Origin of the sequence: uncultured Psychromonas sp. (assembly GCF_947489755.1) — a bacterium.
In the GTDB taxonomy this organism is placed as follows: Bacteria; Pseudomonadota; Gammaproteobacteria; order Enterobacterales; family Psychromonadaceae; genus Psychromonas.
The window spans coordinates 115344-170846 of sequence record NZ_CANLFB010000005.1 but is presented as its reverse complement, the minus strand read 5'-3'; the positions used below and the strand labels follow the sequence as shown (position 1 = coordinate 170846).

Below are 55503 nucleotides of genomic sequence, written 5' to 3'. Positions count from 1 at the left end.
GGAAAAGAAGTAAAAATACTGACCTCAATGACAGATAATATGGCTTACCCTAGTGCTGAAATTGTTGATTTATACACGCATCGTTGGGAAATAGAATTAGGCTATCGCGAAATGAAGCAGCATATGCTTGAAAGTCGTTTTACGTTACGTAGTAATCTACCTGAATTAATTCATCAAGAACTATGGGGTGTTTTACTCGCTTACAATTTAATTCGTTACAAAATGATATTGATGGCGAAATCCCTTAAGGGCGTTTTTGCGAACCAATTAAGTTTTAGAGATGCTTCTTCTCATATCATCCATACACTGACGATGATGCCGATATATGCCCCTGGTAATGTACCGAAGATAGTGATTGATATAGAAAGAAATGCAGCGCAATTTAAGTTAGAGGGAAGGCGAGAACGAAGTTATCCGAGGTGTTTAAAATCATCTAAAAATAGATATCCAGTAGCTAAAAGCAAATATGCCGTTCACCTTAAGTGAACGGCATTAACAAGTAAGGCTCGTTTTTTATTTATAAGCCTTTATTTTCTTTTTGTTGCGTTGCAGTGTTAATGACTTTTCTTTAAGTTGCTTAGTACATTGGTCCGCTCTGTTTTGTAATTCTTTTACCATTACCTTTAAACGTTTTAATGACTCAATGACGGTTAATAACTCCTCTTCTGAATAGCTATTAAGACAATCTTTAACTTGATCTCCGAAAAGATTTTGTTGTTGTAAAAAATCGGCATACTCTTCTTCATCAAGTAGTTGATTCAGCTTTTTATTAAATTCGAATAAAATATCGATTTTAGCTTGGATATTAGTCATTGTTACCTCCGCTAACTAGATTTATTAGCGATATTATCTCTAAATGAAGGTACCGTTAACGATTGTACTGCTGACGTATCTCTTGTGGAATGCCATCCCAACCTGATTTGATTTCTGTTATCAGTTTAAGCACTTCAGTTAAAGGCTCTGCATTGTTTTTACGTGTCGCTTGGTTTACTTGGCGTATCATATAAGCGTATAAGTCATAAAGGTTCGTTGATATCTCCCCCCCTTTTTTCATATCTAAACTGTTTTGTAGTTCCCCAATTAATCCGATAACTTTGGTTAACATTTTATTTCTATTTTCTATATCTTTACGCTCAATTGCCCCTTTAGCTCCTGCTAAGTTTCCTTGTATATGCTGCATTATTAAAGAAATAAGGGTGTGTGGATCTGCTTGTTCGATATTATTTAGGTTTGAGTTCTGATATTTTTGGACCGAGCCACGCATAGTACTTTCCTTGCAAAGTTTAATTTATTATTAACAGCATGCTTTTACTTTTTATAAATGCACTTTTATTTGTTGTCACTTTTTTATTATTGATGGTGCTTTTTATTACACCTTACTTTGTATAACTTCATCGTCAGATTTATGACTGTGTTAGTCAGTATCTTAGTGATTAAGCAATATTTGAGCCTACTATTTTTATCGGTTATTTCACCTATTACTTTAGAAGTATTTTGTTAAATGGTAACATTAAAGTGCCATTTAATAGTCATTGTCATATTTTTGACGATTTTTAATACAAATAAAAAAAAATACTCTACACTAAAGTTAGTTTAATTTTTATGGATATTGATTATGCAGCAAAGACCGCCCATTTATTTAGTGGATACAACTACGCAACAAGCTGAGATACTACAAACTGTTTTACACTTTGTAGGTGAGTCTTATCTAACTGTTAATGTTGATGATCTAGGTAAGCACGTAAATCAATTATCCCCTTCAGCTGTGATTTATAGTAACCAAGATAATAATCTTTCTTCAATTGTTACCAACTTCCCGAAGGTGCCATTTATTAGTTTAGCTGGAGAAGTCGACAATAATTATAGTAACCATATTGGCGTGCTTAATTTACCTATTGTTTATTCAGAGTTAACGCAGCTATTGCATTATTGCCAAACTTTTCAAATGCCTAATCATCAATTAAATAAAGCCAATAAATATTTGATCTCCTCTTTAGTCGGCAAAGGGTTACGTATCCAAGAAATTCGCTATTTAGTGGAGCAAGTTGCAGAAAGTAACGCGAATGTTTTAGTGTTAGGTGAATCAGGCACAGGTAAAGAGGTTGTTGCTCGTGCTATTCATGAAGTCTCCAATCGTAATAAAGGGCCTTTCGTTCCTGTTAACTGTGGTGCCATTCCTGCGGAATTACTAGAGAGTGAATTATTCGGTCATGAGAAAGGGGCTTTTACAGGTGCATTTACTGCTCGTAAAGGGCGTTTTGAGCTGGCCGAAGGTGGCACTTTATTTCTAGATGAAATTGGTGACATGCCAATGCCAATGCAAGTTAAATTATTACGAGTATTACAAGAAAGAACCTTTGAACGTGTTGGCGGCACTAAATCATTACAAGCAGATGTACGTATTATTGCTGCGACACATCGACATTTGGAAGATATGATCATCGCCGGAACATTCCGAGAAGACTTATTCTACCGTTTAAATGTATTCCCAATCGAAAAACCTGCATTACGAGATCGCCAAGAAGATATTCCACTGCTTTTACAAGAATTATTATCTCGCTTAGAAGTCGAACACAAAGCAACACTGCGTTTTACTCAGCGTGCGTTAGAGTCATTAATGCAACATAGTTGGCCTGGTAATATACGTGAATTATCTAATTTATTAGAGCGCTTGTTGATATTACATAGTAATAAAATCATCGATATTAATGAGTTACCTGTTAAATATCGTTATCTTGATGAGCAAGGTGAAATGGTTGACCATATTCAATATAACCCAGAAGAAGAAGCGCTACTTGAACGTGATGCTTTATCGGGTATGTTTGGAGATGCTCCGATTTTATCTGATGAAAGTGATGAAGAGTCGCAAGGATTTTTAGGTCATTTACCTGCCGAAGGGATGAATTTGAAAAATAAATTGGTTGAGTTTGAAATGGAAATGATTCGCCAAGCAATTGATTCACAAGATGGTGTTGTCTCACATGCAGCTGAATTATTATCCATGCGCCGTACGACGTTAGTTGAAAAAATGAAAAAATATGGGTTAAATAAAGAAGGCTAGCTTACCTATCTTCATGTCTAAAAATATACTTGAAAGCCGTGTTATTTTAACCTATGACACGGCTTTTTTCTGTCATTTTTATGGCAGATCACTTTTATCTTACTGTTAAGTAATGATATTTTTTGATTGGCATAATAAGTGCTTAGTAGTGATATCTATACTCATTTTTAGGTGTTGCTATGACAATCCATCAATCAACGAACAATCCATCATTAGAAACAGAAAGCTATGTCGGTGAGCTTGAGCAATTGCGTGCACAAGCTAATTACATGGGGCAATTGTATAATGAATTACCTTCTGGGCTTATTGTTATTGATGGAAATGGCATCGTTGGGCAAGCAAACCGTGTTGCCGTGCAATTATTAGGTGAGCCGCTAGAAAATATGCGTTGGAGCGATATCATTAAACGCTCATTTAGTCCTAAAAATGATGATGGCCATGAAATATCATTAAAAAATGGTCGTCGTATTCAATTGTCAATTTCTTCATTAAAAGGCCAACCAGGCCAGCTTATTCTATTAACGGACTTAACGCATACTCGTCAACTACAAGAACATGTGGCCACCTTAAAGCGTTTATCTTCTCTAGGCAAAATGGTGGCATCACTCGCTCACCAAATTCGTACTCCATTATCTGCTGCTATGTTATATGGTGCTAATTTAGCCAATAAAACGCTTAATGAAAGTTCTCGTCTTCGTTTTCAAGGTAAGTTAATGAATCGTTTGCAGGATTTAGAAACGCAGGTAAATGACATGTTGTTATTTGCACGCAGCGGAGAACAAAAAATAGTAGAAGAAGTCTCTGTCGCGACATTGTTAGAAGAAGTACAAGATGCAAGTGATGCAATGATCAGTCATGTTGAAGGTAACTTACAATGTAAATTGCCTAATCCAGATTTATTTATCTTAGCCAATAAAAACGCGCTAACCAGTGCAATGACTAACCTCATTTCTAATGCGGTTGAAGCAACTGGGAAAGGAGCTCAACTTTATATTAGTGCAGTACAAAGAGGTGAAGATAAGTTAGAGATATCGGTAATGGATAATGGTCCAGGTATTGAAAAACAACGCTTAGCAAAAGTAATGGAAGCTTTTTATACCACAAAGGCGCAAGGCACAGGTCTGGGATTAGCAGTGGTACAAGGAGTCGTTCAGTCACATAAAGGCAATGTTGAAGTAAAGTCTGAAGTGGGTAAAGGTAGTTGCTTTACACTCGTATTACCATTGCATCGTATTGGCGAATCTAAGCAATTTAATACTCAACTCAATAAAGTAATAGGGGCTTAGTATGTTAAATGCGAAGGCACAGGGTAAATTATTAGTTGTTGAAGATGATGCGGGTTTACGTGAAGCATTAATTGATACTTTATTATTAGCTGGGTATGACTGCCAAGAAGTCGACAGTGCTGAGTCGGCATTGGTTGAACTTAATCATGCCGCGCTCAACAAGTCACAATACGATTTAGTGATTAGCGATATACAAATGGGGGGGATGAATGGCTTAGCGTTATTAAAAAACATTAAAAATAAATATCCCGACACCCCTGTATTGCTTATGACGGCTTATGCCACTATCGATGATGCAGTAAAAGCAATACGTGATGGAGCGATTGATTATCTTGCCAAGCCTTTTTCACCTGAAGTGTTATTAAATCAAGTTAGCCGCTATGCACCTGTCTATAAAGTCTTGTCACAAACACCGGTTTTTGGCGATTCGAGTACAGCTGCACTATTTAAAGTGGCAGATAAAGTCGCTGTCACTGATGCTTCCGTGATGATTACTGGTCCGAGTGGTTCTGGAAAAGAAGTTTTATCTCGATACATACATGATAAATCGACACGACATGATCAAGCGTTTGTCGCGATTAATTGTGGTGCCATCCCAGATACTATGCTCGAATCTACTTTATTCGGTTATGAAAAAGGTGCATTTACTGGTGCGATTCAGGCGTGCCCTGGTAAATTTGAGCAGGCACAAAACGGCACTATTTTATTAGATGAAATTACAGAAATGCCATTAGAGTTGCAGGTGAAATTATTACGGGTTTTACAAGAAAAAGAAGTAGAGCGTTTAGGCTCTCGTAAAACAATTAAATTAAATGTGCGAGTCTTAGCAACAAGTAATCGAGATCTAAAAAAAGCAGTAGAAGCAGGCACTTTTCGTGAGGATTTATATTATCGTCTGAATGTGTTCCCACTACAGTGGTTACCATTACAACAACGTAAAGGGGATATTCTTCCACTAGCTGAATATTTACTTGCGCATCATGCCTCTGAACAATCATCGCCTATCCCTGTATTATCTGAGCAAGCGAAACAGTGCCTTGCTAGTTATGCTTGGCCTGGTAATGTGCGTGAGCTTGATAATGTTATGCAACGTGCATTAATTTTATCAAGTCATCAGGTCATTGATTGCGATGCGCTTATTTTAGAAGATCAACAGTTTGAACATATTTTGCAATCAGTGAGTGATCAAGGTTGTTTTGAGAAAGGATCTGAGAGTAATAGCGCTATTCAAAGTTCGATAGCAAATGGTACCAATGAAACCTTTCTTACTGAGACTAAACATACAGTTGACGAAGTGACAGAGATTAAATCTAATGTAATAGATAACAACATTAGTGGCTCTACTGTCAACGTGACACAAGAAATTAAACCCATTGTCGAGGAAGCATTAGGTAAAGGGTTAAAACAGCAAGAACAAAAAATTATTTTAGATGCATTACAAACTTGTCGAGGTAAGCGTAAAGACGTCGCTGAATTATTGGGTATTAGCCCTCGGACCTTGCGTTATAAAATTGCACGAATGAAAGAGCAAGGTATTGCTTTACCTGCCTAAACCCTTTGATTTTGAAATAATAAATTATAAGTCCTACATTTTATGTTCGGCACTATGCATTGGCATTAAAGTTGTTACCTCTTCGACGTTTATCGTTGTCGATATTTTTATTTTATTTCTTATCATAAATAGTTATAAATATTAAGCTTGTAAATAATAATTGTTATCATTACAATGCTTGCTCTTAATAATTATGGTTATTTAAAGGAATAATATATGTCTATTAAAAAGGGTTTAACGGTTTTACTTGCTGGTGCATCAGTACTAACAAGTTCAATGTCTTTTGCTGCAGAAGAAGTGAATGTTTATTCATATCGCCAACCGTTTTTAATTGAACCAATGATGAAAGAGTTCACTGCTGAAACGGGCATCAAAGTAAATATTTTATTTGCTAAAAAAGGTTTAATCGAACGTATTAAACGTGAAGGCAACTTATCTAAAGCTGACCTTATGCTAACATCTGACTTCAGCCGTTTAGCTTTATTTACTGAAGATGGCTTAGCGCAACCAGTTGAAAGTGAAGTGCTAGATAAAAATATCCCTAGTAAATTCCACGGTGCTAGCAAAGAGTGGTTTGCATTAACTAGCCGAGCTCGTAGCATCTATTCTTCAGTTGAACGTGTTGGTCCTACACCAAATATTACTTACCAAGATTTAGCTACGCCAGCTTTTAAAGGCAAGGTATGTATGCGTTCTGGTAAACATCCTTACAATATTTCACTATTAGCCTCTATCATTGCTCACGAAGGCGAAGCTAATGCAAAAACATGGCTAGAAGGTTTAAAAGCTAATTTAGCACGTAAACCACAAGGTAATGATCGTGCTCAAGTAAAAGCGGTTAAAGAAGGATTATGTGATTACGCATTAACTAACAGCTACTACTTAGGTAAAATGTTAAACGATCCTAAACAAGTTTCTTGGGCTGAAGCGGTTCACATCAACTTCCCGAACCAAGCAACAACGGGTACACACGTAAACGTAAGTGGTGTTTCTTTAGCTAAATACTCTCCTAATAAAGAGAATGCGATCAAACTGATGGAATTTTTATCTGGTGACGTAGCACAAGGAATGTACGCTGAAATTAACTATGAATATCCTGTTAAAGAAGATGTTAAACCGTCTAAATTAGTGGCATCTTGGGGCGAGTTTAAGCAAGACAATATCAAATTATCTGATATTGCTGCGCAGCATAAAGCAGCTATTAAGTTAATGGATGAAGTGAAATTTGATCTCTAAGTCTTCAAACTTATACAAGTTACTGCCTTGGGGAGTAACTTGTATTTTATTATGTCCAATAATTGCTATTTTCTTAAGTGCTTTTGTCATCGATGAAAGTGGCAGTTTTTCACACCTTGTTGATACCGTTTTATTCACCTACATTAGCAATTCCATTCTGGTTATTTTATCCGTTGTTCTTTTGAGTATTATATTCGCCATGCCCAGTGCTTGGTTTGTCGCTTGTTGTGATTTCCCCTCACGTAAAAAACTACAATGGGCATTAATGCTGCCTCTGGCTATGCCGCCTTATATTATTGCTATCGTTTATACAGATTTATTAGATTTCACCGGGCCTGTACAACTTGCTTTGCGAAGGCTGTTTAGTTGGCAGTCTATTGATGATTATTACTTTCCTGATATCCGCACCATTTTTGGTGCTTCCGTCATTTTAGCGCTATCACTTTTTCCTTATTTATACCTGTTATTACGCAGTGCTTTTTTAACCCAGTCAGCAGGGTTATTTCAAGCTGCAAGAACCCTTGGCCTTTCTCCATTACAAGCATTTTGGCGAGTCAGTATTCCTTTATCTCGTTCTGCTATGGCTGTGGGTATTTCATTGATTGCGATGGAGACCTTAGGCGACTTTGCTACGGTTAATTATTTTGCAGTGCATACCCTGACGACTGCAATCTATGATACTTGGTTAGAACTAGGCAGTTTGACGACCGCCGCTAAAATATCGTCAATGATGCTATTAGCGATCGTCATTCTTATTTCATTGGAAAACTATAGCCGTCGTAAACAGCAAGTTTATCAGCGTAATAATAACGGTAATGTAGATCTTCGTTTTGTATTAACAGGATGGAAGAAGTGGGGCGTATTAGCCTTTACTTGGTCTCTGGTCAGCCTGTCATTATTTATTCCGATTGTGACTTTAATGTATTACGCTGCTCATTATTTTGCAGAGTCATTAAATGATGACTTAATTAATTATACGATGAACAGTTTATGGTTAGCATTCTTGGTGGCTATCTTAGCGCTAATAGTCGCGCTTATTGTTAACTTTTATCAACGTCTAAGCCCAGGTTTTGCTGCTAAATCAACGATACGTTTATCATCTCTTGGTTATGCTGTGCCTGGTACTGTTGTCGCTATTGGTGTGTTGATACCATTAACCAGTTTTGATTTGTTGTTGAATGACTTCTTATTAAGCTGGGATTTAACACCCGTTGGTTTAATACTGTCAGGCTCATTAGTTATTTTAGTACTAGGTTACCTAGTTCGCTTTAGTGCTATTGCTGTCGGTAGTGTTGACAGTAGTTTAGTACAGGTCTCCCCATCACTTGAACTTGCTTCTAGAACATTAGGTAATGGCCCTGTTAAAACCTTGTGGCGCGTGAATATTCCTTTAATTAAAAAGGGTATGCTAACCGCGTTCATTTTAGTGTTTATCGAAGCAATGAAGGAACTACCAGCTGCATTACTGCTACGCCCATTTAATTTTGAAACCTTAGCAACTTATGTTTATCAATTTGTTTCAGATGAAATGATAGAATATGCTGCGCTGCCTGCTTTGATGATTATCGCATTAGGCTTAATTCCATTTATTGTTGTGAATCGTTTGCTGGAGAAAAAGCGTTAATGAGTGCGTTAAATATTCAAAACCTAAGTTGTTCTTATCAAAAAACCGCCGTTTTAGAATCGTTAGACTTGACCTTGAATGATAATGAAATCGTGTGTTTATTAGGTGAAAGTGGGTGTGGTAAAACAACGTTGTTAAGGGCTGTTGCAGGATTACAAGCAGAGCTCACTGGTAAAATTAGTATTCGACAAAAGGTGTTGAATGATGAGAAAACCTATACGCCGCCAGAGCAAAGAAAAATAGGGCTTATCTTTCAAGATTACGCACTTTTCCCGCATTTAAATGTGTTTGATAATGTGGCTTTTTCACTGACTAATAAGCTATCTAAAGCTGAGAAACAGCAGCGTGTTGAAAGTGTTTTATCATTGGTTCAATTGAGTGAGTTAGCTAAACGTTTTCCACATCAATTATCAGGTGGTCAACAGCAGCGTATTGCCATTGCTCGTGCGCTCGCCTATCAGCCTGAATTAATGTTATTAGATGAACCTTTTTCTAATTTAGATCAGCATGTTCGTTTTCAACTTATCCATGAAATTCGTCAGTTATTTAAACAGCATCAAATGAGCGCGTTATTTGTGACACACTCTAAAGAAGAAGGCTTCGCTTTTGCTGATCGTATTGCCTTAATGCAAGCTGGTAAAATTGTGCAAATAGATACGGCACAAAAATTATATCGTCAGCCTAGCTCTGCTTATGTTGCTGACTTTATGGGGCAGTCAAATTATATTGATGTCACTGTTGCTGATAAATGTACTTACCAGAGTTGTTTTGGTTTGTTGACTAGTAATGATGTAATAGAAGAAAGCATTGGCAAGCAGTTGCGCTTATTATTGCGTCCTGAACATATCAATATCGTTCCAGACTTAGCGGGTTTAGGGATAGTTAAACAAGTCGATTTTCAAGGGGCATTGCAACAAATTACAGTTCAGTTTAATGAGCAATCTTTTATTATTAGGCACAGCAATCATTGCAATGATTGTTTGCAGTTTGAGGTGGGAGATAAAGTCACCTTAACTGTTTTAAATCATGATTTTGTTACTTTTGAGTCTTAAGCATTAATAATTTAATCGTTAATCGTTAATCGTTAATCGTTAATCGTTAATCGTTAATCATTAATCGTTAATCATTAAAAAGCCCGTTATGTGAAGAACATAACGGGCTTTTTTGTTATTTCAATTTTGTTATTTCAATATAGTTACTTAATTAAACGTTTGATTAAGTATGCAGTTAAGTACTTGGACTTAACTCGTACATCAAACTGGCTTTTAAGCTTTCTTCCTGCTCTTTCGTTAATGAGTCACCATCAGCAGTAGAGACGATAAACAAATCCTCTGCTCGCTCACCAATAGTGGATATCTTCGCGGTATCAAGCATTAAGCCATGATCGACAAAAACAGTACCAATATTTGCTAAAATACCAGGGGCATCAAAAGCAACCACTTCAATTTGCGTACGTTTACGGCGCGTCGGTAAAAACGTTATTTTAGGCTCAAACTTAAAAGGTCTTTTAACGCGCTCTAAGCGAATTAAGTTTGAATTAATAACATCAGGCTTTAACAATGTATCAACAATGGCTTCACGCAACCGCTGAATTTTATCACTATCAATATGTTCGCCATCTTCTTCTAATACCGTAAAGGTACTGAGTGAATAATTATCCCGACTTGAAAGGATTTTTGCATCATGAACACTAAGTTTTTTATTATCTATCTCAGTGACGACAGAAGAAAAAAGCGTTGGTACATCTTTACTGTAAACGAAGATCTCACTACCACCACGTGCATTTTTAGTACTGATCAATACTAGTGGTTTACTGTAATCCTCGTGCGCTAATAAATGTTGAGTATGCCAACAAATTTGCGCTGAGGTATAACGGAAAAAGTAATTTAAACGAAAGTATTTCCACAGGGGTTTTACTTGTTCTTCGCTAATGCCTAAGCCCGCTAGAATACCCAATGCTTTAAGTTGGCGATCTCGAATGCGATCACGAATATCAGGTGGATTTTCTAAGCCGCGTCGTAACATAGTGAGCGTTTTATAATATAAATCTCGTAGAAGAGAGGCTTTCCAACTATTCCAAGTATCTTCATTGGTAGCACAAATATCAGCAACAGTTAGGCAGTATAATAAATTAAGGTGCTTTTCATCTCTGACTGTTTTTGCAAACGCAATGATCACATTTGGATCGCTAATATCTCGGCGTTGTGCGGTTACTGACATGGTTAAATGATGCTCAACTAACCAAGCAACTACTTTACTTTCATGTCGTGTTAAACCATGTAACCCACAAAAAGCTAAGGCATCTACGGCACCTAATGTTGAGTGATCGCCTTGTTGCCCTTTTGCTATGTCATGAAATATTGTCGCTAAAAATAATAATTCTGGTTTTTCTAATGAACCATAGATTTCATGAGCTAAAGGATGATCACCTTTACTGTTTGGATAGTTGTAAATAAATTTAGCAAGCTTATGGGTATGAGCATCAACGGTATAAGCATGGAACAAATCAAACTGCATTTGTCCAACGATACGGCTCCACTGCGGAATGTAAGCGGCTAACACACCATATTCATACATTAATGTAAAAGGGAGGCCCATGCCGCGAGGGTGCTTAATAATTTCCATAAAAATAGTGCGGCACTCTGGAATGTTTTGTAGCCAGTGTGTTAAACAGCGTCTTGCTTCTCGAAGCTCACGTAAGGTACTCGAGTAAATGCCTTTAATACGTTTATCATCAGCGATATGTACAAATAATTGTAAAATAGATTCTGGGTTATCTTGGAAATGACCTGAAGAGGTTAATTCTATTTTATTGCCGCGAATTCTAAAGTGTTCGTCTATATCGTGAAACTCTGTGGCCACATTGCCCAAAATAGCTTCATCAAAATATTGTAATAACATTTCATTGAGCTCTTTGACGCGACGAATAGTTTGATAGAACATTTTCATCATCTGTTCTACGGCTTCATTGCGCTGACCGGTATACCCTAATAACTTGGCAACATCACTTTGAAAATCAAAAAGTAAGCGGTTATCAGGACGGTTTGTCACTGTATGAAGGGCAAATCGAATTGTCCATAATTGCGACTGGCAGTCACTTATTTCATGGTATTCACCCTGAGTAATGTAACCGTATGACGTTAATTCTAAAAGGCTATGAGCATCAAAGTGGCGTTTTGAAACCCATGCAATAGTTTGTATGTCACGTAGTCCGCCACAGCCATTTTTAATATCAGGTTCTAGATTGTAGCCATCGCCTCGGCAATTTTTATGGCGTCCAAATTGCTCTTCTTTTTTAACCGTAAAAAACTGAGCTGACGGCCAGAAGTCACTTTCACCAATAACGCTTTGTAATTTTTCAAAGGTTTTTTCATTACCTTTAATTAAGCGTGATTCGATCATGCTGGTTGCGATAGTAATATCTGCTTTACCTTGTTCTATGCAGTCACTTATTGTGCGAACACTATTACCAACATCGAGTTTTAAATCCCACAGTAGGGTGATCAGTTGTCCTATTTTATCTTCAGATTCTTTACTAAAACCATGATCTGATAAAATTAATAAGTCGATATCAGACTTCGGATGTAATTCACCTCGTCCGTATCCACCAACTGCAAGTAGACTTAAATCAAAGCTTTCATTTAACCCAACTAAATCCCATAAACGGCTTAATAATTCGTCAACATAAAGTGCACGCATTGATACAATTTCATTAATGTGCTTTTTAGCTTTGAATTGTTCAAGTTGCCAGTCTGAAAATTGTTGTAGGTGTTGTTTGATAAAAGAAATGGTGAGATCTTGTTGCTGAATATGTAGCGGGGAATAGTGTTCAAAGTCCATTTAAAGCCTCAATGTTGAAGCCTGCATTACTTATGCTAAAAAATTATGCTAAGAAAGCAGGCTTAATTCATATTTATTCTGGGTTAATGATTCGCTCAATTGTTTCTTCTGGGCGCAGTGTCAAAATCTCAACACCTGTTTCAGTCACTAACAATGTATGTTCCCATTGCGCAGATAATTTTTTATCTTTAGTCACAACAGTCCATTCATCTTTTAATACTTTACAATCACGTTTACCCGCATTAAGCATTGGTTCAATAGTAAAACACTGACCAGCTTTTAATACTTCACCAGTGCCTTTCTTACCGTAATGTAATACTTGTGGTTCTTCGTGGAATCCTGCACCAATACCGTGTCCACAATATTCACGTACGATTGAATAGTTGTGATTTTCTGCGTGTTTTTGGATAGCAGCACCGATATCGCCTAAACGAGCACCAGGCTTAACCATTTTAATACCGATGTATAAACATTCTTGTGTTACGCGCGCTAAACGATCTGCCAAGATAGAGGGTTTTCCAACCATAAACATTTTAGATGTGTCACCGTGGTAGCCATCTTTAATAACGGTGATATCTATATTTAATACATCACCTTCTTTTAAAGGCTTATCGTTGGGAATACCATGGCATACCACATAGTTTAATGAGGTACAGATAGATTTAGGAAATCCGTGGTAGTTCAATGGAGCTGGAATCCCTCCTTGCTCATTAACGATAAAATCATGGCATAGCTGATTTAGTTCGTTAGTGGTTACACCTTTTTTAACATAAGGTTCAATCATGGTTAATACATCTGCAGCTTGTTGGCCAGCAATACGCATTTTTTCTATTTCTTGAGCAGTTTTAATTAGTCCAGACATGTGATATCTCTATACTTTGAATAAAATGTTTATACCGTAATTATAAAGAGTTTTAGCCTTCGGTGCTAGATAAAATAATACTAACAAACCCTCACAACCAGCGAGTATTTTAAGTAAAGAAAAGACGTTTAAAAATATGCTAATTAACACACTATTTATTGAGATAATCGGTTGGCTGTGGTATAAAGCGCTCCGAGATTGATAGATTAATTTTTTAGTCGCTTTCTTAAATAATCAGGATAATCCATTCTTCACATGTAATGTGTTGAATATAAAGGATTATTACTTAAATAACACACACGCATCGACACGTCACTCGGGGTGCCTTTTTCTGTTTAAGAAATTAATGGTCGAGTGTATGGGATGTGTGGAGGCCTAACCCCCTAAAAGGAAATTCAAATGGCAACAGTATCAATGCGCGATATGCTACAAGCAGGCGTTCACTTCGGTCACCAAACTCGTTACTGGAACCCAAAAATGAAACCATTCATTTTTGGTGCTCGTAATAAAGTTCATATCATCAACCTTGAAAAAACAGTTCCTATGTTTAACCAAGCGCTTAACTTCCTAGAAGCTAAAGCATCTAAAAAAGGTAAAGTCCTTTTTGTTGGTACTAAACGTGCAGCTTCAGAAGCTGTTAAAGAAGCTGCAATCGCATGTGACCAATTCTACGTTGATCACCGCTGGTTAGGTGGTATGTTGACTAACTGGAAAACAGTTCGTCAATCAATCAAGCGTTTGAAAGATCTTGAAGTTCAAAGCCAAGACGGTACTTTTGACAAGTTAACTAAGAAAGAAGCGCTTATGCGTACTCGTGAATTAGAGAAACTTGAAAAAACACTTGGTGGTATCAAAAACATGGGCGGTATCCCAGATGTAATCTTCGTAATCGATGCTGATCACGAGCACATTGCAATTAAAGAAGCGAATAACCTAGGAATTCCTGTTATCGCTGTTGTAGATACTAACTCTTGTCCTGATAACATCGATTACATCGTACCTGGTAATGATGATGCTATCCGTGCAGTTAAGCTTTACTTAAATGCAGCTGCTGAAGCTGTTAAAGAAGGCCGTACTGCAGAAGTAGTAGTAGCTGAAGGCTTCGTTGAAGAAGAAACAGCTGAAAAATAAGTTCTTCTAATAATAGAAGCTCTTATTAACCAATCATTGGTTGGTTATCAGGGGTCTATATGGCCCCTTTTTTTATAGAATTAAAATAGGAAATCAAACAATGGCTATTACAGCTCAGCAAGTTAAAGAACTTCGTGACCGCACAGCTGCGGGTATGATGGATTGTAAAAAAGCATTAGTTGAAGCAGATGGCGACATCGAGCTTGCAATTGAAAACATGCGTAAATCAGGTGCAATCAAAGCCGCTAAAAAAGCAGGCCGTATTGCTGCTGAAGGTGCAATTTTTGCAAAAACTAATGGTACTACAGCATTAATCATCGAAGTAAACTGTGAAACAGACTTCGTTGCTATGGATAAAAGCTTCTTAGCATTTGCTGAAAAAGTAGCTGATATCGCACTTGCAAACAAAATTGATACTGTTGAAGCACTTAGCTCACAAGCTTACGACGAAACAACTGTTGAAGAAGCGCGTGAACTTTTAGTTGCTAAAATTGGCGAAAACATTTCTGTACGTCGTTTACAAATCGTTGAAGGTGAAAACCTAGGCGCTTACGTACATGGCCGTAAAATCGGTGTTATCTCTGTGTTAACTGGCGGTGACGCTGACCTAGCTAAAGATATCGCAATGCATGTTGCTGCTGCATCTCCTCAGTTTGTTAAACCTGAAGATGTACCTGCAGACGTAGTTGCTAAAGAAAAAGAAATTCAATTACAAATTGCAATCGAAAGCGGTAAGCCAGCTGAGATAGCAGAGAAGATGGTTAATGGTCGTATGGCTAAATTTACTGGTGAAGTAAGTTTAACTGGTCAATCTTTCATTAAAGATCCATCAATGACTGTTGCTAAACTTCTTAAAGGTGCGAATGCAGACGTTGTCTCTTTCATCCGTTTAGAAGTTGGTGAAGGTATTGAAAAGAAAACTGAAGATTTTGCTGCTGAAGTTGCTGCTACAATGGCCGCTGCTAAGTAATTTTATTCAGGTGCAATAGGTGATGTTTTTTAGCATTGAACCGTTGTAAATAAGAACCGCGGCATAGCTGCGGTTCTTTTATATTAAAAAGTAAGATAATTTGCCTGTTTAATGGCCAGTTTAAGACCTATTTTTTAAATTTATTTTTATAATTTTTTTAAAAAATCGGTATTATTTCAACTTAAGGAATGAAATTATGAGCACTAACCCTAAATCTGCTTATCGTCGTATTTTATTGAAATTGAGTGGCGAAGCACTCGTTGGTGAAGAAGGGTTCGGTATTGATCCTAAAGTATTGGATCGTATGGCATTAGAGATTAAATCTTTAATCGAATCTGGTGTGCAAGTTGGTTTAGTTATTGGTGGTGGTAATATATTCCGTGGTGCAGGTCTAGCACAAGCTGGTATGAACCGTGTTGTTGGTGATCACATGGGCATGTTAGCAACAGTGATGAATGGATTGGCAATGCGTGATGCATTACATCGTTCACATGTAAATTCTCGTTTAATGTCAGCTATTCCATTGAATGGTGTTTGTGATGATTATAACTGGGCTGAAGCTATTAAATATTTGAAACTAGGTACGGTTGTTATTTTTGCCGCTGGTACAGGTAATCCATTTTTTACAACTGACTCTGCTGCTTGTTTACGCGGTATTGAGATTGAAGCGGATGCGGTATTGAAAGGGACAAAAGTAGATGGTGTTTACGATGCAGACCCAGTTAAAAACCCAGATGCTAAATTATACAGTGTTTTAGACTACCAAACCGTTTTAGAAAAAGAATTACAAGTAATGGACTTAGCTGCCTTTACGTTAGCAAGAGACCACAGTTTACCTATTCGTGTGTTTAACATGAATAAACCTGGTGCATTAAGCCGTGTAGTATTAGGTGGTGACGAAGGTACAACGATCACTCATGCTGCAGAAAATATTTAATTAAAATAAGTAACTATTAACAATTCTTGTTGCCAAAATGAGTAACAAAGTCTGATAATGACCAATAAGTTAGGAAAGTAGATATGATTAACGAAATCAAAGATGACGCACAAACTCGTATGAATAAAAGTATCGAGTCATTTAAGAGCCAATTAGCGAAAGTACGTACTGGCCGTGCTCACCCAAGTTTACTTGATGGCATTATGGTGCCATATTACGGTTCTAATACACCATTACGTCAAGTAGGTAACGTATCTACTGAAGATGCTCGTACATTAACGATTACTGTATTTGATGCAACATTAATCGCAGCGGTAGAAAAAGCAATCATGGGCTCTAACTTAGGTTTAAACCCGATGTCTGCTGGTACTGTTATTCGAATTCCTTTACCACCATTAACAGAAGAGCGTCGTAAAGACTTGATCAAAGTTGTTCGTGGTGAAGCAGAAAACACGCGTGTTGCTATCCGTAATATTCGTCGTGATGCCAATGGTGATTTTAAAGATCTAGAGAAAGAAAAAGAAATCAGTGAAGATCAGCAACGTCAAGGTGAAGAGTTAGTACAGAAAGTGACTAATGAAAGCATCAAGAAAGTAGACGAAGTATTAGCAGTGAAAGAAGCTGAATTGTTAGAAGTTTAGTTTTAGATCATATTTAATTAGTGCACCTTCTACTCGGTATTTGGTGCATTTTATTTTTTGTAAAGGATTACTGTGACGTCTAAAAATAATTTCCCTAAACATGTCGCTATCATTATGGATGGGAATGGCCGTTGGTCTGAAAGACAAGGAAAACACCGTATTTTTGGGCATAAACACGGTGTAAAAGCCCTGCGTAAAACAATTACTTTCGCAAGAGATAATGAACTTGAAGCATTGACTATTTTTGCTTTTAGCAGTGAAAATTGGAAACGTCCTGAACAAGAAGTCAGTATGTTAATGGAGTTGTTTTTTATTGTGTTAGGGCGCGAAATAAAAAAACTGCATAAAAGTAACATTAAGCTAAATATCATTGGTGATATATCTGGTTTTAGTGACCGATTACAAAAAAAAGTGCATGAAGGCCAAGAGCTAACAAAAAATAATACAGGGTTAGCATTAAATGTTGCTGCTAACTATGGTGGTCGTTGGGATATGACTAATGCGACTAGAAAAATCGCAACTCAGGTTCAAAGTGGCGAATTAAATATTGATGATATCGATGAAGAGTTAGTCGGTCAGACATTAACATTGGGTGACTTACCCGATGTTGATTTAATGATTCGTACTGGCGGTGATTATCGTATTAGTAATTTTTTATTGTGGCAGCTTGCTTATGCAGAAATGTATTTTACCGATGTATTATGGCCAGATTTTGATGGTGAAGCCTTCCAATTAGCATTAGATGTATTTTCAGGTAAAGAGCGACGTTTTGGACAAACTAGCGCACAAGTTAACTGCTAATTTTACCGGAAGCAACTTTATAGCCTACAGATAAAAAAACGGGAATTTTCTGTGAAGCAACGAATTATAACTGCGCTTGTATTAGCGCCATTAGCCATTGCGGCTATTTTCTTTTTACCACTTAAATTCTTTATGTTATTTGCAGCGGGTGTCTTTTTACTTGCAAGTAAAGAATGGGCTGGTTTTGTGAGTAAGGAACCTTCTTCTGCCATCCTTTATATTTTTGGTCTAATACTTGGTATTACATTAATGTTGATGCCAGTAAGTGCTATTTGGACTGGTGAATTGCCAAACCAATATATTATTTATGGACTTTCAGTTGCTGCTGCTTGGTGGTGTATTGCTTTAGTCATGGTAGTACGTTACCCAACCTCGGCAACCCTGTGGCGATCAAATAAGGTAATAAAAGGTATTTTTGGCCTGTTAACCTTAATTCCATTTTTTTGGGGACTTGTTGTTTTACGCTCAATGAATATGCATCATGACTTCTATTTTGGTGCGCAACTTGTAATGTACGTGTGCTTATTGGTGTGGGCTGCTGATTCTGGTGCTTATTTTGCAGGAAAACAATTTGGTAAACATAAATTAGCGCCTAATGTGAGTCCTGGTAAAACAATTGAAGGGCTTGTGGGCGGTTTAGTTAGTGCGGTTGTTGTCGCTTATTTCGCGAGTACTTTCTTTGCTATTTCATCTGAAAAAATGGCAGTATTTTTTGCCGCTTCAATTATCACAACTTTAGTCTCTGCTTTAGGTGATTTAACTGAAAGTGTATTTAAGCGAGAAGCTGGCCTAAAAGACAGTAGTAATTTATTACCAGGGCATGGCGGTATATTAGATCGCATTGATAGTTTAACAGCTGCTGTTCCTGTATTTGCCTTTATATATATCTACTGGCTAATTTAATGATGAAAAATCTAGCGGTATTGGGTGCAACAGGGTCTATTGGTGATAGTACGTTAAGCGTATGTCGCCATAACCCTAGTTTATACAATGTTCAATTTTTATATGCGGCGACTAATGTTGATAAGATGTTAGCTCTGTGTATTGAGTTTGAACCCTCTTATGTTGCCTTATCTAACGACCAATCTGCTTTACAGCTAAAGCAGCAACTAGAACATAATAAATTAAACTGCCAAGTATTACCTGAAGAAGAAGTGCTTTCTCTACTGGGCAGCACTGAGATAGATTCCGTTATGGCTGCAATCGTAGGCGCTGCAGGTCTGAAAACTACACTTGCTGCGGTTTATGCGGGGAAAGAAATTTTCTTAGCGAATAAAGAATCATTAGTCATGTCTGGTGCGTTATTCATTGATGCAGTTAAGCAGTCTGGTGCTAAATTATGGCCTGTGGATAGTGAACATAATGCCATCTTCCAATCAATGTCTCCAACGTTACAAGATAGCATTGGACATTGTGATTTAAGTTTGGGCGGCGTTTCAAAGATATTATTAACGGGATCTGGCGGACCATTCTTAACTAAGTCATTAAATGAATTTAGTGCTATTACCCCTGATGAAGCCATTAAACATCCTAATTGGTCGATGGGACCTAAAATTTCAATCGACTCTGCGACAATGATGAATAAAGGCCTTGAGTACATTGAAGCAAGGTGGTTATTTAACACGAATAAAGATCAGCTAAAAGTAATCATCCATCCTCAATCAGTTATTCATTCAATGGTGCAATATAAAGACGGTAGCGTTATTGCTCAAATGGGTAACGCCGATATGCGAATACCTATCGCGCATGTAATGGGGGGCGAGAAGCGGATACTAAGTGGCGCAGAAGGCTTTGACTTCTTTAACTCTGCTAACTTTACTTTTGTCGAACCAGACTATAGTCGCTATCCGTGTCTGAAATTAGCAATACAAGCCTGTTATGAAGGGCAACATGCAACCACAACACTCAATGCCGCTAATGAAATAGCAGTACAAGCCTTTTTAGATGAACGTATTCAATTTACAGGCATCCCTACTGTAGTCGAACATGTGTTAAATCAATTAACACATCAAGCAGTATCATCAATTGACGAGTTATTAGTTATAGATAAAATGGCAAGGAACTCTGCTATGGAGTTTATTAATAGAGGTACGATTTGTTAGATTTCATTTGGAATACCGCTGCATTTATTATTGCTTTAAGCATTTTAGTAGCCATTCATGAGTATGGGCATTTCTGGGTAGCCCGTCGTTGCAACGTGAAAGTACATCGCTTTTCTATTGGCTTCGGTAAAGTGCTTTTTAAAAAATTAGATAAACAGGGTACTGAGTTTGTTATTGCTGCTATTCCATTGGGCGGTTATGTTAAAATGCTCGATGGACGTGTCGAAGAGGTACCAGATGAATTATCTGAATTTGCCTTTGATAAAAAAACAGTTTGGCAACGCATTGCGATCGTTGCTGCTGGTCCTATTGCCAACTTCTTATTAGCCATTGTTGCCTTTTTCTTGATGTATACGATTGGTGTAAACAGTGCTAAACCTATTATCAGCCATGTTACTGAAAACTCTCCTGCAAGTATTATCTCCGAGCAAAAACAATTTCAAATAACATCAGTTAATGGACAAGTTGTTAACGATTGGGAAGCTTTAAATCTACTACTTGTTGATCAAATTGGCGAGTCTAATTTCGAGCTAAGCATTACACCATTTATGAGGTCAGACTCACAAATAGTTAATGAACCAAGCCAAACTTATACAGTCTCATTAGACAATTGGAAATTTGAACCAAAAAAAGAATCTGTTATTAGAAGTTTAGGTTTTATTCCTTATTCTCCTAAAGTTTACCTTGTGGCTGACTCTGTTGCTGATGACAGTGCATCTCAACGCAGTGGTTTAATAGTAGGTGATAAACTTATTTCAATCGATGGCATTGCATTAAATGACTGGCAACAGTTTGTTAACATTATTCAAAAAAATGCTAATAATAAACTTAAATTAACCATTGAAAGAGAAGGTAATGAACAAGTATTAACACTCTTACCTGACACCCGTGAAGCTGCCGACGGTACATTGCAAGGTTATATAGGGTTAGCACCAACAGTAGATGTATATCCTGATGAATTTAGAGTTAGTTTAAAATATGGTGTTGTAGAGGCGTTTACTAAAGGCCTTGATAAAACATGGCAACTAACAGAGTTAACTTTTTCTACGCTTGTTAAGTTAGTGACAGGTGATTTGTCTGTTAAAAACTTAAGTGGCCCGGTTGGCATTGCAAAAGGTGCTGGAATGAGCGCTGATTATGGGGTAGCTTACTTCCTGGGGTTTATTGCCTTAATTAGTGTTAACTTAGGCATTATGAATTTGATTCCATTACCTGTTTTAGACGGTGGGCATTTAATGTATTACTTTATTGAAGCAATAAAAGGTAAACCCGTTTCTGAAAAAATACAAGAAGTTGGTTTTAAAATAGGTGCTGCTGTATTAATGACATTTATGTCGATTGCACTGCTGAATGACTTTAATTTATTATAAAATACGAACAAAACGTCAATGATAGCTGTTATCATTTAGTTGTGTCGTTTTTGAGCTCTATTAAGAGTGCATTTAAACTATTTTTTGCACAAAAGTGCAGTAAAGGATTTTGTAGATAATGTTTAAGAAATATTTATTAGCGATGACGCTAACGGTCACAGGGTGCTTTGCGAATTTTGCTTCGGCAGAAGAATTTACTGTTTCTGATTTACAGTTCAAAGGACTTCAACGTGTGACGATAGGTGCTGCCTTATTAAGCTTACCAATACGAGAAGGTGATGTCGTTGATGACTATGATGTCTCCCAAGCGATTAAAAAATTATATAGTACAAGTTACTTTGAATCTATTCAGTTATTTAGAGATGGCTCTGTGCTTATTTTTAAAGTTAAAGAACGTCCTACAATCAGTGCAATTGAGTTAACAGGTAATGATAAATTATCTGAAGATCAGATATTAGATTCACTTAAATCCTCATCAATAAAAGTAGGTGACTCTCTCGATAGAACAACATTAACCAGTATTGAAAAAAGCTTAGAAGATTTTTACCACAGTGTCGGCAAGTACAGTGCACAAGTTGAAACGATCATTACACCTTTACCAAGAAACCGTGTGTCAGTGCAGTTTGTGTTTCGTGAAGGTTTAACTGCAAAAATAGAAGAAATTAATATTGTTGGTAATGACGTTTATACCGATACCCAATTATTGAAACGACTAACGCTAAGTGATTCTGGGGGGTGGTGGGATTTATTTGCAGATGATAACTATCAAAAACAAAAGTTAGCCGGTGATTTAGAAGTTATTAAAAGTTACTACTTAGACCGTGGTTATATTCGTTTTAAAATTGATGAAACTCAAGTGTCTTTAAGACCTAATAAAAAAGGTGTTTATGTAACGGTTAATGTTAATGAAGGTGACATTTATAAAGTTAAAAATGTGACTTTTATTGGAGACTTACTTGGCTACGATGAAGACATTAAAAGTTTAGTTTCATTCACAAAAGGCGATGTTTACGCGGCGTCTGATGTGTCTGCTTCAGAACAAAGCATTCGTAAGTACTTTGGTCGTCTAGGGTATGCTTTCCCTGAAATAAATACCTACCCTGAAATTGATGATGAAACTAATACGGTTGTGGTTAATTTTTCTGTTGATCCAGGCCAAAGAGGTTACGTTCGATATATTAATATATCGGGTAATACAACAACTAAAGATGTTGTATTACGTCGTGAAATGCGTCAAATGGAAGGCGGTTGGTTATCTAGCGAAGCCCTTGAAACGTCTCGTGCACGTTTAAATCGTTTAGGTTTCTTTTCTAAAGTAGACATCAATACTGACCGCGTTAGTGATGATTTAGTGGATGTGAATGTTAATGTAGAAGAGCAGTCATCTGGTAGTTTCACTGCTGGTATAGGATTCGGTACTGACTCTGGTATTAGTTTAAGTGGTGGTATCCAACAAAGTAACTTCTTAGGCAGTGGCGATAAAGTTTCCTTACAAACTAAATTTAATGATTATAGTGTGAGTGCGGATCTTAGTTACGATACACCTTATTTAACTAAAGATGGTGTAAGTGGCGGTGCGCGTATTTACTATGATAAATTTGAAGCTGCTGAGGCTAATATCGTTGATTATACTAATACAACTTATGGATTAAGCTTTAGTACGGGCTTTCCTATTAACGAAATTAACCGTTTAGGGTTTAGTTTCGGTTGGGAAAATAATGGTATTTCTCAAGTTAATGGCTATGCCCAGTTAGAGAAGTTTTGGGATATTTACGGTTCACTACAAGATTCAGACGGCAGCGCAAACTTTAAAAACTTTGATTTTACTGCTACTTGGACACGTAATAATCTAGATAGAGGGCAATTGGCTACGCAAGGTATGTCACATACATTACGCGCTAAAGTTACTGTTCCAGGTTCTGACCTTCAGTTTTTTAAATTGAACTTTGATATTCGTAACTATCAGCGAATCACTGACAATGGTGATTGGACAACCTTATTAAGAGGTAGCCTAGGTTACGGAAACGGTTATGGTACATTTGAAGGCAATGATCAAATTTTACCTTTCTTTGAAAACTATTATGTTGGCGGCTACAGAACAGTACGTGGCTTTTCGAGTAATAGTATCGGACCTCGCGCCATTTATTCTGGTGTAAGTAGTGGTAATGCAACGGCGACTTATACTGATAGTGCTATTGGTGGTAATGCAAAATATACAATGAGTGCGGAACTTATTTTCCCTGTACCGTTCTTAGATGAAGCTTATGCTCGTCAAGTCAGAAGTAGTTTGTTTGTTGATGCTGGTGAAGTCTGGGATACCGAGTTCGATAATGATGCCTACAAAGATATTTGTTCGTATAATTGTGATTATGCTGGAGACTACTCTAAACCAGGTCGTCTTCGTGCATCATTAGGTACTCAGTTAACGTGGGTTTCACCTTTAGGACCATTAGTCTTTACTTTAGCCGTTCCGCTAAAAGAATATGATGGTGATACGACTGAAATATTCTCATTTAATATTGGTGATACTTTCTAGTTAGATTATTGACTGGCTGTAAGTCTAAATAGTGTGCTTTCTGGCACACTTCTTTTTATCTATTTAAATAACAATTTTATTAATACGGAGTTACAACATGAAGACCTTTTTTAAAGTTATTACATTAGCAACTGCAATGGGTACAATTTCTGCGGCTAATGCTGCTGACGTACAGAAAATTGGTGTGGTATTCCCATCAAAAGTGATGCAAGAGTCTCCTCAACGTGAACGTATCATTAAAAAGCTAGAGTCTGAATTCAAAGGACGCTATGAAAAACTTCAATCTTTAGAAAAAGAAATAAAAAAACTACAAACTAAAATTAAAAAAGATGGCGAGTTATTAGGTAAAAGTGAAGTAACTGGGTTACAACGCCAAATTGAAGTTAAAGTATCTGAGTACAAATTAAGCCGTAAGGCATTTGAAGAAGACCAACGTCGTCGTCAAAGTGAAGAGCAACAAAAGTCATTAGCAGTGGTTCGTGATGTTATTAATACTATTGCTCAAGAAGGACAATATGATCTTATTTTAAATGGTGAGCAAATTGTATTTTCAAAACCAGGTTTAGATATCTCAGACAAAGTTATTCAAGAAATCAGTACTAAATAGGTTTAATTATGGCTTATTCATTAGCAAGTTTAGCAACTCAGTTATCAGCTCAATTAGGTGGTGACGGAGAGTTAGAGATACTCCGTTTAGCTACTTTCGATAGTGCTAAACAAGGCGACATTACTTTTGTTTCCGATAAAAAATTACTGGCACGTTTAAGTGAGTGTCAAGCAAGCGCGATTGTATTACCGACTGCAGCGAAAGAGTCATATCAAGGTAATGCTTTATTTATGGATAACCCTTATGTGGGTTATGCAATGTTAGCGCGTTTATTTGATACCACACCAAACCTTTCGGTCATGATTGCCGATTCGGCTCAAATACATGAATCTGCGATCATTGGTGAAAATGTTGCGATTGCTGAAAATGTAGTAATTGGAGAAAATGTTAAGGTTGGCGATAACAGCCAAATCTTTGCTAATACTGTGATCGCACAAGGGACAGCTTTAGGTAAAGCTTGTAAAATTTATCCTAATGTTTCTATTTATCATAATAGTCAAATTGGTAACGGTGTTATTATCCATGCCAATACTGTCATTGGCTCTGATGGCTTCGGTAATGCACCATATCAAGGAACTTGGGTTAAAATCCCACAAATTGGTAAAGTGATTATCGGCGATAATGTTGAGATTGGATCAAGTACCACAATCGATAGAGGCGCATTATCAGATACGATCATTGGTAATGGTGTTAAAATTGATAACCAATGTCAAATTGCACATAACGTACAAATTGGTGATCATACTGCGATTGCAGGTGGCAGTAATATCGCAGGTAGTACAACCATCGGTAAAAATTGTATTGTTGGTGGCAGTGTGGCAATGAATGGTCATATTAGTGTCGTTGATAATGTAATCGTTACTGGTGACAGTATGGTGATGCGTAGTATTAAAAAAGCAGGGGTTTACTCTTCAGGTGTCCCAGCTCAAGAAAATAAAGCGTGGCGTAAAACAACTGCTTATACATTAAAAATTGAAGAGTTATTCAAGCGAGTTAAATCACTTGAGAAACAAATTGAAGATAAAAACTAAGGAAATCAATCGTGTCTAACGAATTAAATAGTCTTGATATTAAGGAGATCATGGATCTTCTACCGCATCGTTACCCATTTTTATTAATCGATCGTGTAGTTGATTATGTACCTGGTGAAACATTATCTGGTTACAAAAATGTCTCTTTTAATGAACCTCAGTTCACAGGACATTTTCCGGGCACGCCTGTTTTCCCTGGTGTAATGATTATAGAAGCTTTAGCACAGGCAACAGGTGTACTCGCTTTTGCTACTTACGGCAAACCTGCTGAAAATGAATTATACTTTTTAGCATCTATTGATAAAGTACGTTTTAGAAAGCCTGTTGTACCTGGTGATAAACTAGATTTAGAAGTTATTTATCTTAAAGAACGCCGCGGTATGGGTAAGTTTGAATGTGTTGCAAAAGTTGACGGTGACATAGTCTGCCAAGCAATGATTATGTGCGCAAGAAGAGAGATTTAATGATTGATTCAACAGCAAAAATTCATCCAACTGCGATAATCCATGAAAATGCGATTATTGGTAAGAACGTAGAGGTCGGTCCTTATAGCATCATCGGCGATAATGTTGAAATTGGTGATGATTGCTGGATTGGCCCACATGTTGTCGTTAAAGGCACCACTAAAATGGGTAAAGGCAATAAAATTTACCAATTTGCTTCTGTGGGCGAGGATTGCCAAGATTTAAAATATAATGGTGAAACGACTTACCTTGAAATTGGCGATAACAATGTATTTCGTGAAAGTTGTACGATTCATCGTGGTACTGCTCAAGATGAAAGCCTGACTAAAATTGGTAACAATTGTTTGTTAATGGCTTATGTACATGTTGCTCATGATTGCATACTTGGCAATAACATTATCTTATCAAATAATGCAACGTTAGCGGGGCACAGTAAACTGGCTAATAATGTTATTATTGGTGGGTTAACAGCATTACATCAATTCACGCGTGTCGGTGAATATGCGATGATTGGTGGTTGTTCTGCTGTTAATAAAGATATTCCACCTTACTTTATGGCGTCAGGTAATTACGTTCAGGCTCAAGGGATCAACTCTGTTGGCTTGAAACGTCATGGATTTAGTAGTGCGACGATTATGGAAATCAAACGTGCTTATAAGTCATTATGCCGTAACGGTAATACTTTAGCTGAAGCAAAAGCTGAAATTGCAGAAAATGTGGCCGATTGCCCTGAATTAAAAATATTGTTAGATTTTATTTCAGATGAAAATCGCGGTATTGTTCGTTAAAATATATGTTGATAGCGTCTTAAAAACTAGGCTCTTTTGAGCCTTTTTTTTTACCTGATTTTTATTTTAATATATACAAATGAATACGCTGTTGCGTTACTTATACAAAAGAAGAAAATAATGACTAAACCATTACGTATTGGATTAATAGCAGGTGAAACATCCGGTGATATTCTGGGTGAAGGTTTAATTAAAGCACTTAAAAAGCAATATCCTGATGCTATTTTTGAAGGAATAGCTGGCCCTCGAATGATCGCTCAAGGTTGTTCTGCATTGCATCCTCTCGAAGCTTTATCAGTGATGGGCTTTGTTGAAGTATTAGGTAAATTGCGCAGTATTTTACGGATTCGAAAATCAATTACGCAACACTTCATTAATAATCCACCTGATATTTTTATTGGTATTGATGCGCCTGATTTTAATTTAACGGTAGAACTTAAATTAAAACAACAAGGTATTAAAACCATTCATTACGTAAGCCCTTCTGTTTGGGCTTGGAAGCAATGGCGTATTCATAAAATAGCTAAAGCCACTGATTTAGTATTAGCTTTTTTACCTTTTGAAAAAGCGTTCTATGATAAGTTTGATGTGCCATGTCAATTCATCGGCCATACACTTGCTGATCAATTGCCTTTAATTCGTGATAAATCAGGTGCTCGTGAGCAACTTAATATCCCACAGGGCGATAAGGTATTAGCTATTTTACCTGGTAGCCGTAAAGCTGAAGTAGAAATGCTCGGCCCGATCTTTTTACAAGCCGCCGATATTATTCATCAAAAATACACTGATTATCGATTTATAGTACCAATGGTTAATGATCGTCGTAAAGTACAGTTTCAAGCACAAATAGACGAGTTTTCACCCTCGTTGCCCATTACTTTATTTGATGGTCAATCTAGTGCTATTTTACAATCAGCCGATATGGTTTTGTTAGCTTCTGGAACGGCTGCGTTAGAAGCTATGTTGGCTAAGGCGCCAATGGTTGTGGCTTATAAGGTAAAACCTATTACGTATTTAATTGCTAAATCATTATCTAATATTAAATATACGTCATTACCTAATTTAATCGCAGATAGGGAAGTGGTAAAAGAATTGAATCAACATGACTGTACGGTTGATAACATTGTAGAAGAGCTACAACGTTTAATTGATCATGATGCACAGAAAATGATTGATACTTTTACTGAATTACATCAACTAATTCGCTGTGATGCAGATACACAAGCTGCTAATGCTGTGATTAAGCTATTAAATCGTTAATTTTTTAATAAATATTTGCCCTAAACATTGAGACCGCCAGAAATGAAAGTAGATTTTCCCGACGTTATTTATCCTGACTTACAATATATTGCTGGAGTTGATGAAGTAGGGCGTGGCCCATTAGTAGGCGATGTTGTTACAGCTGCTGTTATTCTAGATCCTAATAAACCGATTTCGGGTTTAACGGATTCAAAAAAATTAAGTGAAAAAAAGTTAGCACTATTATTTGATGCTATTAATGAAAATGCATTAGCGGTTAGTATCGGACGAGCTTCTCCATCAGAAATCGATCAGTTAAATATTCTGCATGCCACTATGTTAGCAATGCAAAGAGCAGTAGAAGGTCTTTCAGTTACGCCTGACTTTGTATTTATTGATGGAAATCGTTGTCCAGCTTTAGCAATGCCAAGTGAAGCGATTGTTAAAGGTGATTTACGCGTCGCTGAAATAAGTGCCGCTTCTATTATTGCTAAAGTAACACGTGACCGTGAAATGGTTGAACTAGATAAGCTTTATCCTCAATATGGTTTTGCGAAGCATAAAGGTTATCCAACAAAAGCACATTTTGAGGCAATAGAAGCGCATGGTGTGATTGCTGGATATCGACAAAGTTTTAAACCAGTTAAAGCTATTCTAGCTTTAACTTCAAAGTAGAGTGTTATGCCAGAAATGAGCAATGAAGTATCTATGATGAGTGCATCAGAACGTTCACCTAAATTTGTACATTTACGTGTGCATAGTGATTTCTCAATGGTTGATGGTTTAACTAAAGTTAAACCGCTTATTGCAAAGACTGCGGCATTAAATATGCCTGCGCTTGCGATAACCGATCAAACTAATTTTTGTGGTTTAGTCAAATTTTATAGTGCGGCTCATGGTGCAGGTATTAAGCCTATTATTGGCGCTGACTTTTGGGTTAAAAGTGATCTGCTAGGCGATCAACAATTCCGATTAACCGCATTAGCAATGAATGCTGAAGGTTATAAAAATGTTACTGAGCTTATTTCTAAAGCCTATTTGCGCGGGCATGTTAAGGGACGAGCGGTAATAGAACAGTCTTGGTTAATAGAACATCAAAAAGGCGTTATCATATTATCGGGGGCCAAAGATGGTGATCTCGGTAAAATGTTACTAAAAGGCAATCAAGCTGCCGTTGCAGAAATAACTACTTTTTATAAAACACATTTTCCAGATCGATATTATTTGGAATTAATTCGTACCAACCGAGTTAATGAAGAAAATTATTTACATCTAGCCATTGATTTAGCTGCTGAGCAAGGGCTGCCTGTTGTTGCGACTAATGAAGTTATCTTTGCTGATGAGTCTTTATTTGATGCACATGATATTCGCGTGTGCATCAATCAAGGCTATGCGCTTGGAGATGAAAAGCGTCCTAAAGATTATAGTCCAGAACAATACTTACGTAGTGAAGAAGAGATGTGTGAACTCTTTTCTGATATCCCTGAAGCGCTACAAAACAGTGTTGAAATAGCCAAGCGTTGTAATGTGACTTTGCGCTTAGGTGAGTACTTCTTGCCTGATTTTCCAACCAACGGCATGCCGATGGATGAGTTTTTCTGTAAGGCGTCTCGTGAAGGGTTAGAAGCACGTCTAGAATTCCTGTTCGATAAAGACAGTCCAGAGTTTCCTGCAATTAGAAAACCCTATGATGAGCGTTTAGAAATTGAATTAGGCGTAATCAATAAAATGGGCTTTCCGGGCTATTTCTTGATCGTAATGGAATTTATTCAATGGAGTAAAGATAACAATATTCCCGTTGGGCCTGGCCGTGGTTCAGGTGCTGGGTCTCTGGTTGCTTATGCATTAAAAATTACGGATTTGGATCCACTAGAGTTTGAATTACTTTTTGAACGATTCTTAAACCCTGAACGTGTTTCTATGCCCGATTTTGATATCGACTTTTGTATGGATAGACGTGATGAGGTAATCGACCACGTAGCAGAACTTTATGGACGAGATGCCGTATCTCAAATCATTACCTTTGGTACGATGGCCGCGAAAGCGGTTATTCGTGATGTTGGCCGTGTATTAGGGCACGCTTATGGTTTTGTTGATGGGATTTCAAAATTAGTTCCACCGACACCGGGCATGACCTTAACAAAAGCATTTGAAGAAGAGCCTCGTTTACAAGAGCGTTATGATGGCAGTGAAGATGTCCGTGCATTAATCGATATGTGTCGTACTCTTGAAGGGACTATTCGTAATGCCGGTAAACATGCCGGTGGTGTGGTTATTTCACCGACAACGATCACTGATTTCGCCCCATTGTATTGTGACGATGAAGGTAATAACCCTGTAACACAATTTGATAAAAATGATGTTGAAACTGCTGGTTTAGTGAAGTTCGACTTCTTAGGGTTAAGAACATTGACCATCGTTCAGTGGGCATTAGATATGGCTAATGCACACAAACATGAACGTGGTGAAGAGCCTATTTATATTGAAAAAATAGATCTTACTGAACCGGCTTGTTTTGAACTGCTAAAGCGTTATGAAACAACGGCTGTTTTCCAGTTAGAGTCGCGCGGTATGAAGGATCTTATTCGCCGCCTACAGCCTGACTGTTTTGAAGATATGATCGCATTAGTAGCCTTGTTCCGTCCAGGCCCTCTTCAATCAGGCATGGTAGATAACTTCATCGAACGTAAGCATGGTCGTGAGGTCGTATCGTATCCAGATGAGAAATGGCAGCATGAGTCACTAAAAGAAATTCTCTCACCCACTTACGGTATTATTTTATACCAAGAACAAGTTATGCAGATTGCACAGGTATTATCTGGTTACACACTGGGTGGTGCCGATATGTTGCGTCGTGCGATGGGTAAGAAAAAACCAGAAGAAATGGCGAAGCAACGTGCTACTTTTGAATCAGGTGCGATTGAGAATGGTATTGATGGCGAGCTCGCCATGAAAATATTTGATTTAGTAGAAAAATTTGCCGGTTACGGATTTAACAAATCTCACTCTGCTGCCTATGCATTAGTGTCTTACCAAACTCTCTGGATGAAAACATTTTATCCATCTTACTTCATGGCTGCGGTTATGTCTGCAGATATGGATAACACTGATAAAGTTGTTATCTTAGTCGATGAATGTCAGAACATGGGATTAACGCTCTGTCCACCTGACGTGAATGAAGGTTTATTTAAATTTAATGTCGATAAAGATTTACGTATCATTTACGGTATTGGCGCTATTAAAGGAGTCGGTGAAGGACCCATTGATGCCATTATCGAAGCGAGAACCGAAGGTGGGAAATTTAAAGACTTATTCGATTTTTGTACTCGTGTTGATTTGAAACGTTGTGGTAAGCGTATTATTGAAAAGCTGATTCTGGCAGGTGCATTAGATAACTTAGGGCCACATCGAGCTGCATTAATGGCGAATTTAAGTGATGCGTTAACAGCCGCTTCTCAGTATAAAAAAGCAGAGTCATCAGGCCAATCTGATTTGTTTGGTGTATTAACAACTGATGACGATGAAATTGAGAACAAGTTTTCAGTCGTTGAAAAGTGGCCTGAAAAACAATGGTTGAAAGGCGAAAAAGATACGCTTGGCTTATATTTGACAGGACACCCTATTAACCAGTATGAGCCTCATTTGCGTGCTATTAATTGTCTTAAGTTAGTGAATCTAGCCGTTAATGGACGTGGCCAGAATAGTCGAGTGTGTGGTTTGGTTTTAGCGATGCGAATGATGGTCACAAAAGCTGGCAAGCGTATGGGTATTTTGACCCTAGACGATAAAAGCGCGCGTATGGATGTGACTGTTTTTGCTGATTTATTAGACCAACATGAAGCCTTGTTATTTACTGATAATATCGTGGTATTGCAAGGTCAAGTCAGTGAAGATTATTTCAATGGCGGTTTGAAGATGAATGCGCGTGAAGTCATGAGTATCGATCAAGCAAGGGAGCGGTTTGCCAGTAAATTACGTTTGAATATTTCATCAAATATATTACAACATCGATCAATGCCAGAATTTGAAGCTCGTTTAAAAAGTATCTTAACACCTGCTTCGGGTGGTTTATGCCCTGTGTTTATTAATTATCAAAACCATCAAGCACAGACAGAAATTGAACTTGGTATTGAGTGGTCTATTACACCTAGTGACGACCTATTATTTGAACTTGGGCGTTTATTAGGTGAAGAAAACGTAGCCTTACATTTTGATCAAGGTTAAATGAAAAATGCACAATAAGATGGAGGCTAAATTTAATCAACATTTGAATATGTTATTAGGTAACTTGCCTGAAAATGCTTCTGTGTTGGATCACTCTCCAGCTTCCTTACCTGAAAAACGATTACCAGAAAAGGCAGTAAATGAAACACCAAGACTGATCGTTGCTCTGAGTGGTGGCGTTGATTCAGTTGTGCTATTACATTTACTCGCAAATTTTAAAAAACATCATCCTGCTTATAGCGTGTTAGCGCATAATGTTAATCATGGATTGAGTGATAATGCAGAACATTGGGGATTATTTTGCGCTGAGCTTTGCCAAAAATTAAATGTTCCCTTTATAAGCTCGACAGTCAAAATAGAAAATAAATCAAGAAGTAGTTTAGAGGCGCTTGCGCGGGATGCTCGTTACCAATGCTTTAAAGATAACATGTTAAAAAACGACGTTATTTTGACAGGGCATCATCAAGACGATCAACTTGAAACCTTATTATTAGCATTAAAAAGAGGTTCAGGTAGTACCGGATTGCAAGGGATTAGAAGCACCCAGTCTTTTTTTAATGGGCACTTAGTTAGGCCATTATTAATCTTTTCTCGTCAAGCATTAGTCGATTATGCAGAGTTTCACCAATTGCAGTGGATTGAAGATGAGAGCAATCAAGATATAGATTTTGATCGTAATTTTATTCGTCATCAAATATCACCTCTATTAATCCAGCGTTGGCCTGCAATGGCTCAATCCGCTTCTAGAACCGCACAATTATGCCAAGAGCAGCAAACGTTATTAAATGAAGTTGCGCAGCAAGATTTAGGTCAATGTTTGGTTAAGCGTCTATCTTGTCAAACACTGGATATTGCTTCGCTTGCTGCATTTAGTAGCGTAAGACGTAATAACATTATTCGCTTTTGGCTTAAGTCTAACGGATTACAATACCCAAGTAGTAAGCAATTGACTATATTATGGGAGGAAGTTGCGCTTGCTGACGTCGATAAACAACCCAAGTTACAGTTAGTATCTAATACGATTTGTCGTTATCAAGAGGCACTTTATATTGTACCTATGCAATCGATAAAAACACTTGAAGCACCTGTAACTTGGCTAGGTGAGTCTTTTTTATGGTTAGACGAAGAACGATTAGGGGTCGATTTCTCTAAGGTAGATCCTGCTGTGGCTAAACAACATCATGTACAGTGTTGTTTACGTCAACACCTTGATGCAAAGTTAACGTGTTTGCCAGAAGGGCGTAATAAAGCAAGAAGCATTAAAAAGTTGTTGCATGAATATCAAGTACCGCCATGGTTACGAGATCACGTTGTGTTTATCTTAGTAGATAATCAATTAACTGAGGCTGTTGGTTTATGGCGCTGCCAACCTAATGCCTCTAATGTATCAAATATTCCTGTCATGGACTTATCGTTGTATTCTCGCTAAGGCTTTATTTTCATAAAGGTTTTGATCCGCTAACTCAAATAACTGCGTTGCACTAGTCCCTATTTCCCAATGGCTATATCCAATGCTTGTTGAAAAGTTAATTTCTTTTAAGCTCGGATTATTGTCTATTTCTTCTTTAATACGTTGGTGAACCTTATCAATTGAGCAAGGTGCTGATGGCTGCAAGATAATAACAAATTCATCACCGCCTAAACGAAATACAATATCTGATGTTCGAATACTTTTTGTTAATACTTGTGCAAAGCTGTTTAAAACTTGATCGCCTTTTAAATGCCCATAAGTATCGTTGATTGCCTTAAAATGATTAATATCTAATACCATCAATGACAAACCTAAATTAGCACGGTTGCTCTGTTCGATAGCATGGAAGATAGTTTCTTCGTAGTACGCTCGATTGCCTATATTAGTTAAATGATCCTTGTAGACCATCGCACTTAATTCAGAAAATTTTAAAGCATGCTTTAAATTTGGTAATAACAACGTGTGCAATTCGGTTAATAATTTATCCTCTTGGACTGTAAAGGGGGTTTCACTTTGATATGTCATCGTCCCCAGTCTTGGTGACTGTCCTGAAGATCCTAAATTAAAGTTTTTAGTGAAATTATTTTGTTGGGATTTAGGCAAACTAAAAAAACCAAAAGCAGATTGAAAACGGATATTTAAAGGGCGGCTAAATGTTGCCACTAGGGTGGCAAAATTGTCCATCATCTCTTTTAAATCTAAACTTTGTTGTAATGTTTCTAGTGTTATCAGTTTATCTTTAACGCTTAGTAAAGGTTCATTAGAAAATACAGTGAATACTGGGGTACGATACCCTAAGGTACTGTGTTTATTATTATGGATAGTTTCCATATTATTTCCTTTATTAATAGCGTTAATGACAGTAATTTGGCATTTGTTAATATCTATCTATGGTTAAGCTATATTCGTGCCAATTCAGGCATCAAAAAGGTCATTTCGACCTGATCTAAAAAGAATTTTTTGGTTTGTTTTTTTATGTTTACTTTTAAATCAGTTGCTTGAAGTGGGTTTTGTAATTTATTTATTAATAAAGGTGAGGTGTTACGTTTGGTTTTTATGTTGCTGTTAGTTTAATGCTCGGCATTAAATCGAGAGGTGCTACCTTTCCTTTTAAACACAATGAATAACAATGCTTCATTGTGTTTAAAAGTGGAGGAAATTATCGAATAAAAGATAAATACTTTAAAATAGTATTGAAGTTAACTAACTTAACCTGGACGTTTATCAAGGCGAGCTGAAAATAACATTTTTGCATAAAAAATAATAAACAGTACAAATGCACTACACCAAAAAAGCGCACTAATTGCATACGCCATTAAAGGTAAATCAGGTAATAAGTAGGGTAAAAATCCACGCGATAATGCTGATAGGGCTGTTGCAATAAAGGCGATGTTCATCCACTTAGATGGATTTAATGGACGGCCAGTATGACCTAAAGAAACACGACTTATCATTGCTAATATCACCCCTCCAATGCCACCGATAGCCGATATGTGAATCATACTCGTACTATCTAATCCAGGCAGTAATATTCCTAATGGATAAAAAATCAAGCCTAAAGCAAGTAGAAAGTAGCTTAGATGCAATGACCATAACAAAGGGACAGGGAGCGTTGTTAATGGCTTCCAACGTAATAGCCTTATTAAATGAGCAAGCCCACATAACAATGTTAATGGTACAGAGAACGCGGATAACGATGGAAACCAAATAATAATGGCAAGTAACAATAATGGGGCAAGGCATAAATATTCTAAGCCTAATATAACAACAGGTTTTTCAGCGTTAGTTCCTTTTGCTGTAAAAAAGGGAATAACGCGACCACCCATCACTGCAATAATAAATAAGACGAGAAAGAACATACTCCATATGGCTTGTTGTGATGTTATATATTGATAGGAATGTACTGCTAATAAACTAATTGCATTCAATGTGCTCATGGTAATAAGGAGAGGAACAAAAAATAAGTTCTTCCATTGTTTTGCTGAAATGACTGATTTTGCTAAAGCAATAGCAGCGAGTGGCATCCAACTTACTTCTAATAAAAAGGTAATCCAAAATAATGAGGGTGGCAGGATAAATAATGCTAAACGAGAAAGCAGCCAGATGGTAAATAGTAGTGCTAATTTTTTCCCTTTTAAGCCTGAGGAGCCTGTCCAGTTTTGCACTGCTGTTAATAAGAAACCAAGTATGATTGCACCAGTAAAGCCAAATAACATCTCATGAGCGTGCCAAAAACTAGGGGACATTTGTGAAGGTAAAGTGGTTTTTCCAGTCAGTAATGCAACCCATACTAACGCACTAATGACGCTAAAAATCGTGCCGGCTAAGAAAAAAGGTCTAAAGCCTAATCTAAATACAGGTATTAATTGTTGCTCTTTAGCATTGTCGCTTATGTGGATCATGTTATTCTCTACCTTACTGAACTGACTTATATCGCTTAGAGTCAAATGATAAGTTAAACCCTATTATTTAACGAGGAACTTATGTCGAAAAACCTATCTGAAGTTCTCTTTTCTGAAAAATTTAATATTCAAGAAACCTCCACTCTCATTGCACATAGCGGTTCTAAAAAGAATACAAAATTGCATAATTCAACAATGGATGGTGGAGAGCAAGCTGGTTGGTATAGATTACTCAAATTATTACAATGGGCTTGGCAAGGTTTAGATATTATCGACTGTTATGAAGTCTTAGCAAAAATAAGTGCTTCTACTAATAAACGCAGTGATCCTGAATTATTAGATACCGTGATTGGATTTCGCTCTGGTAATTGGAGTTACGAATGGTCTAAAAAAGCCATGCAATATCAGAAACAAGCAAATGAATTTGTTAGCGATGGCAATAAAGAAAAAGCTAAAAAATACTATTACTTGGCATCACAATATTACAGTATCGCGAGTTATCCGCATCTAAAAGGCGATGAGAGTAGCATTCAAGCTCAGACTTTAGCTTATAGTAATTATCGAAAGTCATTCGATAATGATGAAAGTGCTTTATTAAAAGAAATTCAAGTGCCGTTTGAAGGTAAAAGTATTCGTTGTTATTTACACTTACCAAATGATGATGTTATTCATCCCGTTGTGATTGTTAGCTCAGGACTTGATGCTCTGCAATGTGATGTGTTGCCTTTGTTTGAAAAGCTGCTTAAACCTGCTGGTATTGCAATGTTAACGGTTGATATGCCGGGCGTTGGGTTTTCTAACCATTTGAAATTAGAACAAGATACGTCTCGTTTACATCAAGCTATTTTAAAGTATATGACTGAAGTGCCTTGGGTTGATCAATCACGCGTTGCTTTAATGGGCATGCGCATGGGAGGGAATGCTCTCACCCGTCTTGCTTACGTTGAGCCTAAACTCGTTAGGGCTGGAGTAAGTGTTGGTGCTGCTGTTGGTAGTATCTTTGATAGCCTTGATAATTTTAATAAACTACCCGCAATGACCTTAGATTGTTTAGCGAGTCGAATGCAATTAAACCATTCAGATGTAAATCATTTGTATCAACTTTGCGTCCCATTTTCATTGATTAAACAAGGGTTACTTGGACGAAAGCGTATCCAAACACCACTTTTAAGCATTGGCCATGCTGAAGATCTTATGTGCAATGAACAGGATTTAAAATTGATTGCAAGAGCAAGCTATGAAAGTGAGTCTAAGATTATTAATAAGCCGCCTATTTTTGATTCTTATCTACAATCTTTAGAATACTCTGCTAAATGGTTGACAAAACATTTACAAGAGTAAATGATAGGTAAATTATTTACTCTTCATAAAACAAGAAAGGAATCTTCTGATATGCCTGAGACCCTAATAAAAGGGCCATCGCGTGGTCGTTTGTTTAAGTTATTTACTGATATGGGCCCTTATTTCCGTAAATTACAGTCCGATGAGAATAAATTTTTCTTCGACTGTTTAGAAATCTGTATTGATGCAGAGGAAGAACCTGAAAATAGAATCTTTCTCGGTTGGTGGATCATTGTAACGCGTGATGATAACAAATTTTCTTATGAACGGTTCAATGGAATGTATGATATTGAAGCTAATTGGGTTGATAAAAAAATCAATAAGAAACAAATGAAACAGCTTGATGAATCTTTTGAAGTCTTTATCACAAAATTAACGGATTTGATTGATGTTGAAGTAGGTTGCGAACTAAAACCTATTTAAATATTTAATTGATATTGCTTAGTGCGATGAAAGTGAGTATTTATTTTGACTCTTTCATTTCTGCAATAATGGTATACTAGAAACAGCAACTCACTTAGTTGCTGTTTTTTTTTGAGCTCAATAGCGGTTATTATTAATATATCTCTTGATAAATTGAGCCTTTTTTTATTTTTTAGAAACGAAGCATAAACGAATGAATGCGAATAAAAAAACAATTGTAGTTAAATTAGGAACGAGTGTTTTAACGAGTGGAACCACTAAGCTCGACCGAGCTCAAATGCTCGAAATCGTTAGGCAGTGTGCCATGTTGCATAAACAAGGACATCCTATTATTGTCGTTACCTCTGGCGCAATCGCTGCGGGTAAAGAACATCTCAATATGCCAGATATTGAACCTACTGTTGCTAACAAACAAATGTTAGCGGCTGTTGGTCAAGGGCAATTAATAAGAGAATGGGAAAATCTGTTTAAGATATACGGTTTGCATGTTGGTCAAATGTTATTAACACGTGCCGATTTAGGTGATAAAGGGCGTTTTCTTAATGCGCGTGACACACTTAATACATTGTTAAAACACCGTATTATTCCATTAATAAATGAGAATGATGCCGTTGCTACCCGTGAAATTAAAGTGGGTGACAATGATAACTTATCAGCATTAGTTGCGTTATTAGCTGATGCGGACCAACTTATATTATTGACTGATCAGCAAGGTTTATTTACAGCTGATCCTCGTAATAATCCTGATGCTAAATTAATTACAGAAGTCACAGAGATAACCGATGCTATTCATAACCTTGCTGGTGGAAGCGTTGGTGGCTTAGGCACTGGTGGCATGGCGACAAAAATAGAGTCTGCTACGGTTGCTAACCGAGCAGGTATTGAAGTGGTGATCGCTTCTGGGCAACGCAAAGATGTTATCATTGATGCTGCAAATGGCATATCGGTTGGCACACGATTTGTGTCTGAAAATAACCGTTTAGAAGCAAGAAAAAATTGGATATTTGCAGGATCTCGTTCTGCGGGTGTACTCGTTGTTGACCAAGGTGCGGAGAAAGCCATTCTTAATGGTGGCAGTAGTTTACTGGCAAAAGGTATTCTATCTATTGAATCTCATTTTTTACGTGGTTATGTTGTTTCAGTTAATAACCAAAAAGGTAAAGAGATAGCACGTGGTATTGTTCGCTATAAAAACGAAGATATCGATAAAATAAAAGGTCAACACTCAGATAAAATTGAAGAAATATTAGGTTATGAACATGGCACGGTGGTCATACATCGAGATGACCTAGTTATTTTATAATTAAGATCCTATCTACTGTAGGATCTGTTCAAAGGAGTAGAAATGAATTTACAACAAATAGGTCAACAAGCGAAAGATGCAAGTTACGAGTTGGCAATCACTGATACGACTACGAAAAATGCCGCTCTTGAGGCCATTGCTATTGAACTAGAAGCTAATGTTGCGGAAATAGTTGAAGCAAATAATAAAGATATTGAAGCAGGCAAAGCAGCAGGTTTAACTGATGCGTTATTAGATCGTCTATTATTAAACGAAGAACGTTTAGCTGGTGTTATCGCAGACTTACGCAGTGTAATAGGGCTTTCAGATCCTGTTGGCGAAGAGTTTGATGGTAAAGTATTGGAAAATGGCTTAAAACTTTGTAAGCGCCGTGTGCCGGTAGGTGTTTTAGGTGTTATTTATGAAGCTCGCCCAAATGTAACCATCGACATTGCGGCATTAAGCTTGAAAACAGGTAATGCAAGTATTTTGCGTGGCGGGAAAGAAACCATTAACTCTAATCTTGTGCTGGTTAAATTGATTCAAGCAGCGTTAAAGAAAGTAGGCTTGCCAACAACGTCAGTACAATACATAGAAAATACAGACCGAGCTTTAGTCGGTGAATTATTAAAATTAGATAAATATGTGGATATGATTATCCCACGTGGTAATTCTGGTTTACAAAAATTCTGTAAAGAAAATAGTACTATTCCTGTGATTATCGGCGGTATCGGTATTTGTCATTTATTTGCTGAAAAAACCGTCAATGTTGAAAAAGCCTTAGCGATTGTTGAAAATGCAAAAGTACAACGTCCAAGTGTTTGTAATGCATTAGATACATTGTTGGTTGATGCTGATATTGCTGAAACATTTTTACCTAAACTAGCTGCACACTTATTACCATTAGGCGTTACGTTAGTCGCGGAAGAAAAGGCAAAAGCAATATTAGGTGATGATGCACAACTTGCACAAGAAGGTGATTTTTCTCGTGAATGGTTATCTCTAAATCTAGGCGTGAAAGTTGTTGCAGATTTAAGTGAAGCATTAGCGCATATACGTGAACATAGCTCAGAGCATTCTGACGGTATTTTGACTAATGACTTTACAGTGGCTAACAAATTTATCAATGCCGTTAACTCTGCTGCAGTCTATGTAAATACAAGTACGCGCTTTACTGATGGTAGCCAATTTGGTTTAGGTGCTGAAGTTGCAGTATCAACTCAGAAGTTACATGCTCGTGGTCCAATGGGATTACCTGAGTTAACGACTTATAAATGGATTGGTATAGGCGATAACTTAATTCGTTCTTAAAATGAGTATTGCTTAGTTTTAATAACTAACGATTAAAAAAGGGCTTGATACACATAGTATCAAGCCCTTTTTTATATTTTGAATTTACCTCTGTGAAACTTGGAGTTTTTAACTCTTTTTTCTACTGCTTCCGCTAAATAACTTTTGCATTAAGTTGGCCTTTATCTAAGGTCACTTGAATGGTTTCACCTACTTTAAGTGTTGCAGGATCAGTACTGACTTTTCCTTTTTCATCTTTAACAATTGCATAACCACGCGCTAAAGTCGCTAATGGGCTAAAGGCATTTAACTGTTGTATTTGATGATGCAAGTTTTGCTCTGTATTATTTAACTTCGCCGCCATCGCTTGAGTAAGCTGACGACTTAATTGCTGTTGTTTTTGTAATTCAATATTAATGTGGTGGCCAGGACTTGCTTGTTGCAATCTATTTTTTAGCTGAGTGGTTAAGCTATTCTGAAACTGCATTTTTTGTTGCATCGCATGCTGCAATCGTAAACTTAATTCATCTAGGTGTTGTGCTTGTTGTTGTAACTTATGTTTTGGGTCGTGTTGTAATAAGGTTTGCTTTAATACACTTTGCTGGTGAGTTTTATGTTGCATCGTATTCAGCATAGATTGTTTAAGACGATTAACTAACGTGGTTAACTGAGTTGAAACAAAGGTTTTGTGTTGGCTAACCAATTCAGCCGCCGCAGAAGGGGTTGCAGCTCGTACGTCGGCAACAAAATCACTGATAGTGACGTCTATTTCATGGCCTACGGCACTGATGATCGGTAATTGGCTATGATGGATAGCATAAGCGACTTCAGGCTCGTTAAAACACCATAAGTCTTCTAAGGAGCCACCGCCACGCCCTACAATTAACACATCACATTCATGGCGAGCGTTAGCTAATGCTATTTGTGACGCAACGGATAACGCACTGCCTTGTCCTTGAACCTGGCTTGGATAGATAATAACGTGTAAACGAGGATCCCGACGCTGTAATACACTGAGTATGTCGTGTAAAGCCGCACCCGTTGATGAGGTGATAATGCCAACGCGTTTGATGATGTCAGGTAATGGCTTTTTCAATGACTCTGAAAATAAACCTTGTGCTGCTAATTGGCACTTTAACTCTTCAAATTGTTGCTTTAATAAACCATCACCTTCTGGCGCCATGGTCTCAACAATTAATTGATAATCCCCACGTGCTTCATACAAGCTGAGTTTGGCACGTACTAATACTTGTTGGCCATGTTTTGGCGTAAATCCAGCTCGGCTATTATTACCACGAAACATAGCACATTTGATTTGTGCATTATGATCCTTGAGTGTGAAGTACCAATGTCCTGAAACAGCGATGGTCAAATTTGAAATTTCACCGGATAACCAAATAACACCTAATCCAGTTTCAAGTAAGGATTTTGCGGCACGGTTAAGTGAACTTACGCTGTATATATTTTTGTTTTGAGTCGCCATAACAGAGTTTTTTACCAAATAAATCAGGGCCTAAATATTAACACAGTAAAAACTCAGTATAAAAACATAAATAGTATTGTACTTATTGCTGATTACGATTAAAATCCCACCGCAATATCATACCCAAGCTATTTTGGGTATATCTAAAAATGCTCCCAACTATAAGTGAGATATTGCAATGCTAAGAATCGCAAAAGATGCGTTAACATTTGACGATGTATTATTAGTACCAGCCCATTCGACTGTACTACCAAACACTGCCGATCTAAGAACCCAATTAACAGAAAACATATCGTTAAATATCCCTGTTGTTTCCGCTGCTATGGATACAGTAACAGAGGCGCGTTTTGCTATTGCTTTGGCTCAAGAAGGCGGTATTGGTTTTATTCATAAAAACATGTCTATTGAAGTGCAAGCAGAACAAGTTCGTTTAGTAAAAATCCATGAAAGCGGTGTTGTCGCGAGTCCTGTGACTGTATCACCATCTACTACCTTAGGTGAAATCAAGGAACTAACTGAGCAACATGGTTTTGCAGGTTATCCTGTTGTTGAAGCATCAGGTGAATTAGTGGGTATTATTACTGGACGTGATGTTTTATTTGAAACTGATCTATCTCGACCTGCTTCTGAGGTAATGACACCAAAAGCTGAGTTAGTGACTGCTAAATCAAATACACCGCGAGATGAAATCGAAGCGTTAATGCATAAGCACCGCATCGAAAAAGTATTATTAACAGATGATAACTTTAAATTGAAAGGTATGATCACTGTTAAAGATTTCCGTAAAGCAGAACAAAAACCTAATGCATGTAAAGACGAATTAGGTCGTTTACGTGTCGGTGCTGCGGTTGGCGCTGGTGCTGGTAATGAAGAACGTGTTGATGCATTAGTAGAAGCAGGTGTTGATGTATTATTAATTGATTCATCACATGGCCACTCTCAAGGCGTATTAGACCGTATTAAAGCTACTCGTACTGCTTATCCTAATCTAGAAATTATCGGTGGTAATATCGCAACGGGTGATGGTGCTAAAGCATTGGTTGCCGCTGGTTGTAGTGCTGTTAAAGTCGGCATAGGCCCTGGTTCAATCTGTACGACTCGTATCGTAACAGGTGTTGGTGTGCCACAGATCACTGCTATTTCTGATGCGGTTGATGCATTAGAAGGCACCGGTATTCCTGTTATCGCTGATGGCGGTATTCGTTTCTCTGGTGATATCGCAAAAGCATTAGCAGCTGGCGCATCATGTGTCATGATGGGTAGCATGTTTGCTGGGACTGAAGAGTCACCTGGTGAAATTATTTTATACCAAGGCCGTTCATATAAGTCATACCGTGGTATGGGGTCTTTAGGCGCAATGTCTCAAGGATCATCGGATCGTTACTTCCAATCTGATAATGCAGCAGACAAATTAGTACCTGAAGGTATTGAAGGTCGCGTTGCTTATAAAGGTAAAGTAAAAGAAATTATCCATCAGCAAATGGGTGGCGTACGTTCATCTATGGGTCTAACGGGTTGTGCAACGATTAAAGAAATGAATACAAAAGCAATGTTTGTGAAAATCACAAGCGCAGGTATGGGTGAAAGCCATGTACATGATGTTGCTATTACTAAAGAAGCACCTAACTACCGTAGTGGTAGCTAAGTAAATAATGAGTCTAATGTGCAAATAGAAATGTAACTATCTATTGAGAATAAAAAGTTTTATTGATAAATTTCTTTGTAAATAAGCACTTAGCTCTGCTTCCTTAAGTTATAAATAAAAGACGATATATATCGTCTTTTATTATTTTTAGAAACTGAATAAAAAGAAATTAAAGGACAATATAATGAGTAAGAACATTCATGAACAGCGTATTCTAATATTAGATTTTGGTTCTCAATACACACAATTAATCGCGCGTCGTATCCGTGAAATTGGTGTTTATTGTGAACTTTGGAGCTGGGATGTTAATGAAGAGGACATCAAAGAGTTTAATCCTAACGGTATTATTCTTGCTGGTGGCCCTGAAAGCGTTATAGCAGAAGGATCTCCACGCGCATCTGAATACGTATTTACAGCTGGCGTACCAGTGTTGGGTATCTGTTACGGTATGCAAACAATGTCTCACCAATTAGGTGGTGCAGTCATCAAAGGTGAAGGCGAAGGCGAGTTTGGTTATGCCAAAGTTGAAGTGCAAGCTGAATCTGCATTCCTTAAAGATATCCAAGACGCATTATCTGCAGACGGAAAACCATTATTAGATGTATGGATGAGTCATGGCGATAAAGTGTCAGCTATTCCTGCTGATTTCACTACCGTTGCTAACACGGCTACGTGTCAATATGCTGTTATTGCTAATGAAGAAAAACGCTTCTATGGTGTTCAATTTCACCCAGAAGTAACGCATACCGCGCAAGGCGAAGGTATGTTACGCAACTTTGTTGTAGATATTTGTGGTTGTGAAACATTATGGACACCTGCATCAATTATTGACGATGCCGTTGCTCGAATGAAAGAGCAAGTAGGTGATGATGAAGTTATCCTTGGTTTATCTGGCGGGGTAGACTCATCTGTTGTTGCAATGTTATTACAACGTGCTATTGGTGATAAATTAACATGTGTATTTGTTGATAACGGTTTATTACGTTTGAACGAAGGCGCACAAGTAATGGAAATGTTTGGTGATAAATTTGGATTAAACATCATCCATGTTAACGCTGAACACCGTTTCCTTGAGCAAATGGCTGGCGAAAACGATCCTGAAACTAAGCGTAAAATCATTGGTCGTGTATTCGTTGAAATTTTTGATGAAGAATCTAAAAAACTAAAAAATGCAAAATGGCTTGCACAGGGAACTATTTATCCTGATGTTATCGAGTCTGCAGCAGCCAAAAATGGTAAAGCACATGTTATCAAATCTCACCATAACGTAGGTGGTTTACCTGATGATATGGAAATGGGATTAGTTGAACCTTTACGTGAGCTCTTTAAAGATGAAGTACGTAAAATTGGTTTAGAGCTTGGTTTACCATATAACATGTTATACCGTCACCCATTCCCAGGGCCTGGTTTAGGTGTTCGTGTTTTAGGTGAAGTGAAGAAAGAGTACTGTGACTTATTACGTCGTGCAGATGCTATCTTTATTGAAGAATTACATAAAGCTGATCTATACCATAAAGTAAGCCAAGCGTTTGTTGTGTTCTTACCTGTTCGTTCAGTAGGTGTAATGGGCGATTGCCGTAAATATGATTGGGTTGTTTCATTACGTTGTGTTGAAACTATCGATTTCATGACAGCACGTTGGTCACATTTACCTTACGAGCTAATTGGCCACGTATCTAATCGTATTATCAATGAAATTGATGGTATCTCACGAGTTGTGTACGATGTGTCAGGTAAACCACCTGCTACTATTGAATGGGAATAATCATCAATAGATAATGACTGTTTAAACTAAAGCAGTGGTTTAATATAAAAAGGTGGCTTATTAGCCGCCTTTTTTGTTTTTAATTTATTAAACTTTAACAAGGGAAAATAATGATCGATACATTTGGTTTGCTGAGTAATGCTACTTTTATTAAAAGTCCTTTTTATAATCAACGACCAACTACAGCTAATATTCGTTTACTGGTGATCCATTGTATTAGTTTGCCCGAAGGGCAGTTTGCAACAGAGCATATTAAAAATTTATTCACTGGGTGTCTAGATTGCTCCGCCGACCCTAGTTTTACTCATTTACAAGGTTTAGAAGTATCTGCTCATTGCGTTATTCGTCGAGACGGTGCGATAGAGCAGTATGTTCCCTTTGAGCAACGTGCATGGCATGCAGGTATCTCTTCTTTTCAAGGTATAGAAGGATGTAATGACTTTTCTATCGGCATTGAATTGGAAGGAACTGATTGCAGTGCTTATACTGAAGCGCAATATCAAACCTTAGCTGAAGCGACTAAGCATATTCAAACTCGTTACCCTTTAATTACACGTGAACGTATTGTCGGACACAGTGATATTGCGCCAGGTCGTAAAACTGATCCTGGAACTGGTTTTGATTGGGGTTACTATTTTAAATTATTAACTGATTAGTTTGTTTTGATTTTATTTAAAAAATGAATCTTTTATTTAATTAAAAGCAAAAATTGGTTATTAAGTCATACATATTAAATAGATGAAATAGTCGGTTTTTAATTGTCATGATTAAACTCAATATTAAAGGGCCATATTGGTGATTAACGCAATGACCATCAACTTTATCCGGTTATTTAAAACGATAAAAATCTAGACATAAATTGCTAATTTTGTTAATTTCTATAGTTAAATATTAAATTGGTAATACCATTTTACATTTGCTGTGATTTGCTCACTGCAATAGAGTATCAAGTTTAACTAAAATAAGGCTGTTATGACTTACGCAAAAATTAAACAACCTAAACTTGCTGATGTGATCGAATCACAACTTGAGAGCATGATCTTAGAAGGTAGTTTAGAGCTTGGCGAAAAGTTATTACCAGAGCGTGAATTAGCGAAACAGTTCGACGTTTCACGACCTTCATTGCGCGAAGCCATTCAACGTTTAGAGTCAAAAGGCCTATTAACACGTCGCCAAGGTGGAGGAACGTACGTTAAAGAAGAACTACGTGAGCAATTGACCGACCCTTTATTTGAATTATTAAATTCACACCCCGAGTCTAAGTATGATCTATTAGAATTTCGTCATGCAATTGAAGGGTTCTCTGCTTATTATGCTGCTTTACGTGGTACTTCTGAAGATTTTAAAAAAATAAAAACAAGTTTCGGTGCTATTGATATGGCAAACACAACTGGTAATATTGAACTTGAAATTGCATCAGTTGCTGAGTTTTATTTAGCGGTCATTGAAGCATCGCACAATGTTGTTTTTTTACATTTAGCACGCGGTATTAAACCTCTATTACAAAAGAATATTTCAGACAACGTTAAACAGTTGTATTTGTATCCAGAAGTGGCGAAAAAAATACATGAACATCGCTTACAGTTGGTGGATGCTATTTTATCTAAGCAACCAATGAAAGCGAAAGAAGCGTCAGATAAACATCTTAATTATATTGAAGAAACGCGCTTGGTTATGTTGCGCGAAGAAAGTGCCTTTAAACGTGAGTTAGGTGGTTTTTAAAAGTAACCTCCGTTTTATAGTGTGGCGGACACAATCAACAATGTGAAACATACTTATATACATAACTATTTAGATTACTTATTGCCGAAATGGCATGCAAACGTGCTTTAAAGCAGGTAGTGGTTAATGTAAATGATTATAACAAAACGCTTAGCTTTCGAGCTGAGATTATCTAGTGATATAGAAGGAAAGTGTCATGACTGACATCTTAAAAGATATTGATGCACAAGAAACTTCTGAATGGCTTGAAGCATTAGCAACCATTCTTGAAGATGAGGGCTCTGAACGTGCTCAATTTGTCCTTGAACAAGTGATTGAAAAAGCACGCGTTGAAGGTGTTAACTTGCCAACTGGCATTAACACTAGCTACGTGAATACTATCGCAACAAGTGATCAACCTGCTTACCCTGGCGATCTGAAAATAGAACAACGTATTCGTTCAATCATTCGTTGGAATGCGATCATGATCGTGATGCGCGCTTCTAAGAAAGATTTAGATCTTGGTGGCCACATGGCTTCTTATCAGTCAGCTGCTGCATTTTACGAAGTCTGTTTTAACCACTTCTTCCGTGCACCAAATGAAACAGATGGCGGTGATTTAGTGTATTACCAAGGTCACATCTCTCCTGGTATTTATGCTCGTGCATTTCTTGAAGGTCGTTTAACTGCTGAGCAGTTAGATAATTTCCGTCAAGAAGTTGATGGTAAAGGTCTTCCTTCTTACCCGCATCCTAAATTGTTACCAGAATTTTGGCAGTTCCCTACTGTATCGATGGGTCTTGGTCCAATTGCTGCTATTTACCAAGCGCGTTTCTTAAAATACCTTGACGGTCGTGGTTTAAAACCAACGTCTGCACAGCGTGTTTACGCGTTCTTAGGTGATGGTGAAATGGATGAGCCAGAATCTCGTGGTTCATTATCATTCGCTTCACGTGAAAAACTAGATAACTTATGTTTCTTAGTTAACTGTAATCTACAACGTTTAGATGGACCTGTAATGGGTAACGGTAGCATCATTCAAGAACTAGAAGGCCTATTTACAGGTGCTGGTTGGAATGTTGTTAAAGTTATCTGGGGCGGCAACTGGGATTCACTAATCGCTAAAGATACGTCTGGTAAATTATTACAATTAATGGAAGAAACTGTTGATGGTGATTACCAAACATTCAAATCTAAAGACGGTGCTTATGTTCGTGAGCATTTCTTCGGTAAATACCCAGAAACAGCTGCACTAGTTGCAGACATGACAGATGAACAAATCTTCGCACTTAAGCGTGGTGGTCATGATTCATCTAAACTGTACGCTGCATTTAAAAACGCAGAAGATACAGCGGGTAAACCTACTGTCATCCTAGCTAAAACTGTTAAAGGTTACGGTATGGGCGCAGCGGCTGAGGGTAAAAATATTGCTCACGGCGTGAAGAAAATGACTGAAGAGCATATCGAAACCTTACGTGATCGTTTAGGTCTACAAGATTTATTAAGTGATGAGCAAGCGGCAACACTACCTTACTTAACACTGGAAGAAGGTTCTGAAGAATACAACTACTTACACGGTAAACGTGAAGCGTTATTAGGTTACACACCTAAGCGTCTACCTAAGTTTACTGAAAAACTAGCCGTGCCTGAATTAGATAAATTCTCAGCACTATTAGGTGAGCAGAAACGTGAAATTTCAACAACTATGGCTTACGTACGTATCCTAAATGTATTGTTGAAAGACAAAGGTATTGGTAAAAACATCGTGCCGATCATTGCCGATGAAGCGCGTACCTTTGGTATGGAAGGTCTATTCCGTCAAGTGGGTATCTACAATCCACACGGTCAAGAATACACACCTGAAGACCGCGGCGTGGTTTCTTACTACAAAGAAGCAACATCGGGTCAAGTATTACAAGAAGGTATCAACGAACTAGGTTCAATGTCTTCTTGGGTTGCAGCTGCAACGTCTTACAGTACTAATGACTTACCAATGATCCCATTCTACATCTACTACTCTATGTTTGGTTTCCAACGTATTGGTGATATGGCATGGATGGCGGGTGACCAACAAGCACGTGGTTTCCTATTAGGTGCTACGGCTGGTCGTACTACACTAAATGGTGAAGGTTTACAGCATGAAGATGGCCACAGTCATATTCAAGCAAATACTATCCCTAACTGTATTTCTTACGACCCTACATTTGCTTATGAACTAGCAGTTATCGTTCAAGATGGTATTGAGCGTATGTACGGCGAGAAACAAGAAAATGTGTTCTATTACTTAACGGTAATGAATGAAAACTATGCAATGCCAGCAATGCCAGAAGGCGTTGAAGAAGGTATTCGTAAAGGTATTTATAAGTTTGCTTCACTACCAGGTAAGAGCAAAGTACAACTACTAAGTTCAGGTACTATTATGAACGAAGTACGTGCTGCTGCGACGATACTAAGTGAAGAATATGGCGTTGCTTCTGACATCTTCTCTGTTACTTCATTCAATGAATTAACACGCGATGGCCAAGACGTTGAACGTTACAACATGTTAAATCCTGAAGCAGAGCAGAAAACACCATACATTACGTCTGTATTAGGTGATGAGCCAACAATTGCTGCAACGGATTACATGAAAAACTATGCTGAGCAAGTACGTGCGTTTATTCCTGCTGATTCATACAAAGTACTTGGTACTGATGGTTTCGGCCGTAGTGATAGCCGTGAAAACTTACGTCGTCACTTCGAAGTTAATGCGGGTTACGTTGTTGTAGCTGCGCTAACTGAATTAGCAAAACGTGGTGATATTGAACGTAAAGTCGTTACTGAAGCTATTGCTAAGTTTGATATCGATGTAAACAAAACCAACCCATTATTTGCATAAATCAGTCTCGGTGTTAGTAAAAGCTAACACCGACTTTTATTGATTAGGAAAATTATTATGTCTGAATTAAAAGAATTTTTACTACCTGATATTGGTGCTGATGCGGCTGATATTACTGATATCTTAGTTGCAGTCGGCGATACTATCGCTGAAGACCAAGATGTATTAACGATTGAAGGCGATAAAGCGTCAATGGACGTACCTTCATCAGTTGCTGGTGTTGTTAAAGAAATCAAAGTAAATGTTGGTGACAGCGTTTCTGAAGGTAACTTAGTATTAATCGTTGAAGTAGCTGGCTCAGCTGCCGCGCCTGCAGAAGCTCCAGCTGCACCAGTTGAAGCTCCAGCTGCACCAGTTGAAGCTGCAGCGCCAGTTGCACAAGCAGCGACTGCAGTTAAAGAACTATGCGTTCCAGATATCGGTGGTGATGAAGTTGAAGTGACTGACATTCTAGTTGCTGTTGGCGATACGATCACTGAAGACCAAGATATCATTACTGTTGAAGGCGATAAAGCATCAATGGACGTACCAGCTCCATTCGGTGGTGTTGTTAAAGAAATTAAAATTGCGACTGGCGATAAAGTGTCTGAAGGCACATTAATTTTATTGGTTGAAGCTCAAGGCGCTGCGGCACCTGTAGCAGCACCTGCTCCAGCAGCAGAAGCACCTAAAGCAGCACCTGCAGCGGCTCCAGCTCCTGCAAAAGCAGCTAAAGCTGAAGTTGCTGTCAACAAAGACGTTAAAGCTTCACCATCAGTTCGTCGTATCGCACGTGAATTCGATTTAGACTTAAATGTAATTGCTTCTACTGGTCCTAAAGGACGCACAACAAAAGATGACGTACAAAAATACGTTAAAGCACAATTACAAGCGGCTAAATCTGGTGGCGCTGGCGGTCTAGCTGTAGCAGCTTCTCCTAAAGTAGATTTTGCTAAATTTGGTGAAGTGGAAGTGAAAGAGCTTTCTCGCATCCAAAAAATATCAGGTCCTGCTCTACACCGTAACTGGGTGACTATCCCACATGTTACACAATTCGATGAAGCTGATATCACTGAATTAGAAGAGTTCCGTAAAGAACAAAATGCAATCGCGCTTAAACAAGACTTAGGTGTTAAAATTAGCCCATTAGTGTTTATGATGAAAGCGGTAGCTAAAGCATTACAACAATACCCTAACTTTAATTCATCTCTATCTGAAGATGGTCAAAGCTTGATTCTTAAGAAATACTTTAACATTGGTATCGCAGTAGACACACCAAACGGTCTAGTTGTACCAGTAGTGAAAGATGTATTAAACAAAGGTATTTTTGATATCTGTCGTGACATCGCTGAGATTTCTAAGAAAGCACGTGCTGGTAAATTAACGGCTAAAGATATGCAAGGTGGTAGTATGACTATCTCTAGTCTTGGCGGTATCGGTGGTACTCAATTTACACCAATCGTAAATGCACCTGAAGTTGCAATTTTAGGTGTTTCTAAATCAGCAATTAAACCACAATGGAATGGTAAAGAATTTGAACCTCGTATGATGGTTCCTCTTGCTCTTTCATATGACCATCGTGTAATCGATGGTGCTGACGGTGCACGCTTTATTACTGCCGTTAATAAGCACTTATCTGATTTACGTACGTTAATCCTATAATCTTTGTTAAGCAGGTCGGCAGTTATGTCGACCATTTATTTACATTCTATTAACATTTGAATAGACTACAAATCCTATTCGAGTGTTCTTATTTATAGAGGTCGTCATGAGTAAAGAAATTAAAACGCAGGTTGTTGTATTAGGTTCTGGCCCTGCAGGGTATTCTGCAGCATTTCGTGCAGCAGATTTAGGGTTAGAAACTGTTCTAATCGAAAAATACAGCACACTAGGTGGTGTTTGTTTAAACGTAGGTTGTATCCCATCAAAAGCTCTTCTACATGTTTCTAAAGTAATTGAAGAAGCAAAAGCACTATCTGAGCACGGTGTATTATTTGGTGAGCCTTCTACAGATATTGATAAAATCCGTATCTGGAAAGAAAAAGTAGTTTCACAGCTGACTGGTGGCCTTCAAGGCATGGCTAAAATGCGTAAAGTAACAAGTGTTACTGGTATGGGTCGTTTCACTGGTCCAAATACGATTGAAGCAACAGATCTTGATGGCGAAGTAACGACTATTACGTTTGACAATGCGGTTATCGCTGCAGGCTCTCGCCCTATCAAACTGCCATTTATTCCACATGATGACCCACGTGTTTGGGATTCAACAGATGCGCTAGAGCTTAAATCTGTTCCAAAACGTTTACTTGTATTAGGTGGTGGTATCATCGGTCTAGAAATGGGTACAGTGTACAAATCTCTAGGTTCTGATGTTGATGTTGTAGAGTTTGCTGACCAATTAGTGCCAGCTGCCGATAAAGATATCGTGCAAGTTTATACTAAGAAAGTAAAAAATAAATTCAACATCATGCTTGAAACTAAAGTAACTGGCGTTGAAGCTAAAGAAGATGCGTTATACGTTTCTTTTGAAGGTAAAAATGCACCAGCAGAAGCAAAAGCTTATGATGCAGTATTAGTGGCTGTAGGTCGTGTACCAAACGGTTTATCACTAGATGCTGAAAAAGCAGGTATTACAGTAACTGAGCGTGGCTTTATCGAAGTTGATAAGCAAATGCATACTAACGTACCGCATATTCATGCAATCGGTGATATCGTTGGCCAACCAATGCTTGCTCACAAAGGTGTGCATGAAGCGCATGTTGCTGCTGAAGTTATTGCTGGTAAGAAACATTACTTTGATCCTAAAACAATTCCTTCAATCGCGTACACTGAGCCAGAAATGGCTTGGGTTGGCGTAACAGAGAAAGAAGCGAAAGAGCAAGGTCTTAACTACGAAAAATCTGTATTCCCTTGGGCAGCTTCTGGCCGTGCAATTGCATCTGATTGTTCAGATGGTATGACTAAGCTTATCTTTGATAAAGATACTCACCGTATTCTTGGTGGTTCTGTTGTTGGTACTAATGCAGGTGAATTACTGGGTGAAATCGGCTTAGCAATTGAAATGGGTTGTGATGCTGAAGATATCGCATTAACAATTCATGCACATCCAACACTACATGAATCAGTAGGCTTAGCTGCTGAGATTTATGAAGGTTCAATTACTGATTTACCAAATGCAAAAGCGGTAAAACGTAAATAGTTTAACAAACTAATTGTTAATATTAAGGCAGCTCATTGAGCTGCCTTTTTTGTATTCTATTTTTAACTAAATTATTCCCGCTATAAGTTTAGATATAAGCAAGAACAATGCATATCCTCTCAAAGCTTTACATTTCAATATTCAATAAACAATATAATAAACAACAAAATAAAACGATTAAGTATCATTGCGATTAGCTTTTGTTATGATTAATTTAAATTAACCCACTCCTTACTTTTAAGTCTCTTATCAAATATTCACAAGCAGAAGCAATAAATCGATATATAAGCCGTCCAAACCCTTATTATCTTTTTATAAAAGACATTAATGTAATAGTTGATTTTTTAATCATTCATATTGAATAACTAGTTAATTAGTTATGTATGCTACAGAGGCTGGGTACAGAGGAATATACAGTCGAGATGAATAATTCTTCTGTAGATTACTTTTGATAAAAGCGATTTTGATATTTAGTATTGTGTTTTTATAACATAATATTATCAGTTTTAATGCGGCTTGATGGGATATCAATTTAATAACGACTTACCATACTAAATATTAACTTCTATGTATAAATTTGATATTCATGTATGAAAATTGGATCAATTATTTCAAAATAATACGATCTTATGTTTAATGATAAAATGCATATTTATTTAACGAAATAAAAAGTAAAAGTAAAAAGAAAGAAAAAATTGATATTATTAAATGAATTTAATATGCATTTTTTATTGGCATGATAAAAAAACTACTCTATAGTAATGGTTCGTGATGTTAATTTTACAAATTAATGACTGGATAGGAATACGTTTGTGTTTTTATGTTAATTTGATAATATGATTGCGTTTATATATAAGAGATTGCTTAAGCAGTCCGAAAATTAAAATAAAAAATTGCCTATCCACTGGAACTGGCACTTACATTAAAACAAAAATGGGTACTACTATGTTAGAAAAAAGTTTAGTTGTGGGCGAATTCCACATTGATACGAGCCAAAATAGTTTAATTCATGGCAGTCGTAAAGTTTATTTAGGTCCTTTGCGTACTTCTCTTTTACATTTCCTATGTAAAAATGTTAATACAGTTGTTACACGTGAAGATCTTGCTCAACATGTTTGGGGACGTTTAGTTACAGACCATACAATCAACCAACATATCTCTCAGCTACGTAAAAGTGTAGGCACATTGAGTCTTCACGGTTTAAATATCTCTACTATTCCTAAACGTGGCTACATTGCACGTATGGAAGGTTTAACTGTTTCTGAAAATACCGTTTCACCAATGGCACAAGGTGAGATCATTACTAATGCAATTACTAACATGAAAGTGTTAATTGTTGAAGGTTCTGCAGAAGGTCGTATACAGTTAATTGAACAGTTAGAAGCGTTAAATGTTTCTTACGTTGAAGGTGTTGCTACAACACTTGAAGCAGAACGTTCAATCGCACTACAAGATTTTGACTTAATTATTGTTGATGCTTTATTACCTGAATGTTCTGGTATTGAGTTAATTAAATCAATCCGTACAGGTCAAACATCAGCATCAGCTGACATTAGCATCTTAAACTCTCATAACGACGTACAACGTGAGCTATTAGGTTTAAATAGTTTATTAGACGTTCAAGGTTTATTATTAAAACCTTTTGAGTCAAACCGTCTTAAACAAATGCTAATGGTTGCAAGTAAATCAAATGTAGTATTAAAGCCACAAGCAGCTTACGAGTTAGTACCAACGAATGTTGTTGCTGCTGCTGAATTAAAAATGGCCGTTAATTCTTAATTAACGCTCACCATTCATAAAAAGCCTTTACATTTTGTAAGGGCTTTTTTGTTTCTATCTACTTTTATCTATTCCTATCTATTAACTACTTTTAATGACTTGGCAGATTCAATCTTTTTATTTTTTTTTCATTAATGATTCAATTAATCAATCAATCGAAACGTAAACATAATAATATTGTTTGGTATGCACTTTGGTTTATTGATTCCTGCTATTTAAATCTTCTCTATACTAAATTGGTATAATATTAAAACCTGTTTATACTGCTGGCATTAATTAAATAACAGAGATTAAGACAATGGAATTTGACTTTAAAAAAGACTATTTCAGCGATAAGGCAACGGTAAAGTTATCGATGGGACATGAAGCTTTTGGTACTTGGTTAGAGCAAGAAGGTCAAAAAAAAGACTGGGTTGAAGCATTACTGACTGTGATTGCACAGTTACAAAACAAAGAAATTACTGAATATAAATTAATCGGTGATGAGTTTGCTTTAGATTTAAATACCGAAGAAGCGATTATTGTTAATCATAGTTTACATCAATCAGATTCTGATTTAGAAG

Annotated in this window: 44 protein-coding genes (1 of these 44 cut by a window edge); 37 read left to right on the top strand and 7 right to left on the bottom strand. The window is 37.3% G+C overall.

Annotated features, from left to right (window positions below):
* On the top strand, positions 1-486 hold a 486-nt coding region (locus tag Q0794_RS04680; RefSeq protein ID WP_298940554.1), incomplete at its 5' end, for a transposase.
* Positions 487-513: 27 nt separating this feature from the next.
* On the opposite strand, the gene Q0794_RS04675 is transcribed toward Q0794_RS04680, so the two are convergent.
* Positions 514-813, bottom strand: a complete 300-nt coding sequence (locus tag Q0794_RS04675; protein ID WP_298940553.1) for a hypothetical protein — start codon at positions 811-813, stop codon at positions 514-516.
* Positions 814-868: 55 nt separating this feature from the next.
* Complete coding sequence (gene fliS, locus Q0794_RS04670) at positions 869-1264, bottom strand: flagellar export chaperone FliS (protein WP_298940552.1); 396 nt, start codon at positions 1262-1264, stop codon at positions 869-871.
* Positions 1265-1615: 351 nt separating this feature from the next.
* Between fliS and Q0794_RS04665 the strand changes: the two genes are divergently transcribed.
* From Q0794_RS04665 to Q0794_RS04640, 6 genes are all read left to right on the top strand, one after another.
* Positions 1616-3061 (top strand): sigma-54-dependent Fis family transcriptional regulator, encoded by a 1446-nt coding sequence (locus Q0794_RS04665; protein ID WP_298940551.1) that lies wholly within the window; start codon positions 1616-1618, stop codon positions 3059-3061.
* A 179-nt stretch (positions 3062-3240) separates the two neighbouring features.
* The gene (locus Q0794_RS04660; RefSeq protein WP_298940550.1) at positions 3241-4347 is read left to right on the top strand and encodes an ATP-binding protein; all 1107 of its coding nucleotides are present in this window, start codon (positions 3241-3243) and stop codon (positions 4345-4347) included.
* 1 nt (position 4348) lies between these two features.
* On the top strand, positions 4349-5899 hold the full coding sequence (locus tag Q0794_RS04655) for a sigma-54 dependent transcriptional regulator (protein WP_298940549.1): 1551 nt from the start codon (positions 4349-4351) through the stop codon (positions 5897-5899).
* A gap of 216 nt (positions 5900-6115) precedes the next feature.
* The gene (locus Q0794_RS04650; RefSeq protein ID WP_298940548.1) at positions 6116-7135 is read left to right on the top strand and encodes a Fe(3+) ABC transporter substrate-binding protein; all 1020 of its coding nucleotides are present in this window, start codon (positions 6116-6118) and stop codon (positions 7133-7135) included.
* The gene (locus tag Q0794_RS04645) at positions 7125-8759 is read left to right on the top strand and encodes an iron ABC transporter permease (protein WP_298940547.1); all 1635 of its coding nucleotides are present in this window, start codon (positions 7125-7127) and stop codon (positions 8757-8759) included. Before Q0794_RS04650 ends, Q0794_RS04645 begins: the two co-directional genes overlap by 11 nt.
* Complete coding sequence (locus Q0794_RS04640; protein ID WP_298940546.1) at positions 8759-9811, top strand: ABC transporter ATP-binding protein; 1053 nt, start codon at positions 8759-8761, stop codon at positions 9809-9811. The genes Q0794_RS04645 and Q0794_RS04640 overlap by 1 nt, the downstream gene beginning before the upstream one ends.
* Before the next feature lie 175 nt (positions 9812-9986).
* Here the strand turns inward: Q0794_RS04640 and glnD are convergent, their stop codons facing one another.
* Both glnD and map read right to left on the bottom strand, forming a co-directional pair.
* A complete protein-coding gene (glnD, locus tag Q0794_RS04635; RefSeq protein WP_298940545.1) occupies positions 9987-12599 on the bottom strand; it encodes a [protein-PII] uridylyltransferase in 2613 nt (870 codons plus the stop codon).
* Positions 12600-12672: 73 nt separating this feature from the next.
* Positions 12673-13461 carry a type I methionyl aminopeptidase gene (map, locus tag Q0794_RS04630; RefSeq protein WP_298940543.1) on the bottom strand — a complete coding sequence of 263 codons (789 nt, stop codon included), beginning with the start codon at positions 13459-13461 and terminating at the stop codon, positions 12673-12675.
* A 399-nt stretch (positions 13462-13860) separates the two neighbouring features.
* Here map and rpsB point away from each other — a divergent pair, with 399 nt between their 5' ends.
* The 17 genes from rpsB (at position 13861) to tilS (ending at position 33731) form a co-directional block, all read left to right on the top strand.
* A complete protein-coding gene (rpsB, locus tag Q0794_RS04625; protein ID WP_298940542.1) occupies positions 13861-14592 on the top strand; it encodes a 30S ribosomal protein S2 in 732 nt (243 codons plus the stop codon).
* A 100-nt stretch (positions 14593-14692) separates the two neighbouring features.
* Positions 14693-15562 (top strand): translation elongation factor Ts, encoded by an 870-nt coding sequence (tsf, locus tag Q0794_RS04620; protein ID WP_298940540.1) that lies wholly within the window; start codon positions 14693-14695, stop codon positions 15560-15562.
* A gap of 196 nt (positions 15563-15758) precedes the next feature.
* Positions 15759-16499 (top strand): UMP kinase, encoded by a 741-nt coding sequence (pyrH, locus tag Q0794_RS04615; RefSeq protein ID WP_025563188.1) that lies wholly within the window; start codon positions 15759-15761, stop codon positions 16497-16499.
* A gap of 83 nt (positions 16500-16582) precedes the next feature.
* Complete coding sequence (frr, locus tag Q0794_RS04610) at positions 16583-17140, top strand: ribosome recycling factor (RefSeq protein ID WP_298940537.1); 558 nt, start codon at positions 16583-16585, stop codon at positions 17138-17140.
* A gap of 66 nt (positions 17141-17206) precedes the next feature.
* Positions 17207-17941: a polyprenyl diphosphate synthase gene (gene uppS, locus Q0794_RS04605; RefSeq protein ID WP_298940559.1), complete on the top strand. Its 735-nt coding sequence runs from the start codon at positions 17207-17209 to the stop codon at positions 17939-17941.
* A gap of 51 nt (positions 17942-17992) precedes the next feature.
* The gene (locus Q0794_RS04600; RefSeq protein WP_298940535.1) at positions 17993-18844 is read left to right on the top strand and encodes a phosphatidate cytidylyltransferase; all 852 of its coding nucleotides are present in this window, start codon (positions 17993-17995) and stop codon (positions 18842-18844) included.
* A gap of 2 nt (positions 18845-18846) precedes the next feature.
* Entirely contained in the window at positions 18847-20043 is a 1197-nt protein-coding gene (gene ispC, locus Q0794_RS04595) for a 1-deoxy-D-xylulose-5-phosphate reductoisomerase (protein ID WP_298940558.1), read from the top strand.
* Positions 20037-21413, top strand: coding sequence for a sigma E protease regulator RseP (gene rseP, locus Q0794_RS04590; RefSeq protein ID WP_298940533.1), 1377 nt, complete (start codon positions 20037-20039; stop codon positions 21411-21413). The genes ispC and rseP overlap by 7 nt, the downstream gene beginning before the upstream one ends.
* A gap of 118 nt (positions 21414-21531) precedes the next feature.
* The gene (gene bamA / locus Q0794_RS04585; protein ID WP_298940528.1) at positions 21532-23949 is read left to right on the top strand and encodes an outer membrane protein assembly factor BamA; all 2418 of its coding nucleotides are present in this window, start codon (positions 21532-21534) and stop codon (positions 23947-23949) included.
* Positions 23950-24046: 97 nt separating this feature from the next.
* Positions 24047-24556 carry an OmpH family outer membrane protein gene (locus Q0794_RS04580; RefSeq protein WP_298940527.1) on the top strand — a complete coding sequence of 170 codons (510 nt, stop codon included), beginning with the start codon at positions 24047-24049 and terminating at the stop codon, positions 24554-24556.
* 8 nt (positions 24557-24564) lie between these two features.
* Complete coding sequence (gene lpxD / locus Q0794_RS04575) at positions 24565-25587, top strand: UDP-3-O-(3-hydroxymyristoyl)glucosamine N-acyltransferase (protein WP_298940525.1); 1023 nt, start codon at positions 24565-24567, stop codon at positions 25585-25587.
* 11 nt (positions 25588-25598) lie between these two features.
* Positions 25599-26051 (top strand): 3-hydroxyacyl-ACP dehydratase FabZ, encoded by a 453-nt coding sequence (gene fabZ, locus Q0794_RS04570; protein ID WP_298940523.1) that lies wholly within the window; start codon positions 25599-25601, stop codon positions 26049-26051.
* A complete protein-coding gene (gene lpxA, locus Q0794_RS04565) occupies positions 26051-26839 on the top strand; it encodes an acyl-ACP--UDP-N-acetylglucosamine O-acyltransferase (protein WP_298940521.1) in 789 nt (262 codons plus the stop codon). The genes fabZ and lpxA overlap by 1 nt, the downstream gene beginning before the upstream one ends.
* 120 nt (positions 26840-26959) lie before the next feature.
* On the top strand, positions 26960-28099 hold the full coding sequence (gene lpxB, locus Q0794_RS04560; RefSeq protein WP_298940519.1) for a lipid-A-disaccharide synthase: 1140 nt from the start codon (positions 26960-26962) through the stop codon (positions 28097-28099).
* A 42-nt stretch (positions 28100-28141) separates the two neighbouring features.
* Positions 28142-28753 (top strand): ribonuclease HII, encoded by a 612-nt coding sequence (gene rnhB / locus Q0794_RS04555; protein WP_298940517.1) that lies wholly within the window; start codon positions 28142-28144, stop codon positions 28751-28753.
* Positions 28754-28759: 6 nt separating this feature from the next.
* Positions 28760-32302 (top strand): DNA polymerase III subunit alpha, encoded by a 3543-nt coding sequence (dnaE, locus tag Q0794_RS04550; RefSeq protein ID WP_298940515.1) that lies wholly within the window; start codon positions 28760-28762, stop codon positions 32300-32302.
* A gap of 7 nt (positions 32303-32309) precedes the next feature.
* Positions 32310-33731, top strand: a complete 1422-nt coding sequence (tilS, locus tag Q0794_RS04545; RefSeq protein ID WP_298940513.1) for a tRNA lysidine(34) synthetase TilS — start codon at positions 32310-32312, stop codon at positions 33729-33731.
* Here tilS and Q0794_RS04540 read toward each other — a convergent pair.
* Together Q0794_RS04540 and Q0794_RS04535 are read right to left on the bottom strand one after the other, a co-directional pair.
* The gene (locus tag Q0794_RS04540; protein WP_298940512.1) at positions 33711-34604 is read right to left on the bottom strand and encodes a GGDEF domain-containing protein; all 894 of its coding nucleotides are present in this window, start codon (positions 34602-34604) and stop codon (positions 33711-33713) included. The two genes, tilS and Q0794_RS04540, sit on opposite strands and share 21 nt — an antisense overlap.
* Before the next feature lie 377 nt (positions 34605-34981).
* On the bottom strand, positions 34982-36175 hold the full coding sequence (locus tag Q0794_RS04535) for an NnrS family protein (RefSeq protein ID WP_298940510.1): 1194 nt from the start codon (positions 36173-36175) through the stop codon (positions 34982-34984).
* A gap of 81 nt (positions 36176-36256) precedes the next feature.
* Between Q0794_RS04535 and frsA the strand changes: the two genes are divergently transcribed.
* The 4 genes from frsA to Q0794_RS04515 all read left to right on the top strand — a co-directional run bounded on the left by frsA (position 36257) and on the right by Q0794_RS04515 (position 40532).
* A complete protein-coding gene (gene frsA / locus Q0794_RS04530; protein ID WP_298940508.1) occupies positions 36257-37516 on the top strand; it encodes an esterase FrsA in 1260 nt (419 codons plus the stop codon).
* A gap of 51 nt (positions 37517-37567) precedes the next feature.
* Positions 37568-37939, top strand: a complete 372-nt coding sequence (gene crl, locus Q0794_RS04525) for a sigma factor-binding protein Crl (protein ID WP_298940506.1) — start codon at positions 37568-37570, stop codon at positions 37937-37939.
* Positions 37940-38132: 193 nt separating this feature from the next.
* Positions 38133-39242, top strand: a complete 1110-nt coding sequence (gene proB, locus Q0794_RS04520; RefSeq protein ID WP_298940503.1) for a glutamate 5-kinase — start codon at positions 38133-38135, stop codon at positions 39240-39242.
* A gap of 42 nt (positions 39243-39284) precedes the next feature.
* On the top strand, positions 39285-40532 hold the full coding sequence (locus tag Q0794_RS04515) for a glutamate-5-semialdehyde dehydrogenase (RefSeq protein ID WP_298940501.1): 1248 nt from the start codon (positions 39285-39287) through the stop codon (positions 40530-40532).
* A 133-nt stretch (positions 40533-40665) separates the two neighbouring features.
* Here Q0794_RS04515 and xseA read toward each other — a convergent pair whose 3' ends face one another.
* Complete coding sequence (gene xseA, locus Q0794_RS04510; protein ID WP_298940499.1) at positions 40666-41994, bottom strand: exodeoxyribonuclease VII large subunit; 1329 nt, start codon at positions 41992-41994, stop codon at positions 40666-40668.
* Between the two features lie 178 nt (positions 41995-42172).
* Between xseA and guaB the strand changes: the two genes are divergently transcribed.
* From guaB to Q0794_RS04465, 9 genes are all read left to right on the top strand, one after another.
* Positions 42173-43639 (top strand): IMP dehydrogenase, encoded by a 1467-nt coding sequence (guaB, locus tag Q0794_RS04505; protein WP_298940497.1) that lies wholly within the window; start codon positions 42173-42175, stop codon positions 43637-43639.
* 184 nt (positions 43640-43823) lie between these two features.
* On the top strand, positions 43824-45404 hold the full coding sequence (gene guaA / locus Q0794_RS04500; protein ID WP_298940495.1) for a glutamine-hydrolyzing GMP synthase: 1581 nt from the start codon (positions 43824-43826) through the stop codon (positions 45402-45404).
* Between the two features lie 110 nt (positions 45405-45514).
* Positions 45515-46060, top strand: a complete 546-nt coding sequence (gene ampD / locus Q0794_RS04495; protein WP_298940493.1) for a 1,6-anhydro-N-acetylmuramyl-L-alanine amidase AmpD — start codon at positions 45515-45517, stop codon at positions 46058-46060.
* Between the two features lie 316 nt (positions 46061-46376).
* Entirely contained in the window at positions 46377-47126 is a 750-nt protein-coding gene (gene pdhR / locus Q0794_RS04490) for a pyruvate dehydrogenase complex transcriptional repressor PdhR (protein ID WP_137297491.1), read from the top strand.
* A 196-nt stretch (positions 47127-47322) separates the two neighbouring features.
* Complete coding sequence (gene aceE / locus Q0794_RS04485) at positions 47323-49983, top strand: pyruvate dehydrogenase (acetyl-transferring), homodimeric type (protein WP_298940489.1); 2661 nt, start codon at positions 47323-47325, stop codon at positions 49981-49983.
* Positions 49984-50040: 57 nt separating this feature from the next.
* Positions 50041-51624, top strand: coding sequence for a dihydrolipoyllysine-residue acetyltransferase (aceF, locus tag Q0794_RS04480; protein ID WP_298940487.1), 1584 nt, complete (start codon positions 50041-50043; stop codon positions 51622-51624).
* Between the two features lie 106 nt (positions 51625-51730).
* Complete coding sequence (gene lpdA, locus Q0794_RS04475; RefSeq protein ID WP_298940485.1) at positions 51731-53161, top strand: dihydrolipoyl dehydrogenase; 1431 nt, start codon at positions 51731-51733, stop codon at positions 53159-53161.
* 945 nt (positions 53162-54106) lie between these two features.
* Positions 54107-54940: a winged helix-turn-helix domain-containing protein gene (locus Q0794_RS04470; protein ID WP_298940483.1), complete on the top strand. Its 834-nt coding sequence runs from the start codon at positions 54107-54109 to the stop codon at positions 54938-54940.
* 298 nt (positions 54941-55238) lie between these two features.
* A protein-coding gene (locus Q0794_RS04465) for a YacL family protein (RefSeq protein WP_298940481.1) crosses the window boundary here: on the top strand, positions 55239-55503 show its 5' portion. Its footprint extends 98 nt past the window's final position; the window shows 265 of its 363 coding nt (coding positions 1-265); it begins with the start codon at positions 55239-55241; the stop codon falls past the right edge of the window.

Coding starts and splice junctions, on each gene's coding strand:
- aceF (WP_298940487.1), top strand. CDS start 50,041: ATGTCTGAATTAAAAGAATTTTTACTACCTGATATTGGTGCTGATGCG.
- Q0794_RS04540 (WP_298940512.1), bottom strand. CDS start 34,604: ATGGAAACTATCCATAATAATAAACACAGTACCTTAGGGTATCGTACC.
- ispC (WP_298940558.1), top strand. CDS start 18,847: ATGAAAAATCTAGCGGTATTGGGTGCAACAGGGTCTATTGGTGATAGT.
- tsf (WP_298940540.1), top strand. CDS start 14,693: ATGGCTATTACAGCTCAGCAAGTTAAAGAACTTCGTGACCGCACAGCT.
- Q0794_RS04515 (WP_298940501.1), top strand. CDS start 39,285: ATGAATTTACAACAAATAGGTCAACAAGCGAAAGATGCAAGTTACGAG.
- frr (WP_298940537.1), top strand. CDS start 16,583: ATGATTAACGAAATCAAAGATGACGCACAAACTCGTATGAATAAAAGT.
- Q0794_RS04655 (WP_298940549.1), top strand. CDS start 4,349: ATGTTAAATGCGAAGGCACAGGGTAAATTATTAGTTGTTGAAGATGAT.
- Q0794_RS04580 (WP_298940527.1), top strand. CDS start 24,047: ATGAAGACCTTTTTTAAAGTTATTACATTAGCAACTGCAATGGGTACA.
- rpsB (WP_298940542.1), top strand. CDS start 13,861: ATGGCAACAGTATCAATGCGCGATATGCTACAAGCAGGCGTTCACTTC.
- bamA (WP_298940528.1), top strand. CDS start 21,532: ATGTTTAAGAAATATTTATTAGCGATGACGCTAACGGTCACAGGGTGC.
- proB (WP_298940503.1), top strand. CDS start 38,133: ATGAATGCGAATAAAAAAACAATTGTAGTTAAATTAGGAACGAGTGTT.
- lpxA (WP_298940521.1), top strand. CDS start 26,051: ATGATTGATTCAACAGCAAAAATTCATCCAACTGCGATAATCCATGAA.
- glnD (WP_298940545.1), bottom strand. CDS start 12,599: ATGGACTTTGAACACTATTCCCCGCTACATATTCAGCAACAAGATCTC.
- pdhR (WP_137297491.1), top strand. CDS start 46,377: ATGACTTACGCAAAAATTAAACAACCTAAACTTGCTGATGTGATCGAA.
- Q0794_RS04640 (WP_298940546.1), top strand. CDS start 8,759: ATGAGTGCGTTAAATATTCAAAACCTAAGTTGTTCTTATCAAAAAACC.
- Q0794_RS04535 (WP_298940510.1), bottom strand. CDS start 36,175: ATGATCCACATAAGCGACAATGCTAAAGAGCAACAATTAATACCTGTA.
- crl (WP_298940506.1), top strand. CDS start 37,568: ATGCCTGAGACCCTAATAAAAGGGCCATCGCGTGGTCGTTTGTTTAAG.
- lpdA (WP_298940485.1), top strand. CDS start 51,731: ATGAGTAAAGAAATTAAAACGCAGGTTGTTGTATTAGGTTCTGGCCCT.
- Q0794_RS04675 (WP_298940553.1), bottom strand. CDS start 813: ATGACTAATATCCAAGCTAAAATCGATATTTTATTCGAATTTAATAAA.
- ampD (WP_298940493.1), top strand. CDS start 45,515: ATGATCGATACATTTGGTTTGCTGAGTAATGCTACTTTTATTAAAAGT.
- fliS (WP_298940552.1), bottom strand. CDS start 1,264: ATGCGTGGCTCGGTCCAAAAATATCAGAACTCAAACCTAAATAATATC.
- Q0794_RS04650 (WP_298940548.1), top strand. CDS start 6,116: ATGTCTATTAAAAAGGGTTTAACGGTTTTACTTGCTGGTGCATCAGTA.
- rnhB (WP_298940517.1), top strand. CDS start 28,142: ATGAAAGTAGATTTTCCCGACGTTATTTATCCTGACTTACAATATATT.
- Q0794_RS04660 (WP_298940550.1), top strand. CDS start 3,241: ATGACAATCCATCAATCAACGAACAATCCATCATTAGAAACAGAAAGC.
- tilS (WP_298940513.1), top strand. CDS start 32,310: ATGCACAATAAGATGGAGGCTAAATTTAATCAACATTTGAATATGTTA.
- lpxD (WP_298940525.1), top strand. CDS start 24,565: ATGGCTTATTCATTAGCAAGTTTAGCAACTCAGTTATCAGCTCAATTA.
- xseA (WP_298940499.1), bottom strand. CDS start 41,994: ATGGCGACTCAAAACAAAAATATATACAGCGTAAGTTCACTTAACCGT.
- dnaE (WP_298940515.1), top strand. CDS start 28,760: ATGCCAGAAATGAGCAATGAAGTATCTATGATGAGTGCATCAGAACGT.
- pyrH (WP_025563188.1), top strand. CDS start 15,759: ATGAGCACTAACCCTAAATCTGCTTATCGTCGTATTTTATTGAAATTG.
- Q0794_RS04665 (WP_298940551.1), top strand. CDS start 1,616: ATGCAGCAAAGACCGCCCATTTATTTAGTGGATACAACTACGCAACAA.
- guaA (WP_298940495.1), top strand. CDS start 43,824: ATGAGTAAGAACATTCATGAACAGCGTATTCTAATATTAGATTTTGGT.
- aceE (WP_298940489.1), top strand. CDS start 47,323: ATGACTGACATCTTAAAAGATATTGATGCACAAGAAACTTCTGAATGG.
- guaB (WP_298940497.1), top strand. CDS start 42,173: ATGCTAAGAATCGCAAAAGATGCGTTAACATTTGACGATGTATTATTA.
- Q0794_RS04470 (WP_298940483.1), top strand. CDS start 54,107: ATGTTAGAAAAAAGTTTAGTTGTGGGCGAATTCCACATTGATACGAGC.
- map (WP_298940543.1), bottom strand. CDS start 13,461: ATGTCTGGACTAATTAAAACTGCTCAAGAAATAGAAAAAATGCGTATT.
- frsA (WP_298940508.1), top strand. CDS start 36,257: ATGTCGAAAAACCTATCTGAAGTTCTCTTTTCTGAAAAATTTAATATT.
- lpxB (WP_298940519.1), top strand. CDS start 26,960: ATGACTAAACCATTACGTATTGGATTAATAGCAGGTGAAACATCCGGT.